Origin of the sequence: Vasconcelosia minhoensis LEGE 07310 (assembly GCF_015207255.1) — a bacterium.
Classification (GTDB): Bacteria; Cyanobacteriota; Cyanobacteriia; order Phormidesmidales; family Phormidesmidaceae; genus Vasconcelosia; species Vasconcelosia minhoensis.
This window is the reverse complement of sequence record NZ_JADEXG010000047.1, coordinates 1-43,214: the sequence shown is the minus strand read 5'-3', so window position 1 is coordinate 43,214 and position 43,214 is coordinate 1. Positions and strand designations below refer to the sequence as shown.

At 52.4% G+C, this 43,214-nt stretch carries 47 protein-coding genes and 4 pseudogenes; 35 read left to right on the top strand and 16 right to left on the bottom strand.

Annotated features, from left to right (window positions below):
* The 5 genes from hpsP to IQ241_RS17715 all read right to left on the bottom strand — a co-directional run.
* On the bottom strand, window positions 1–1,176 hold a 1,176-nt coding region (hpsP, locus tag IQ241_RS17735; RefSeq protein ID WP_193909732.1), incomplete at its 3' end, for a hormogonium polysaccharide biosynthesis glycosyltransferase HpsP.
* A 24-nt stretch (window positions 1,177–1,200) separates the two neighbouring features.
* Window positions 1,201–2,370: a hormogonium polysaccharide biosynthesis glycosyltransferase HpsO gene (gene hpsO / locus IQ241_RS17730; protein ID WP_193909730.1), complete on the bottom strand. Its 1,170-nt coding sequence runs from the start codon at window positions 2,368–2,370 to the stop codon at window positions 1,201–1,203.
* 20 nt (window positions 2,371–2,390) lie between these two features.
* On the bottom strand, window positions 2,391–3,401 hold the full coding sequence (gene hpsN, locus IQ241_RS17725) for a hormogonium polysaccharide biosynthesis glycosyltransferase HpsN (RefSeq protein WP_193909738.1): 1,011 nt from the start codon (window positions 3,399–3,401) through the stop codon (window positions 2,391–2,393).
* 47 nt (window positions 3,402–3,448) lie between these two features.
* Entirely contained in the window at window positions 3,449–5,122 is a 1,674-nt protein-coding gene (gene hpsL / locus IQ241_RS17720; protein ID WP_193909728.1) for a hormogonium polysaccharide biosynthesis protein HpsL, read from the bottom strand.
* Between the two features lie 129 nt (window positions 5,123–5,251).
* Entirely contained in the window at window positions 5,252–6,652 is a 1,401-nt protein-coding gene (locus IQ241_RS17715) for a pentapeptide repeat-containing protein (protein ID WP_193909726.1), read from the bottom strand.
* Window positions 6,653–6,813: 161 nt separating this feature from the next.
* On the opposite strand from IQ241_RS17715, the gene IQ241_RS17710 reads away from it, so the two are divergent.
* The 3 genes from IQ241_RS17710 to cysE all read left to right on the top strand — a co-directional run bounded on the left by IQ241_RS17710 (window position 6,814) and on the right by cysE (window position 9,870).
* Window positions 6,814–8,358, top strand: coding sequence for a site-2 protease family protein (locus IQ241_RS17710; RefSeq protein ID WP_193909724.1), 1,545 nt, complete (start codon window positions 6,814–6,816; stop codon window positions 8,356–8,358).
* Window positions 8,359–8,495: 137 nt separating this feature from the next.
* The gene (locus IQ241_RS17705; RefSeq protein ID WP_193909722.1) at window positions 8,496–8,999 is read left to right on the top strand and encodes a hypothetical protein; all 504 of its coding nucleotides are present in this window, start codon (window positions 8,496–8,498) and stop codon (window positions 8,997–8,999) included.
* Between the two features lie 91 nt (window positions 9,000–9,090).
* On the top strand, window positions 9,091–9,870 hold the full coding sequence (gene cysE, locus IQ241_RS17700) for a serine O-acetyltransferase (RefSeq protein WP_193909719.1): 780 nt from the start codon (window positions 9,091–9,093) through the stop codon (window positions 9,868–9,870).
* Here the strand turns inward: cysE and IQ241_RS17695 are convergent.
* Entirely contained in the window at window positions 9,867–10,442 is a 576-nt protein-coding gene (locus tag IQ241_RS17695) for an Npun_F5749 family FMN-dependent PPOX-type flavoprotein (RefSeq protein ID WP_193909716.1), read from the bottom strand. The genes cysE and IQ241_RS17695 overlap by 4 nt on opposite strands.
* A gap of 94 nt (window positions 10,443–10,536) precedes the next feature.
* On the opposite strand from IQ241_RS17695, the gene IQ241_RS17690 reads away from it, so the two are divergent.
* Both IQ241_RS17690 and IQ241_RS17685 read left to right on the top strand, forming a co-directional pair.
* Complete coding sequence (locus tag IQ241_RS17690) at window positions 10,537–11,652, top strand: calcium/sodium antiporter (protein WP_193909713.1); 1,116 nt, start codon at window positions 10,537–10,539, stop codon at window positions 11,650–11,652.
* Window positions 11,653–11,882: 230 nt separating this feature from the next.
* Window positions 11,883–12,062, top strand: a complete 180-nt coding sequence (locus IQ241_RS17685; RefSeq protein WP_193909710.1) for a hypothetical protein — start codon at window positions 11,883–11,885, stop codon at window positions 12,060–12,062.
* A 5-nt stretch (window positions 12,063–12,067) separates the two neighbouring features.
* Here the strand turns inward: IQ241_RS17685 and IQ241_RS17680 are convergent, their stop codons facing one another.
* From IQ241_RS17680 to IQ241_RS17640, 9 genes are all read right to left on the bottom strand, one after another.
* On the bottom strand, window positions 12,068–12,754 hold the full coding sequence (locus IQ241_RS17680) for a class I SAM-dependent methyltransferase (protein ID WP_193909708.1): 687 nt from the start codon (window positions 12,752–12,754) through the stop codon (window positions 12,068–12,070).
* A gap of 111 nt (window positions 12,755–12,865) precedes the next feature.
* On the bottom strand, window positions 12,866–13,213 hold the full coding sequence (locus tag IQ241_RS17675; protein WP_193909706.1) for a DUF3703 domain-containing protein: 348 nt from the start codon (window positions 13,211–13,213) through the stop codon (window positions 12,866–12,868).
* A gap of 12 nt (window positions 13,214–13,225) precedes the next feature.
* Complete coding sequence (locus IQ241_RS17670; protein WP_193909704.1) at window positions 13,226–13,852, bottom strand: type 1 glutamine amidotransferase family protein; 627 nt, start codon at window positions 13,850–13,852, stop codon at window positions 13,226–13,228.
* A 15-nt stretch (window positions 13,853–13,867) separates the two neighbouring features.
* Window positions 13,868–14,416: a GNAT family N-acetyltransferase gene (locus IQ241_RS17665; protein ID WP_193909702.1), complete on the bottom strand. Its 549-nt coding sequence runs from the start codon at window positions 14,414–14,416 to the stop codon at window positions 13,868–13,870.
* A 25-nt stretch (window positions 14,417–14,441) separates the two neighbouring features.
* Entirely contained in the window at window positions 14,442–14,855 is a 414-nt protein-coding gene (locus IQ241_RS17660; protein WP_193909700.1) for a VOC family protein, read from the bottom strand.
* Window positions 14,856–14,905: 50 nt separating this feature from the next.
* Entirely contained in the window at window positions 14,906–16,408 is a 1,503-nt protein-coding gene (locus IQ241_RS17655) for an RNA-guided endonuclease InsQ/TnpB family protein (RefSeq protein ID WP_193909698.1), read from the bottom strand.
* A 305-nt stretch (window positions 16,409–16,713) separates the two neighbouring features.
* Entirely contained in the window at window positions 16,714–17,217 is a 504-nt protein-coding gene (locus tag IQ241_RS17650; protein WP_193909736.1) for a cupin domain-containing protein, read from the bottom strand.
* Between the two features lie 76 nt (window positions 17,218–17,293).
* Window positions 17,294–18,286, bottom strand: a complete 993-nt coding sequence (locus IQ241_RS17645; protein ID WP_193909696.1) for a phosphotransferase family protein — start codon at window positions 18,284–18,286, stop codon at window positions 17,294–17,296.
* A 291-nt stretch (window positions 18,287–18,577) separates the two neighbouring features.
* On the bottom strand, window positions 18,578–21,280 hold the full coding sequence (locus tag IQ241_RS17640) for a LuxR C-terminal-related transcriptional regulator (RefSeq protein WP_193909695.1): 2,703 nt from the start codon (window positions 21,278–21,280) through the stop codon (window positions 18,578–18,580).
* A 453-nt stretch (window positions 21,281–21,733) separates the two neighbouring features.
* Here IQ241_RS17640 and IQ241_RS17635 point away from each other — a divergent pair, with 453 nt between their 5' ends.
* From IQ241_RS17635 to IQ241_RS26645, 17 genes and pseudogenes are all read left to right on the top strand, one after another.
* Entirely contained in the window at window positions 21,734–22,978 is a 1,245-nt protein-coding gene (locus tag IQ241_RS17635; protein ID WP_193909693.1) for an RNA polymerase sigma factor, read from the top strand.
* A gap of 89 nt (window positions 22,979–23,067) precedes the next feature.
* Window positions 23,068–23,460 carry a YciI family protein gene (locus IQ241_RS17630; RefSeq protein ID WP_193909691.1) on the top strand — a complete coding sequence of 131 codons (393 nt, stop codon included), beginning with the start codon at window positions 23,068–23,070 and terminating at the stop codon, window positions 23,458–23,460.
* 29 nt (window positions 23,461–23,489) lie between these two features.
* Window positions 23,490–24,218, top strand: coding sequence for a DUF899 domain-containing protein (locus tag IQ241_RS17625; RefSeq protein WP_193909689.1), 729 nt, complete (start codon window positions 23,490–23,492; stop codon window positions 24,216–24,218).
* A 26-nt stretch (window positions 24,219–24,244) separates the two neighbouring features.
* On the top strand, window positions 24,245–24,604 hold the full coding sequence (locus tag IQ241_RS17620; RefSeq protein WP_193909687.1) for a YciI family protein: 360 nt from the start codon (window positions 24,245–24,247) through the stop codon (window positions 24,602–24,604).
* Between the two features lie 211 nt (window positions 24,605–24,815).
* Window positions 24,816–25,238 (top strand): VOC family protein, encoded by a 423-nt coding sequence (locus tag IQ241_RS17615; RefSeq protein ID WP_193909685.1) that lies wholly within the window; start codon window positions 24,816–24,818, stop codon window positions 25,236–25,238.
* 31 nt (window positions 25,239–25,269) lie between these two features.
* Window positions 25,270–25,785 (top strand): DUF1579 domain-containing protein, encoded by a 516-nt coding sequence (locus IQ241_RS17610; RefSeq protein WP_228021807.1) that lies wholly within the window; start codon window positions 25,270–25,272, stop codon window positions 25,783–25,785.
* Window positions 25,786–25,894: 109 nt separating this feature from the next.
* Window positions 25,895–26,329 (top strand): YybH family protein, encoded by a 435-nt coding sequence (locus IQ241_RS17605; RefSeq protein ID WP_193909683.1) that lies wholly within the window; start codon window positions 25,895–25,897, stop codon window positions 26,327–26,329.
* A gap of 170 nt (window positions 26,330–26,499) precedes the next feature.
* Complete coding sequence (locus IQ241_RS17600) at window positions 26,500–26,997, top strand: anthrone oxygenase family protein (protein ID WP_193909681.1); 498 nt, start codon at window positions 26,500–26,502, stop codon at window positions 26,995–26,997.
* Window positions 26,998–27,086: 89 nt separating this feature from the next.
* Window positions 27,087–27,647: pseudogene (locus IQ241_RS17595) on the top strand (VOC family protein).
* Window positions 27,648–27,658: 11 nt separating this feature from the next.
* Complete coding sequence (locus IQ241_RS17590) at window positions 27,659–27,985, top strand: hypothetical protein (RefSeq protein ID WP_193909679.1); 327 nt, start codon at window positions 27,659–27,661, stop codon at window positions 27,983–27,985.
* A gap of 139 nt (window positions 27,986–28,124) precedes the next feature.
* The gene (locus IQ241_RS17585; RefSeq protein ID WP_193909676.1) at window positions 28,125–28,511 is read left to right on the top strand and encodes a DUF6463 family protein; all 387 of its coding nucleotides are present in this window, start codon (window positions 28,125–28,127) and stop codon (window positions 28,509–28,511) included.
* A gap of 31 nt (window positions 28,512–28,542) precedes the next feature.
* On the top strand, window positions 28,543–29,844 hold the full coding sequence (locus IQ241_RS17580) for an MFS transporter (protein WP_193909673.1): 1,302 nt from the start codon (window positions 28,543–28,545) through the stop codon (window positions 29,842–29,844).
* Window positions 29,845–29,997: 153 nt separating this feature from the next.
* Window positions 29,998–30,129 (top strand): annotated as a pseudogene (locus tag IQ241_RS26655) (dihydrofolate reductase family protein); the annotation flags it as partial.
* A 115-nt stretch (window positions 30,130–30,244) separates the two neighbouring features.
* On the top strand, window positions 30,245–30,400 hold the full coding sequence (locus IQ241_RS26925; protein WP_449369318.1) for a GFA family protein: 156 nt from the start codon (window positions 30,245–30,247) through the stop codon (window positions 30,398–30,400).
* 279 nt (window positions 30,401–30,679) lie between these two features.
* Complete coding sequence (gene arr, locus IQ241_RS26650) at window positions 30,680–31,417, top strand: NAD(+)--rifampin ADP-ribosyltransferase (RefSeq protein ID WP_193909671.1); 738 nt, start codon at window positions 30,680–30,682, stop codon at window positions 31,415–31,417.
* Between the two features lie 418 nt (window positions 31,418–31,835).
* On the top strand, window positions 31,836–32,678 hold the full coding sequence (locus IQ241_RS17570) for an alpha/beta fold hydrolase (protein ID WP_193909669.1): 843 nt from the start codon (window positions 31,836–31,838) through the stop codon (window positions 32,676–32,678).
* Window positions 32,679–32,786: 108 nt separating this feature from the next.
* Window positions 32,787–32,954 (top strand): annotated as a pseudogene (locus IQ241_RS26645) (YciI family protein); the annotation flags it as partial.
* 295 nt (window positions 32,955–33,249) lie between these two features.
* Here the strand turns inward: IQ241_RS26645 and IQ241_RS17560 are convergent.
* Window positions 33,250–34,122, bottom strand: a complete 873-nt coding sequence (locus IQ241_RS17560) for a helix-turn-helix domain-containing protein (protein ID WP_193909664.1) — start codon at window positions 34,120–34,122, stop codon at window positions 33,250–33,252.
* Between the two features lie 270 nt (window positions 34,123–34,392).
* On the opposite strand from IQ241_RS17560, the gene IQ241_RS17555 reads away from it, so the two are divergent.
* The 13 genes and pseudogenes from IQ241_RS17555 (at window position 34,393) to IQ241_RS17500 (ending at window position 42,991) form a co-directional block, all read left to right on the top strand.
* Window positions 34,393–35,025: an FMN-dependent NADH-azoreductase gene (locus IQ241_RS17555; protein ID WP_193909662.1), complete on the top strand. Its 633-nt coding sequence runs from the start codon at window positions 34,393–34,395 to the stop codon at window positions 35,023–35,025.
* 207 nt (window positions 35,026–35,232) lie between these two features.
* Window positions 35,233–35,667 carry a YciI family protein gene (locus IQ241_RS17550; protein ID WP_193909660.1) on the top strand — a complete coding sequence of 145 codons (435 nt, stop codon included), beginning with the start codon at window positions 35,233–35,235 and terminating at the stop codon, window positions 35,665–35,667.
* Window positions 35,668–35,957: 290 nt separating this feature from the next.
* On the top strand, window positions 35,958–36,704 hold the full coding sequence (locus tag IQ241_RS17545) for a methyltransferase domain-containing protein (protein WP_193909658.1): 747 nt from the start codon (window positions 35,958–35,960) through the stop codon (window positions 36,702–36,704).
* 36 nt (window positions 36,705–36,740) lie between these two features.
* Window positions 36,741–36,923 (top strand): annotated as a pseudogene (locus tag IQ241_RS26640) (short-chain dehydrogenase); the annotation flags it as partial.
* Between the two features lie 30 nt (window positions 36,924–36,953).
* Window positions 36,954–37,457, top strand: a complete 504-nt coding sequence (locus IQ241_RS17540; protein ID WP_193909656.1) for an anthrone oxygenase family protein — start codon at window positions 36,954–36,956, stop codon at window positions 37,455–37,457.
* Window positions 37,458–37,467: 10 nt separating this feature from the next.
* Window positions 37,468–37,887 carry a DUF6463 family protein gene (locus tag IQ241_RS17535; RefSeq protein ID WP_193909654.1) on the top strand — a complete coding sequence of 140 codons (420 nt, stop codon included), beginning with the start codon at window positions 37,468–37,470 and terminating at the stop codon, window positions 37,885–37,887.
* Between the two features lie 115 nt (window positions 37,888–38,002).
* Window positions 38,003–38,374, top strand: a complete 372-nt coding sequence (locus IQ241_RS17530) for a VOC family protein (RefSeq protein ID WP_193909652.1) — start codon at window positions 38,003–38,005, stop codon at window positions 38,372–38,374.
* A 356-nt stretch (window positions 38,375–38,730) separates the two neighbouring features.
* Entirely contained in the window at window positions 38,731–39,273 is a 543-nt protein-coding gene (locus tag IQ241_RS17525; protein ID WP_193909650.1) for a GNAT family N-acetyltransferase, read from the top strand.
* A gap of 65 nt (window positions 39,274–39,338) precedes the next feature.
* Window positions 39,339–40,517, top strand: coding sequence for a phosphotransferase (locus IQ241_RS17520; RefSeq protein WP_193909648.1), 1,179 nt, complete (start codon window positions 39,339–39,341; stop codon window positions 40,515–40,517).
* A 170-nt stretch (window positions 40,518–40,687) separates the two neighbouring features.
* Window positions 40,688–41,110: a VOC family protein gene (locus tag IQ241_RS17515; RefSeq protein WP_193909646.1), complete on the top strand. Its 423-nt coding sequence runs from the start codon at window positions 40,688–40,690 to the stop codon at window positions 41,108–41,110.
* Window positions 41,111–41,188: 78 nt separating this feature from the next.
* Window positions 41,189–41,962, top strand: coding sequence for a class I SAM-dependent DNA methyltransferase (locus IQ241_RS17510; protein ID WP_193909644.1), 774 nt, complete (start codon window positions 41,189–41,191; stop codon window positions 41,960–41,962).
* An 18-nt stretch (window positions 41,963–41,980) separates the two neighbouring features.
* Window positions 41,981–42,496: a DUF1579 domain-containing protein gene (locus IQ241_RS17505; RefSeq protein ID WP_193909642.1), complete on the top strand. Its 516-nt coding sequence runs from the start codon at window positions 41,981–41,983 to the stop codon at window positions 42,494–42,496.
* Window positions 42,497–42,607: 111 nt separating this feature from the next.
* Window positions 42,608–42,991: a VOC family protein gene (locus tag IQ241_RS17500; RefSeq protein WP_193909640.1), complete on the top strand. Its 384-nt coding sequence runs from the start codon at window positions 42,608–42,610 to the stop codon at window positions 42,989–42,991.
* Window positions 42,992–43,214 lie beyond the last annotated feature (223 nt).

Below are 43,214 nucleotides of genomic sequence, written 5' to 3'. Positions count from 1 at the left end.
CCCATAGGCCACCCGCATCTGCTGCGCGATCGCGTCCCAGCTATAGCACTCTGCCGCATAGTCCCGGGCCTGCTGGCCGCGCTTTTGGCGCTCGGCGGGGTCTGCGATCGCTTGAGCCAACGCCGCCGCTAGCGGTTCGACCTCACAAGGCGTCACCCAGCCCGAACTGCTGCGCTGAATATCCGGCCAGATATGCACCTGGTCAGAAATTACTACCGGCAGTCCGGCGGCCATCGCCTCAGCCACGGCAATGCCAAAATTCTCGTAGTAGGAAGGCAGGACAAACAGGTCGGCGGCGGCTAGAATCTGAGCTTTCATTTCGCCGGTGACAAAACCGGTTAGCGTCGTGCAGGCGGCTAGCGATGAGGCCTGAATCTGCTGATGGATAGCCGCTTCGTAAGCCCGATCCTGGGGATTGGCGCCGCAGAGCAGAAAGTGAAAGCCCTGGCCCTGCTGCTGGACCTTTTCTAGGGCGGGAAGCAGCAGGTCGAAGCCTTTTTTGGGATCAATCCGCGACATAAATAGGACGATCGGTCCCCCGGCTGGAATTTGAAACTGCTGCTGGAGGGCTTTCCGGGCTGCTTCGCGGTCCGCCGTCGGCGGCAGCGACACGCCCAGCGGAAACACCCAGTCCTGCGTCTTCAGGCCAAACCGCTCGGAGACCTTGGCCTCCTGGGGGCTGGTGAAGTGAATTGCCGCCGCCCCGGCAATATTGGCCCGTTCGGCCAGGGAAACATAAATCTGCTTGAGCCGCCGTTTTTTCCGCAGGTCAGCCGGGTCAAGGGTGCCTAGCGGGCGCAGGATATAGGGCAGACCCCGCCAGCGAGCCACAGTCGCGGCGGCGGTGCTGACTGGGGAAAACAGGGCGTGGATATGGGCCACATCGTAGCGGTGGGCATTGGCCCAGAGCCAGTTCAGCAGTCCCACGGAAAACTTGTAGCGGCGGAAGGGCGAGCAGCGAAAGTAGATCACCTCGTAGCCGTCCTCGGCCATAGGCTGACCCAGCGGCACGTCCAGCGGTGGCTGATCGACATCGCCGTTGGCGTCGGTGGTCAGCACGGTCACCTGGGCATAGGACGCTAGCGCCGCAGACAGGCCCCGCACCATCTGGCTAGGGCCGCCATAGACTAGCGAGATAGAGGGAACAATTTGGAGAATTTTGAGCGGAGCGGTCATCAGGTTGCAGCCGGGTATGGGGGCCTAAGCGATCAGTTTTTCATAGAACTCTAGCTGCCGCTTGGCCAGGGCGCGATTCGTATATTGGGTCATGGCCCGGTCATAGCCCTGTTGGGCCAGCGCTTCGTGCCGGGCGGGCTGCTCCATCAGCTGGGATAGACAGGCGGCTAGGGCGTCGGGCTGGCCTTCGGGAAAAACCAGTCCCGCTTCGCCAATCACGTGGGGAATTTCGCCCGAGTCAGAGCCGATCACCGGCACCCGGCAGGCCATCGCCTCGATTAGCACATGGCCAAACTGCTCCTTCCAACCCGCGGCGGTGAGGGTCTTAAAATTGTAGGTAGTCTCCGACGGCAGTACCAGCGTCTGCATCAGGTTGATGTAGCGAGGCACGTCGTCGTGAGGGACGCTTTCCACCCAGCAGATGCGATCGCCAATTCCCGCCGCCTCTGCCTCCTGCGCCAATTCCTGCCGCAGCGGCCCCCGACCTAGCAGCAGCAGCTTCCAGCGTTTGTCCTGGAGCTGCGTCAGGGCCGTCAGCAGCGTCCGCAGTCCCTTTTCGGGGACAAACCGACCGACGAAGCCAATCACCCAGTCGTCGGGTTCAATCCCATGCTGCGCCGCCAGCTGGGGCTGGGGTTGGGGCCGGAACAGGCGCTCGTCTACGCCCAGCTGGGGCATGATGCAGGTGGGGCCGAGGTAGCCGCGATCGCGTAAAATATCGGCCCCGTCCTGATTGCCCACCAGCAAGCCATCCGTATGGCGAAGGTTGTACGCCTCCAGCAGCGAAACCGGGAATTTAAGCTGGTAGGGCAGGTTCCACCAGGTAAAGAAGACTTTTTTGGCCCTGAGCCCCAGCAGTCGGTTGAGCGTAATTAGCTCGGCATAGCCCAGTGCCTTAGCTCCCTGCTCGACTTGAATGATGTCAGGCCGAAAGCGGCGCAGCAGGTCTACAATCTCCAGTCCAAAACTGAGTAGGCCCTGATTATTCTGGCTGAAGTTGGCAATCGGGACAATCCGAAACCGGCCCTCCTCCCGGGGCTCGGGCTCAATCACCCGATTCTGCACGCCGCCCGGACTCCAGCGCTTTGGCACCACGACCGTGACTTCGACATCGGGCCGCAGCTGGGCCAGCGCCCTGAGCTTTTCGCAGTTGAGATCAACGATGTAGGTGTGGCTGGCAACCAGAACTTTCATAGCGCGAGGATCTCCAGAGATTAACTGGCGCTGACTTCGGGAGTCGCCGCAGCCACCGGCTCCATCGGCTGGCGGCTATAGAGACGCCCATCGCGCCCTTGAGCCTTGAGCAAGGTGCCACAGGCTTTGAGGAAGCCCAGGCTGTAGAAGCCAAAACGGCTGATGATTTTGATCGGCGAGCCGCTTTTATTGCAGGGCGGGTTGCCCAGGACGTGGCAGTCGAACAGGCTAGCCGATAGTCGGGCCAGCTGCCCCGGCGTTAGGTTTTTCAGCCCCAGCAGAAAATGGTTGTGATAAAAGGTGGTCTGATACTTGAGCGATCGCGTGCTGATATCGTGGCAGCCGCCGGTTTCTTCGCCCAGGTGCACCAGGTGGGCCGCCGGGTCGTACCAGATTTTGTAGCCGGTGGCGCGAATCCGCAGACAAAAGTCCGATTCTTCCCGCACCGCGCTGCCCTGGAAGCGTTCGTCAAAGCGCAGCCCGTGCCGCTCAAATAGCAATCGCCGGAATGACATATTACAGCCCCGCGCTGTCAGCACCTGTTGCGGCTTAACCGTATGCACCAAATCGATGTGGTACCAAGCAATGCCGGGATCCATCGCCGCCGGCGGCAGGGTTTCGATTTGCTTGGCCGACTGCGACTCCGCCAGCTTCATCCGGTCAAAGACTCGCCCCGCCACCGCGCCAATGTCTTCTCGATCTAAATAGTTCTGGGCATGGGCCTGGAGATAGCCGGGGGGAAGTTCCACATCGTCGTCGATAAAGAGCAGAATTTCGCCGTGCGATCGCTCAATCGCATAGTTCCGGGCACCGGGCAGGCTCGCCCAGTCCACCCGATAAAAGCGAATTTTTTGCTCATCCGTCAGACGCTGTAAATAGGCCGCTGTTTCGGGCTGGTGCTGCTGAGTCTGGTCAACCACAATCACCTCGTAGGCCGGGTAGGTCTGCTCTAGCACATTGGCGAGGGTAGAGCAGAGCACCTCTTCTCGGCCGTAGGTCGGCACAATTACTGAAATCAAAGGCCAGATCATCGCAGATACCATTGCAGTAGTTTATTCGACCGACAGGGATGAGACGTTTAGACAAATTCCGGCGTTTTCTTTCGCCGCCGCTTCAGCCTGGGAGACCGACCTTCAGCTTCAGCCCTGAACGCCTCAGCGGCCTCGCGCTCCTCTCGGTCAATTTCGGGCAGCTTGAGGGCAATGCCAGCGGCCAGCCAGTAATAGACCCCAACTGGGTCTACGTCGAGGGGATAGTAGTAGGGAAAATAGCTGATAAACAGGACGAATACCCACATCGAAGCGGCATAGCCCCGCAGGTATTTATCTTTGGTCGCTCGGTAGGCTCTGAAGGTTGAGATCGTCAGCGTCGTGTAGAGCATCAGCACCGCTAGCAGCCCTAGCGGCCCAATCTCATAGAGCAGCTTGGGATGATAGGTTTCGAGCAAAACCGTCTCACCAAAGGTTCGGGTTGCATTCGTGGCGCGTCCAACCCCACGGCCAAAAATGCCTTCTTGCTCACCCATGACCTGACCAAACTGATTCTGAATAAATCCGATCGGGGGCGAGGCGTTCCATCGGGACTGGAAGCTGTTAATCCGGGCTTGAACCACGTCGGGATTTCTCACGATTAAAAACGTCAGAATCAGCCCCATGACAATGGCGATTGGCACAAACCGCTTGAGATTGGCGATTTGGCCCGTCAGCACGCTGAGCAATACGATAGCGGATGGCACCAGCAGTAGCGCAATTCGCTGGCCTGAGATCACCGACATAATCATCACAGCGACGAGCGAAATTAGACCCAGCAATCGCCAAAAGGGGGAACGGTCATTAAAGGTCGTGCCAAAGCTGAAAAAAGCACTGGAAATCAGAAACCAACCCCACTGCCAGGGCGCGGCAAAGGTTCCCGGTAGCCGAATCTGGCCTTCCCCAGGGGCATAGAGGAGGGAGCCGCCGACCAAGCAGCGCGCTGCGGTAGAAGCCCTAAACAGTTCCTCCCCCGTTCCTGCCGTGGCAGAACAGATGCCCGTCTTCAGCATCAGGTACTGGATCATGCCGAGGCTGCAGGCGACTAGCACCAGCACCACTTGCAGCCGCAGCAGAAAGTAAAGGTCTTTGCTGGTGCGAATGAGGTAGTAGATGCAGGCAATCAGCGGCAGGTAGCCCAGCAGTATCTTGAGTCCTAAAATGCCCATGATAATGGGTTGCTCGCCCTCCGATTGAAACTGCTGGGGCGCATTCACCAGCAGCAGGGTCAGCAGCACGAGCGTTAGCAGCAGCCCGAGCGGCAGCTTAATCGCAGCCGGGATGACGAGCGGCAGGCGATTCTTGCGGCAAAATTGCACCACGCCAAGCAGGGCTGGAATATAAAAGAGGTCTTTGGCCAGCTGGAGAATAGCGCTGCCCCCCAGGGCGTAGACCACCGTACCGGCAAACGGAACGTAGATGATCAGGGCATAGAGGGCCTGACGCTGATACTTAAAAGACAAAATCAGGCTGGACAGCGCCGCTACGAGGGCAATCCCAAGCTTCGGTTCGACCAGCAAGCCCACCACCAGCCCCAGCAGCGTTGTCCCAAAAACGGTCGAGGCAATATCTTTAATCACCTGCTGCCGAGCGCTGGCCGCTGCTCGTTTTTGCAGCATTTGCGCTTTCGGACTAAGCGTCTCTGTCTGGCCAGCTCGATCCCGGGTCCTACGTTTTTTGGACCGTTTTTTAGCCTGCTTTTTAGGAGGTCGCTTTTTAGCCATATTGCCGCTAAATGAAAGAGCCTATACAAATTTACCCAAAAGAGCCGTCATTCCTCAGATTCTACGGAGGTTAGACATCAGGCTGTACAAAAACTTGTCAAATCGCTCGGCATATTTTCAGGAACTTCATCATCGCCCCAGTCGGTTGGGGATATCTTCGCAGCCGCCGGGGACGGTGGCTCGGGTTTTTTCTCCGCCCCAGGCACAGCAGTAGCGACGCTGCGCCTCGGACATGCGCTCAGCGGCGGTGAAGTCAGCCCCTTCTACGACTGCACCCGAAAACTCACCGGTACTGTGGTTGGGCGGCTGGCTGCGGGTGCGCGGCGTCGCGGTTTCAATATCGCCATGGAAGAGCTGGACGCCAAATAGGTCAGCCCCAACAAACTGGGCATCACAGAGAATCGTCCCGGCAAAGTTGACCCTGACCAGATCGCAGCCGGTGAAATTAGCCCGAATCAGATTAGCTGCGCTCAGGTCGATCCACCGCAGGTCGGTGCCTGACAGGTCGCTAGCGGCCAGCATGACGCCAATATCGATGACGCGGGTACCGTGCTGCCGGTCTTCGGCATACCCACCCGCACCGTCGAGGATGGGGCGACCTAGACGGCGATCGCGGGCCAGCGGCGTCAGCAGCTTGGAGCGGGAGAGGAAGCGCAGCACCTTGGCCTTGCCGTTGGCGTCAATGCTGCTGAGGATTGCCGCCGTCCGGGCTTCGGCAATCACTCGCTCCTGAGGCCAGTCTTCGAGTAGCCCCTCATCGTCCAGCACCAGCTCTGAAATGCCCTGGAAATAGGCATCGATCGTCTGCTGCTGGGTAATCAGGTTTTGCTGTAGGGTCAGGTCGCGGGAGATAATGTACTGCCGCCAGGCCACATAGACGGCCAGGATAGCGATAAAGATTTGGCCAATTGCCCCCAGAAAGTCCCCGATCGAGCCGACAATGTCCCAGCGGATGCTGCTTTCCCACTGGATTACCCGCTGATTCAAGCCGCTGATCTTGAGCAGACCGACCAGCCCCAGCAGCAGCGTCGGTACGGCGACGAACAGCGACTGCTGCCGCGGCGAGAGCTCCCGAGCAATTTCCTGAAAGGTGGGGTTGAGCAATCGTAGCGCCACCCCAGACGCGCCTAGGGAGCCCACCAGGATCAGCCAGAAACTGTTGAGCCACAGCCCCAGTAAAACGACTAGCGCCGCGGCGATCGCGACTAGATTAATCGGCGGCTGACCAGCTGGAAAGCGATCGCGCGAGCGGCTGAGCTGAGCTGAGCGCGAACTGCTTGGGGCAACTGCATCAAAAGCCTCAGCGTGACTGGAGTCCGCGCCGATGCTATCGGCCGAGCCAGCGGCCGATTCGGGGGGAAAGTCGGGGTCGGGGTTGTAATCTAGAGTGAACGGCTCATCGTAGGGCGATCGCGACCCGTTCTCCGATCCATGCTGAGGGCGGGGTGTAACCCACGGGTTGGCCTCGGCTGATGGGAGCTGCTCTTGGGGCTGGCGCGAGCGGTTTGATTGGGATGGGTCGGAAGCCATAGCTTGGGATTACCGCTGTCCAGATTGGGCCAGTGGGCAGACGTCTCACAGAGAGTGTACCCGAAAGCTCCGGTGCTTGGTGGATACCTATGGGTCAGTCGTGGCAGCGATGGCTCCATTTAAGACGCCAGTCGCCAACAATAGATGGTGGAGATAAATTGATGACAACAACTGCTCTGATTTTGCTAGCGGCCTTCGGCGTTTTGGCCTGGGGCTTTGGGCGGGCTCGCCCCTACGGTCGGATAGGCATTTTGGCCTGGCTCCAGTCGGTCGTGTTGATGACGCCGTGGCTGCTGTTTTTTGGTCTGTTTGCGGCGGGCATCTATCTCAATCTGGTCTGGGTGCTGGCTCTAGTCCTGGTCTCAGCCGGTCTCTACATCTATTTAGGTCGGCTGCTGCGGGCGAGTGGTCAGGACGAGCTCGCCACCAAGCGAGCCGAGGCCCTAGCCGCGAAGGCCATGGAAAGCTCAACCGAAACGCCGTCAGCCGATCCTTCAGCGCTGGAGAATGAGCCGAGTTCAGCGGGAGTGGAAGCTGAGCCGACTGAATCCCTTAAAACTGACCCTCCCGACGCTGAAGCAGCGGTACCAGCACCGATACCCGCTGAAGACCTGGCGGCGATTGAAGGAATTTTTGGCATTGATACATTTTTTCGCACGGAAACGATTCCCTACGATCAAGGCGCTATTTTTAAGGGCAACCTGCGCGGTCAGCCGGCTGAGACGGCTGAAAAGCTCAATCAGCTGCTGGCCGAACGTTTAGACGAGCGCTATCACCTATTTTTAATCGAGGGACCAGAGGGCAAGCCGGTCGCGGTTGGGCTGCCGAGCACTGCCGATCCGCAGCCGACGACGCTGGGCCAGAAAATTCTGGCTGGGGTGCTGGCGATCGCGACCTTTGCGACCTGCCTAGAAACCGCTGGGATTATCCAGGAATTTGACTTTTTCCGCCAGCCGCAGCGGTGGCCCGAGGCGCTTCCCTTTGCGCTGGGGCTAGCCGCAGTTTTAGTTGTCCATGAGGTTGGTCATCGGCTGGTCGCTGAGCGCTACGATATTCGCATCAGCCCGCCGTTCTTTCTCCCTGCCTGGCAGCTGGGGTCGTTTGGCGGGCTGATGCGGTTTGAGTCGCTGCTGCCCAACCGTTCGGTGCTGTTCGATATCGCCTTTGCGGGACCCGCAGCGGGCGGCCTGCTGTCCCTGCTCTTTTTGCTGGTGGGACTGGTGATCTCTCACCCCGGCAGCTATTTTCAGCTGCCGGCCGCCTATTTCCAGAGTTCTATCCTGGTCGGAGCATTGGCTCGCGTCGTGCTGGGCGATGCGCTACAGCAGGCCGTCGTCGATGTCCATCCGCTCACCCTGGTGGGCTGGCTGGGCCTGGCGATTACGGCCCTCAACGTGATGCCCGCCGGCCAGCTAGACGGCGGCCGCATCGTCCAGGCGATCTACGGTCGCAAAACTACGGGCCGGGCGACGACGATCACCCTGATCGGGCTGGCCCTCGTTTCGCTGGTCAATCCGCTGGCCCTCTACTGGGCGATTCTGATTCTATTTTTGCAGCGGCGGCTGGAGCGCCCCTGCCTAGACGACCTGAGCGAACCCGATGATGCCCGCGCTGCTCTTGGGCTGCTAATCCTATTTCTCATGCTGGTGACGCTGCTCCCCCTGACGCCGAGTTTGGCCGGACGGTTAGGCATCGGCGCGACTTAGGCGACCGTCGGTTATCCCGCCCGATCTGACCTGGTAGAGCAGAGGCGGAATTGTTAGATTAGTCACATAAGTATCCGGATTGCTGATGCGATCTCGGTCACTTTAAACCGTCGCTTTAGCCCCCAACCGCGTTAGCCATGACCTACCAAACCCTAGGACGTTGCCTCCGACGGCTGACCGCAGCCATGCTAGGGGCTGCCTTAGTCGGGCTGCCTGCTGTGGCCCAAACCGCAAATTTTGCCGGGGTGACCCTGGCCCGGGGGGAAGCGGCTGAGCCGTCCCGACTAGCTGGATTCACCGCTGGCTCCTATCGTCTATCAAATCTGTCTGCCCGCGATCGCGGCGGCAATCTCTGCCTGGGCTATGCCGATACCACGCCCGATCATATCCTTGTCCTGGAGCAGGATTTCCCGAATTTGACCATTGCTGTCGATAGCGGTGGGAATGACACAACGCTGCTGGTTCAAGGGCCAGACAGCGTCGTTAGATGCAATGACAATGCCAGCCGCCGCGATCGCGATGCCAGAATTAGCGATGCCGACTGGCCCGCTGGGATCTACCAGATCTGGGTTGGCACCTTTGACGCCGGGGCGCGCTATGACTATCGGCTCAGCGTGGGCGAACCCTCCCCGCCGCAATAGAGCCCCTGAGTCCGCACCCCAATAGCGTTAAGATAAGTCTGGTTGATTTTTATTAATCGCCGTCAGCCGATTCTGACTAGAGGAACAACCTGTGTTCAAAGCCCTAGCCAAAGATTTCCGAATTATTTTCGAGCGCGATCCGGCCGCTCGGAACTGGCTAGAAGTTATATTTTTCTATCCCGGCTTGCAGGCCTTGCTGCTGCATCGCATCAGCCACGCATTCTGGACCTTGGGACTGCCCTTCTTCCCTCGGATGCTTTCCCATATCGCCCGGCTGCTAACCGGAATTGAAATTCACCCCGGCGCAACCATTGGCTGCGGCGTCTTTATCGACCACGGCATGGGCGTCGTCATTGGTGAAACCGCGATTATTGGGGACTATGCTCTGATTTATCAGGGCGTTACTCTGGGCGGCACGGGTAAAGAAAGCGGCAAGCGCCACCCGACTCTGGGTGAAAATGTCGTCGTCGGGGCGGGTGCTAAGGTGCTGGGCAATATCCTGATCGGTCATAACGTGAGGATTGGGGCAGGCTCCGTTGTGCTGCGGGAGGTGCCCTCGGACTGTACGGTGGTCGGCGTTCCGGGCCGGGTGGTCTACCGCTCGGGCGAACGGGTTGACCCGCTGGAGCATGGCCTGCTGCCCGACTCTGAGGCCCGGGCCATTCGCGCGCTGCTTGACCGGATTGAGGATCTGGAGCAGCAGGTGGGTGAGCTCCAGGCTCAGCAGCCTGATCGCCTTGACCGTTCTCACCGTCTAGTGACTGCGGGCGCGAACTCCCAAGTCAGCTATAGGCCGCTCGGGGATGACAGTGACTGCTGTCGGATTGGCGATCGCGCCATCGAAGAATTTTTAGACGGCACGGGTATCTAAGGATTCACGGCGCGGCTCATCCAGGTTTGCTTCAGCTCATAAATACAGCGGTTTTGAGGGTCGCCCTGCAGCTCCAGGTGATCGACGGTCTCAGGCGCCAACAGCAACAGGCAAAACTGCGGCAGCGGCTGGTTCGGATCTGGCTGCGGTGGCTCAAAGGCGGCTTTCCGGGCTCTCTCATGCTGGGGATGGGGCCAGGCAAACTGCTTTCGGGCGCTGCCTGACAGGTTCTGCCAGAGCGCATCGCGAGCGGCGGCGAGGGGCGGCTCGGCCGTATCTCGGTCAACCAGCGTCAGCCGACCCAAAACTCGAAACTGCTCCCGCGTTTTCGTAAAGTACCAGCAGACTTCTCCCCAAGGGCAGGCTTCGAGCTGATGAATTTTCTCACTGCGGCGGTCCACGGCAAACTGGAGGCAGTCGCTGTCTTCTAAAAAACCGCGGAAAACGACGGTCCGGTTAGCGGGCTGCCCCGACCCGCGAACCGTCGCAAGCTGAAGATATCGCGACTCGGCCTGGGCTCGATTGCGATGCAGGGCACGGGCGACCAGCGGCCGCCAGGGGGCTAAATTCATGTAAATAAGTCAGGGATTTCTAGACCAGGATTGACTTTTAGCAGTTTAATAAAAGACAGATTGCTTGGGGACTGTGGGTGCGATCGCCCTCCATATGAATATTACGTCTATCGTTCTACTGGTCATCGGTCTAGTTTTACTGGTACTGGGAGCAGAGCTATTGGTTCGCGGGGCGTCACGGCTCGCGGCCCTAGTTGGGATCTCCTCTCTGGTAATTGGGCTGACGGTCGTGGCGTTTGGCACTAGTGCCCCAGAGCTCGCCGTCAGCCTGCGCGCCAGCTTTAGCGGCCAGGCCGATATTGCCCTAGGGAATGTCGTCGGCAGCAACATCTGCAATATTCTGCTAATTCTTGGCATTTCTTCTCTAATTGCACCGCTGATCGTGGCTCAGCAGCTCGTACGGCTCGATGTGCCGATTATGATTGGCGTATCGATTCTGATGCTGGTATTTGGCTTAGACGGCGCAATAACCACCTCTGACGGAACTATTCTATTTATAGGCGGAATTGTCTATACGCTGTTTCTTGTGTTTCAAAGCCGCCGAGAAACCAATCCAATTGTCCAAGATGAGTACGCTAGGTACAGTCGGCAGCCCTTTTCGCTCAAGTCAGCCGGGGTCAATCTGCTGTTTTTTTTAGTGGGCATGGGACTGCTGGTCACCGGCTCGAACATGCTGGTCGACAATGCGGTAGATATTGCCACTGCGCTCGGGGCCAGTCCGCTGGTGGTTGGCCTGACTATTGTTGCCTTTGGCACTTCTCTCCCAGAACTGGCGACTTCGCTGATCGCCAGCATCCGGGGCGAGCGCGACATCGCCGTGGGGAACGTGGTCGGCAGCAATATTTTCAACATTTTGATTGTGCTGGGGCTGACCAGCGCCCTATCGCCGACCGGCATCAGCGTTTCGAATACGGCGATCACGTTTGATATCCCGATTATGGTAGCCGTTTCTATCATGTGCTTTCCGATCGTCTTCACCGGCAACTCGATTTCGCGCTGGGAAGGTGGCCTGCTGCTCAGCTACTACATCACCTACACGATTTATCTAATCCTCCACGCTACCGATGCCGAGAGCTCAATCTGGGTCGGCGCGATTCTCAGATTTGTCGTAGTGCCGCTGACGCTGCTGGTGTTAGGAACGATGACCTGGCGCTCTTGGCGACTAAAACGACAGCGGCGAGCAGCCGAGCGGGCGGGCGATCGCAAATAAAAGCGAATCAATCCTCTTCAGCAGACTCACTTGTATCGCCCATTGCATTATTGCTCCAAGTGGGAACGAAACTAGAGACCTAACCAGTAACTCTACGGATGCCGATGGCTGATTGGGATGAAATGTGTTCTGCATGACCTGCTGTGGTTGAATATCGCAACACGACTTGATGAAAACTTGCGTATCCCTACTGAGAGGGAAAATGCTGACGGACGCCTACAATCGACGGCGTGGGAGAGAGTTTTCATTTCAGCATCGCGGAAGCCAACGAGGCCAACAATATCAGCATGGCTGCCGACCCGCAGCCGGTGGTCTGGCAGTTTGGTAATGTCGGCAGTCGGCAGGATGTGCAGCTGAAGCTGACTTATGCCGAGGGCGATAATGAGCGTAATCAAACGCCAGATTTTTAGCAACATTACAATCTCCTATAGGCAACACAGGCCATGCTAGTAAATCGGGCTATGCTAAATGGAAATGTAACAAACTGAAGGTTGATTAGTCCGATCTCATGCATCAGAGCCGAGAGCTGTTCTCGACTGAAGCAGCGATTTCCCCAGCCGCACTGAATCAGCCAACCGAGTAGCCCAGTTTGCGTGACTACGAGCACTAACGGCGCTCCGGGGCGTAGAACTCTGACTATTTCTCGCAATCCCTGTTCGGGGTCAGCCAGGTGTTCAAGCATGTGGGCACTGATGACACCGTCAAAAGAGCGATCTGCAAAGGGTAACCGCTTCACATCACTGTGAAATATTTGATGGTGAATGTTTGCCTGCGTCAGTTTTTGATGGGCTGTATTGAGCATTTTAGCTGAAAGGTCTACTCCAGCGATCCGCGCTTGCGGGGTTATAGCCTGAGCAAAGGCAAGGCTGAAGGCGGCTGTGCCAATGCCGCAGTCACAAATCGCTAAATTGCCTTCCCAATCGGGCAAAGCATTGGTGGTTTTAAGCGATCGCCATAGCTGCCGATAGGCATGTCGATATCCCAGAAGGCGAAGATGTTGATGCCACCAGAAAGCGGCTTTACTATAAGTTTGAGACAGTTGCTCGTTGGTTGGATAGACTCGCTGAACCGAAACCTGCCACCATCCAATCGTCCATTCCATGGTGAAACCTCACTGATAGGCAACTGCATTTCACTATCGTGCTTGAGGTTAGTTTCATCCCTGATCGAAGGGATAGTTGTGAGGATAGTTTTGCAGGATTCAGGCACACAGCTACTGGTTTAAGATCTGTTGAATATCTTCTGGGACGGTCATTCTCTCTGAACCTTTAACGTTGGCTCTGCCACCTCTGAGGGCTCTCATCTGCCCAAATAAAACGGTTAGAGGAAAGGCCAGCAGGGTTTGGATGAGTTGCCCAGCGATAACTTCTCGAAAATCCCGCTGTCTCCAGGCAAGCTTCAGCATATGCCAGTGGGCAACTGTGTGCGCGATCTCGTCCGTTTGCCCTAAAATATGAGCCCGCTGCAGGGCTATCCAGGCGGCTTCAAAATCTCGCTCTGCAGCGGCTGTCTTGGCCTTACAGAGTTCTGCCTTGAAATAGTCTTTTACAATCGCTTTCATTTTTCCCTTCAGCTATACGTTAGGCGAGTTGGTTAGCTGTTCTAGCGTGAAGTAGTACGAGGCATCACCCGTCTTGAAGAGTCCATACCAAGCTTCCAGAATCTCGGCATCGTAAAGATCGAGCGTTTTGAAGATATGGTAGGCAAACTCGATCGGGGCAGTTGAGTTTGCGGTAATGACAGGCCCAGCCGTGACAGCGGGCTGGTTTAGGTAATGGACTGCACCTTTATAGTTCGTGGCCAGCAAGTATTCTGCGGCATTGCTGGTGTGGGGCCTGTCATCTAATATCCCGGCTCGGGCTAGCCCTGCGGTTGCACCGCAAATAGCTGCTACGGGGATATTCGCGGTTAGAAACGCCTTGGATGTTTCTAAAATTTTAGCGTTTTGACCGGCATCCCAGGCTTCGCCACCAGGCAGGATCAGCATCGCTCCCGGCTCCAGCTCGTCAATGCTGATGTCGGGAAGAATGGTCATGCCGCCTATTGTCGTGACGGGGTCAGCGCTCAAGCCAACCGTCTGTATGCCATAGCGTCCGGGATGCTTTTGGAAATCTGGGTTGTTGATACCCGCGATCGCAAATCCTGTTTCCCAATCGGCCAGCGTATCGAATACGAAAAGATGAACCATTTGCTTTTTCATTCAGCTCACTCCTATTTACTCCTGATATTTCTCCCATCTATCTCGCGTAAGCTGCCATTCCCTCTGGTGCCATCCTCGCACCCTCATCCAATCGGGGCTGGGCAACGTCCCAACCGAAACGAATTCGTATCGCTCCGCCAATCGAGACACCCGCAAGTTCGCGCTGATAGAAATACCGCGAATTTCGGTCAGCCCTAGATCACGGAACCCAAATTCTATCAGCGCTTTGCCAATTTCAATGGCGTAGGCATAACGCCCCCAAAACTGGGGCGCTAGCTCAATACCGAGTTCGGCCTGCTCGGGCTCATATCCATCCCGGCGTAGCCCGCCACAGCCAATCAGTTCCGATTTGCGGCGATCGATAATGGCTAGCTGATAATTACGACGGGGATATTCGACTGCCCACTGCCGGAATCGTTGAAGCAGCTCGTGACTAAACTCCGGTGTGACTTCTTCTGGCGCGCAGAATTCGGCATAGCGGGGCTCAGCCCGATAGGTAAGGAAAGCAGGTTCATCTGCCTGATTAAAATCCCGTAGGAGAAATCTCTTAGTGATGATCTCCATGGCTGGCACCCATCAGCTCAATTGATCAGGTGAGATTGCGATCAAGCTGCTCATCCCAATAAGCTGCTTCTACCTTATGTCCGTCCGGATCGCGAACGAAGCAGCCGTAGTATGGCTCTCCGTATTCGGTTCTACCCCCTGGAGCACCTTCGTCTACGCCACCCGCTGCCAGTGCTGCCTGATGAAAAGCATAAACGGCATCCTTTGAGGGAGCAATGAAGCCAATATGCGTGCCATTGCCAACCGATGCAGGCCGACGATCGATCGGCGTTTGCACCCAAAATTCGGGATACTGTTTGCCATAGGCAATAGCACCGGGATGCTCCATCAGTCGCTTGCAGCCGAGCGTAGGGAGTACCTGGTCGTAGAACGCGATCGCGCGTTCAAAGTCATTTGTGCCAATCGAGACATGTGAAAGAATGCTGGGATTACTGTCCATGGCGGAAGCCTCCATTTACATCCATTGGTTTAGTTTGACATCCTCCCCTCCTAACCGCAGAGCGATATAGAAGGGGATTCCCCAGAAACAAGCTCAAACAAAGACAGCTGCACCGTGGCAGCAGTTCGTTCAGGGTTTCCAGGTCGGTTCCCAGGCTCACCCACTAACGCGAGTGATGACTCCTTGCAACCTGTTAATTCAGGCTTGGGCGTAACTTCCCGACTGACCATCGGTAGATTGGGCTGACCAATTTTAACTCTGGCTCGGTCTGCAATCACCACCGCAGCATCGACGTCTGCATCTTCGTGATGACCGCAACTTTCGCAGATAAACTTTTCACCGACTCGGTTTCCCGGACTGATGTAGTGACACTCAGAGCATTCCTGGCTAGAGTGGTGGGCCGGAGCATCAACCACCCAGTTTCCCAGCTTACGGGCTTGATGCTCGGTTTTGACGCGCAAACTGTACCAGGAAGCATCAGAGATTGCTTTGTTCAAAGCGGTCTTAGCCGTTTGTCCATTCTGAATGTATCGACCCGTCTGAGGGTCTTGTTTCGGTTTGCAGCGCTGCTTCATCCCTTTGATATTGAGGTCTTCAAACCCAATCAAGTCGGCGCTGCGAGCAATCCGCCGCGCCAGCTTCCACTGGAAGTCGGTGCGCACACGACGAATCTTCTGATGTAGCCGGGCGACTCGCTGACGCACTTTGGCTCGGTTCGCAGAGCCTTTCTTCTTGCGCGATAAGCGACGCTGTCGGATTCCCAGCCGACGCTGATAGCGTTTGCCAATATGCGGATTCAGCTCAACCGTGCCATCAGCCATGGCCGCGATTTTCGTGATGCCACGGTCCACCCCGTTCACCGACTGCAATTCCGCTACCGCTTTCTTCGGCTTTTCAGGAACGCTGTCATCTCGCAGCAGTAGACTGGCATACCAGCCGTCCGCTTTCTGGGTGACCGTTACAGTGCGAATTTCCCAAGAGTTAGGAATGTCTCTGGACTTGAAGAATCGCATCTCGCCCAAGGTCGGCAGCATGATGTGGTTGCCATTGACTTTGACCGTTTTGGGTTTGAACTCAAACGAATTGAAATCGTTTCGGCGTTTGAACTGAGGAAAGCCGGACTTGCCTTGGAAGAATTGGTTGAATGCCGTGTCGAGATGTCTCAAGGCTTGCTGCAGCACGTCTGCATTCACCGCCTGGTACCAGGGTCGAGATTGCTTCAAACCCGGCAGCCCAGAGGACTGCATTTCGTACGCGCTGCGTCTGGGGTTGAACGGCTGATCTAGCTTTGGCTTTCTACGCCGCAGGGTAGGCTTGTTCTGCTTCCAAGGATGTCCATTGGAAGCAGAACGAACAACCGAACAGGTTAACGGGCAAGCTTCAGCCTTGAATCGTAGGGAGCAGAAATTGCCCTGAATGAACCCTTGGCTGTAGCTATCGATGCGGTCTGCTAGATTGTAGTTGACCATCCCACGCAGCATTCCCAGCCAGGAGGCCATCGTTTCTGCCTGGCGAATACTGGGAATCAGCTTAAAGCGATAGACGGTTTCCATTGGTAGTATGATCGTACCATAAACTGGTGTTCTGGAAGATTGGCTGCTGTGTCGTGTCAGGCGGGTAGCGGTGAGTGATTGGCGCTGTCGCGCCGCTCCTATTCCCCATACGACCAAACCTCTTGGCTATGGTCGCAGTACCTCTGAGGTTTTATGATGGTGCAATCATATCAAAGCTACCCTAACCGAAAGGATAGGAAGGAGCGCTTTAGTAATGCTGCCATCTCCGCAAAACCGTTTTCACGGTGGATAAGGATTGAGGCCGCTCTACCATTTGCTGAGCGTGGAGATAGGCGGCACTTCGGTCAGGGCTCGCCATCCCAGTAGTCAAGGCTCGGCCCTTTACGCTCGATGACTTCGAACGGGTCACTTTTGTCCAGACTACCCTCTGCCATGTATTTGCCAGAATCCGGGTACTCGCAGATCTCAGGTGCTTCCAGGGTACTGATTGAAAGATACTTCAGCTGTGCATCTGAGGTGTTGATGATCTGATGCGGGTACTCGGGACCGGCAGGAATGAAGACGACGTCGCCTGCTTTCAGCGGGAGCATCTCGCCTGCGACGCGGAGCGTTCCTTCGCCTTCAACGACAATGAACATCTCCTCTTGGGCGTGGTGAAGGTGATATGGACACCCTCGCTTTCCTGGCTCTAGCACATCAATAGTCGCACCCAGCTTCTGAGCAGCCGTGTCGCGAGCGAGTCGCGCAAAGCGCGTGTCATAGTTCGGGTCTCGGAATCGGTGCGTCAGCGGAATCTCGTTGAAATTCCGGATGAGAGCGGCGGCAAGGGTAGCAGCATGGTCAGACATGGCGGCGTGCATAAAAGGGGGACGGGTTGGTGGCACCTGGCTATATATTAGAATTACTGATCCTTTAAACGTAGAATTACCTCCTTTGAAATGCCGGATAAAGGGGTAGATCGGGTACGTTTGACCAATGCTGACGTAGACGTGCTAGCAGCTGTTCGGATGTATTGCACAGACCAGGGAGTTGGTTGAACTCTTGGGACGTCGCTATAAAAGCTTCCAATCGAGCCAAAATCCGCTGGCGAATGGTAGAAACTCCCCAGCTTATATCTTTTCTTGAAGCAGATTCAAAATGCCGCGTTAAGGTATACAAAAGCCAAAAGCCACAGGCCTTGACTAAAGCCGCTTCAAAGATCCGATCGTCTTCTGCGGCTGGACACTGTTGGCAAAGGAGTGCTCGGTAGGTGTTCTCCATCTGCTGAACTATAGCGTGTGGCAGACGGTTGGCACACCAACAGCTGGGAAACATCATCCTACCATAAACGGCATCAATGAGGGCATGACCAAAATGTCCTGTTTCGAAGTCAACCAATCGTAATGCTTTACCCGTATCTAAGACGTTATCGGGGCATGCATCGGCATGAATATAGGCTAAAAACTCCCCAGGCGAATTCACAGCTGTATTAATCGCTTCTAAGTCACGTAGCCAACTGCTATCAGGTTGGATTCCCAAGCTCTCTAACAGAATTTGGTGTTTGTGAATATCAACTATTTCTCCAATGGGTTTTCCGCGAGGAGAGAGCGCCCTAAAAAACTTCTCGTATTTTGCGACTTTGCCGATGGTGTCGGCATGAAGTTGAGCCAGACAGGCTGCATACTGAAGCAAGGCCGATTCTGCTTGAGAGCGACTATCCCCTAGCAAAGGTTCGACTAAACGGGTACGATACTGTATATCCTCTAAAATGATTAAACCTAAGTGGCGATCGCCTCCATAAAAGTGAGGGCTATGCTTGAACTTGCCGGGGATCGTGCTCAAGAATTGAGAACCTATCCAATCACTGAAAAAACGCATTGTATCCCAAGAATTTATATCTTCTGGACTATAGGCGTTTACTTCGACCTTTTTGATCATCAGGCTTGACGGCAAACTACTAGATGAGCTGTAACATCGTAGCAACAAGTTTCTTCTCCCCCCTTCTGAAACACGCTCAACCCGAGTGAATCGAATGGGACTACCAACTGCAGTTGATAACACTTGCTCAGCGGCGATGATGACACGCGGATCGGTTCTCCTAGGTATATGAGCATAGGCAAAGTTTATTAGCTGGCGCGGTAAGGACCTCAGAAAATGGGAACTTGAAAAGGCTTTATCCATAATTGTTTTTAACCATATCGCCAGGAGAGCTAGAGGTTAGGGTTCTGGCTAATTTAAAATTCTCGATTCTCTGGCTCTTGCCACTGCTTGTGTACGATTGTTTACCGCTAGCTTGCCGTAAATATTGCGGGCGTGCCATTTGACTGCTGCGAGACTGACAAATAGCCGATCCGCGATCGCTTGATTGGTCATGCCGGTTGCCAGATAGTGCAATACTTCCAGTTCACGGTCAGTTAATGGCTCAATCAGAGGTTGAGCTGAAGCCGATTTATCTTCCTTCACTGAACTCAATTCGGCTAGCAGATAGTTTACTTCCTGGGAATAAATGTTTTTTGAGGCCGCAAACTTTAACAGCTCTGCCATTGGGTTTCCTTCGTCCAGGAACAAGCGAAAGTATTTGCCCTCACGAGGGACATTCAAGGCGTGATTCAGGGCGTCTAATGCCTGCTTCTGATTTTCTTCTAGATGAAAGGCCAATGCCTGTAACAGCAGCACTTCCATCACGCGAATAGTTCGCCCTCCGGTCTTGGCAAACTCATACAGACGATTGAGCAGCCGCAGGGCATCCTGTAAATGAGATGACGATGACTGTAACCTTGCTTGAGCCAACAGCACTCTGGCATAGGTGAGATAGTCGAGTTCAGCAGCCGCTGGATACTGTTCGGTCGGGCTATAGTGCAGCTCACCTTCCACGCTCAGGCCGCTCTTTTCTACCCAGGCAATCGCTCCGTCCAGATGACCTTCTGCCAGCTGTAATCTGGCTTTACAAGTCGCAACGGAAAGGATGGTAGACCAGAGCCAGGGCTGACAGCGTTCAGCCGCCTGAATCGCAGCCCATGCTGCTTGAAAGTCTCCCTGCGCCTGACGCACTCGGGCCAGTGTAATGTAGCCCATCATCAAACCAGGCTGCTGGTTTTGAATAGCGCGATCGATGCTTTGGGTCAGATGTTGGGCAGCGGCTTCCAGCTGATTTTGCTCTCGTAAAAGGTCAGCTAGCGCAACCTCGACCAATACACCTGCGTAGGTTGCTAACCAGTGCCGTTCTGTGGCCAGGTTCAAGCCTTGCTGGCAAAGCGAAGTAGCTGCATCCATGCGCCCTCGCAAGGCGAGAAACTGGGCCTGCAAGTAAAGCCCCGCGATCGCCGGGTCCGCCGTGCCGCGTGCCTTACCAATCCGACTGACTTCTGGCAGCAGTTGTTTTGCCGCCTCATAATTATCGGCTACAAAATAGGTGACACCGAGATTGAGCAGAATTAGCGATCGCAACCAGGAATAGTCTTGAGGCAACAATTGCAGCGCCTTTTCCATAAAGGCGACTGATTCAGCAACATGGCCCTGCTGGCGGGCCTTCATTCCCTTCAAGGCGACGACTAAGCCCCAAAGCTGATCTGAATTTTCAGCCGCAGGCAAGTTCTGATCCAGTAATTCTTCGAGGATGTGGATGACTGAGATCGCCTCGGCAAATCGAGAGGAGGTAAACCCCACCCAAGCTTGTGCCGCCAGCAGCCAGGGGCGGCTATGAGTCAGTTTAGGGGGCATTGCCGCCAGGGCACTTCGCAGCACAATCGCATCCAGACGAGGGTTCTCGTGCGTCTGCATTTCTTGCTCAATCAGGCTAGCAGCGTCCTCAAAGGAGCCAGCAGCAATGACGTGATCAAGCGCATCGGCGATGTATCCCTGGTGTTCGTACCATTGGGCAGCCCGGTGGTGACAGGCCAGCATATAATCTGGGTCAGTCCGTTGCAGCAGGTGTCGCAGTGACTCTGCAAACAGGTGGTGATAGCGATACCAGGTGCGATCGCGATCTAAGGGAACGACAAACAGGTTTTGATGCTCTAGCTGCTCTAGCACCTCGACCCCATTGACCGTTTCTTCTCCTACAACGGCTTCACAGAGCGAACCGCACATCTGCTCTAGAACAGAAGTCCTTAGCAAAAAGGTTTGGAGCGCTGGCGGCTGCCGGTCTAAAACCTCTTCTATTAAGTAATCTAGAACGTATCGCTGGTTGCCTCTGAAGGAATCAATTAACGCTTCGGATTGGGCCGTATCTCGCAGTGAAAGCATCGCTAGCTGCAACCCGGCAATCCAGCCTTCGGTTTGCTTTTGCAAAGCTTCGACCTGTGGCGCTGTGAGCGGCTGCGATAGGGACTGCTGTAGAAACTCTGCTGCTTCCTCATCAGTAAATCGGAGATCTGCGGCTCGCAATTCTGTTAGCTGGGCGCGGGCACGCAGTCTGGCTAAGGGTAGCGGAGGATCGGTGCGAGTCGCGATCGCAAGGTGAACCTGGGCAGGTAAATAGTCTAGAAAAAAAGCCAGGGCGGCGTGAATCTCTGGCGCCGTAATCAGATGATAATCATCTAAAGAGAGAATTAAATCGGTCTGAAGCTGTGCCAGCTCATTCAGCAGCGGCGGCAAAAATGCCTCAAAGGAGCCCGCTTCGGAAGACTGCAAAATTGATAGTGTAGCTTCCCCAACAGCCCTATCCGTCTGCTGCAAGGCGGCCACGATGTATGTCCAGAAGCGAGTCGAATCGTTATCCCGCTGATCCAGGGCCAACCAGCTAACGGGCAGCTGCGTTTGCTGCACCCATTCGCTCAGTACGGTCGTCTTCCCAAAGCCCGCCGCCGCCGAAATCAGAATCAGCCTGCTGGTTAAACCCTGATTGAGCTGCTGAAAAAGGCGATCGCGTTTTACCACAGGCGATCGCCGCGATTGAAGATGGAACTTAGTCACTAACAGGGGGCTAGCCATGTCGAGTCGAACGTCTGCACGAATCCTTATCTGTAGGGTACATAATAGAGTCGCCCTCCGCCTATCCTTTCGGCTAGTGACCGATGAAGATGAACACGCCATACTGAATTAAATGATTTCATCGGTATCTCCCATGGCACACGAAGAAATACGAGCGGCCCTCATGATAACTTGTGGCATACTGGCAGTCCTCTTGGGAGAAAGTTTCTTGAAGCCTGTGATCAGTAGGTGATCCAAGTTATTTTCTAAATGTTGACGCCCCCTCAATCCCCCAATTCTGGGGGAGGCCGGATTCAAGGCGAAGCGGGCTTTCCTTAAGATAGATTTCGTTAGTGAGCAAACTTAGCCCGAATAAGTATATTTGAACTACTGTGCATTCGGTATACGGTTTTTCTTTATCAGATCGCGCACCCAAACCCGTGGGACAGAGATGCTTTAGAGGCAGATCGATCAATGCAAGAGACTAAGGTTAATCAGATGCGGAAGCAGGTAGACCATATCTACCGCTCCGAGTCGCGTCGTGTTTTTGCCACCCTGATTCGCCTGCTTGGTGACTTCGACCTGGCGGAAGAGGCAATGCACGAAGCCTTTGCGGTGGCTGCGGAAAAATGGCCCGGTGAGGGCATGCCCGCCAACCCGCGAACCTGGCTTGTTTCAGTGGGCCGATTCAAAGCCATTGATGCGATTCGTCGTCGGACCCGCTTTGATGTGTCCCTGGCGGAACTTGGGCAGCGGCTCGACAGCAGCGGCATTGAGGTGAAAGATGATGAGAACGTTGAAGACGATCGCCTGCGTCTGATCTTTACCTGCTGCCACCCCGCCCTGCCGCAGGACGCTCAGATCGCGCTGACGCTGCGGGAGGTCTGCGGGCTCAAGACGGAGGCAATTGCCAGCGCTTTCCTGGTCGCTCCCCCGACGCTGGCGCAGCGGATTGTGCGGGCCAAAGCAAAAATCCGCGATGCGCGCATTCCCTATCAAGTGCCGTCTAGGACCGATTTGCCAGAGCGGTTAGATACCGTGCTCCAGGTGATTTATCTGGTCTTTAACGAAGGGTATGCAGCCTCCTCTGGCGCATCGCTGACGCGGGCCGATCTTTCAGGCGAAGCGATCCGCCTGGGACGGCTGGTCATGGCGCTATTGCCGGAACCTGAGGTGATGGGTCTGCTGGCGCTGATGCTGCTGCAAGAATCGCGGCGCAACGCTCGTACCACGTCAACCGGCGATCTGATCCTGTTAGAAGACCAGGACCGATCGCTCTGGAACCCGGCTCAGATATCTGAAGGGAGGGCACTGGTGCAGCAGGCGCTCGCTTCGCAGCGGATTGGCGCTTATACGCTTCAGGGTGCGATCGCGGCAGTCCATGCCGAGGCTCCGAGCACCGCTGCAACTGACTGGGCGCAGATTGTGGCCCTATACACCCTGCTTGGGCAGATAGAGCACTCTCCCATTATTGACCTGAATCGGGCGGTCGCCGTGGCGATGCGTGACGGTCCCGCAGCGGGACTACGGCTGATTGACGCCATCCTGGCTGATGGTAATTTGGCCAACTATCATCTGGCCCACGCGGCGCGGGCCGATCTGTGTCGGCGGTTGGAAAAAACGGCTGACGCCGAAGCATCCTACCAAAGGGCGCTCGCCCTGGTGAAGCAAGAACCCGAGCGCCGCTTTCTTGAAAGACGTCTGCGTGAACTGGGCTAAAAAAGTATTTTCTTGCCTGTCGATTTACAGCCTCGCCGAACGACTACTCAACAAAGGTGACAATTTCAGATCAAATTCTGGAGGTAACGATGAAATTTATCTGCCTGGGATACTTTGACGAAACGCAGTGGGATCGGCTCTCTAAAACTGAGCAAACTGCCCTGATGGAGGAATGCTTTGCCTACGATGACGAGCTGCGGCGGGGCGGACACTTCATCGGCGGGGAAGCCCTCCAATGTTTCCGCAATGCTGCGACGATACGATATCGCAATGGCAAGGTCACGGTCACGGATGGCCCCTACGCCGAAACTAAGGAACAGCTGGGTGGCATTCTACTGCTTGAGGCCAGAGACCTGAACCACGCGATTCAGCTAATGTCCCAACATCCGGGCGTCCGCAGCGGCCCCTTTGAAATTCGCCCGGCGGATGAGGAAATCAATGCGCTGGTGGCAGACCGCGAAAAGAGCCTCCAGCAAAACTAAGTCCCTGGATTAAATTAGGAGAAATCATCATGAAAACTAGCACAATTGCGCATCCGCCGGTTATATCGCAGGCAGCTTGGCTCAACGAGCGAAAAGCACTTCTGGCGGAGGAAAAGGAACTGACCCGGCAGCGCGATCGCGTAAATGCCAGGCGTCGTCGGCTGCCGATGGTCAAGATAGACAAGGACTATAGCTTTGAGGGTTCTAACGGTGAGACAAACCTGCTTGACCTGTTCGAGGGTCGGCGTCAGCTGCTCGTCTACCATTTCATGTTCGACCCCGCGTGGGATATAGGCTGCTCAGGCTGCACAGGTCTTGTGAACGCGCTGGGTGACCTGTCCCTGCTGAATGCCCGCGACACAACTTTTGTTCTCATTTCTCGGGCACCGCTAGAAAAGCTTGAGCGATACAAGGCCAAGCAGGGATGGAGTCTGCCGTGGGCTTCATCCTTTAGTAGCGACTTCAACTACGACTTCCACGTCTCTCTGGACGAATCTGTTGCCCCAGTTCAGTACAACTATCGCAGCAAAGCGGAACTGGAGAGTAAAGGAGAGGGACATTTCATGAAAGGCGAAAGTCATGGACTGAGCGTATTCTTCCGCCTCGACGACGACGTCTTTCACACCTATTCGACCTATGCCCGAGGCTGTGAAGGATTGACCAACGCTTACAGCCTCCTCGATGTGACACCCTACGGTCGGCAGGAGGACTTTGAGGACTCGCCGCCGGGCTGGCCGCAGCAGCCGACCTATGGGTAGATTTAGCCAAATTTAGGAGACAAAGAATGAAATACATGTTGCTCATCTACAGTGACGAAAATGCCTGGACCGAGAGCGAGCAGAAGCACTGCTACAAAGAGTCTATAGAGCTAACCCAAAAGCTGAACGCGAACGGCCAATACCTGGGCTCCTCACCGCTTCAACCCGTTTCAACCGCAACCAGCGTTCGGGTTCGGGACGGTAAGCGGCTGGTGACCGATGGCCCGTTCGCGGAAACGCGGGAACAGCTAGGCGGCTATTTTCTGGTTGACGCAGCGAATCTGGATGACGCGATCGCGATCGCCGGACGCATCCCCGCCGCCCGCAAAGGCACCGTCGAAATCCGCCCGATTCTAGAACTGAAGGGCTTGCTACCAGAGCAGTAGCTGCCGTCAACATCGCTCAGCGGGCGCTTCCCACCGGCTTTTCGAGCTTTTTCAGAGAAAATCAGTCCAACCTGTCGATCTCGTGAGCCTTAATTCGACTAATTCATGCAGCAGGGGATAGCTGTTTTCTATTTCCCTACCGTTTCACGCCATAGCTAAAAGCCAGTTTTGGAGCATTTCATTTCATCCTCATTAATTCAAGGAGCACAAAATGCAGCTGAATCCGTATCTCAGTTTTAATGGCCAGTGCGAAGCCGCGTTTAAGTTCTACGAGCAGTGTTTAGGCAGCAAAATCAACGCGATGATGTCATGGGGTGAGTTGCCAGATGATGACCCAATGGCCGGTCAGGTCTCCCCCGAATGGCGTGATAAAGTCATGCACATCAGCTTGCCGGTGGGCGATAGAGAGCTGATGGGTTCTGACAGTCCGCCTGAGTACTATGAAGAACCCAAAGGCTTCTCTATTTCGATCAGCATTGACGGTCCGGCAGAAGCAGAACGTGTCTTTAAAGCCCTGGCAGAAAACGGAACTATCAAGATGCCAATCCAGGAGACCTTCTGGGCTGCTCGCTTTGGCATGCTAGTCGATCAGTTTGGCATCCCCTGGATGGTTAACTGCGACCAGGCTAGCTAATTCTTTAACCAACACACAACAGGAGTTAATCATGAAAACTGAACCGCAGAAGGAGTTAACCATGAAAACTGAACCGCAGGATGAACACCAATGGCTACAGAAGCTGGTCGGCGAGTGGACCTATGAAACTGAGGCGATGATGGGGCCGGATCAGACTCCTGAGAAGTCTACGGGGACTGAGAGTGTGAGATCGCTCGGTGGACTCTGGATTCTGGCCGAAGGTCAGGGCGAGATGCCTGGCTGCAACGACACCGCCACAACCATGATGACCCTTGGCTATGATCCGCAGAAACAGAGGTTCGTGGGCACGTTTATTGTCTCAATGATGTCCTACCTCTGGATCTACGAGGGCGAACTAGACACAGCCCAAACAAGACTGACGCTGAATGCCGAGGGACCGAGTATGACTGAAGAAGGCAAGATGGCAAAGTACCAGGACATCATCGAGTTCATCAATGAAGATCATCGGGTGCTGACATCGCATGTGCTGAGCGATGACGGACAATGGCACCAGTTCATGACCGCGCACTATTGGCAGAAACAGTAAGGATTCTCAAGTTAACGATGTACCCATCAGGTTGCTCAACCTACTAGAAGCTCCTTGCCTGATAGGTATTTCATTTGAATGCAAGCCCCTAATCGCAGGAGATACCACTATGACAACTACCCCTATAACAACCACCCAAACCTGTGACGAAGTTCAGATTCGTCAGCTCATTACCGATCAGGCCAATGCCATCCGGGCCAAAGATGTGGACAAAATCATGGCTCACTACGCCCCAAATGTAGTTGCCTTCGATGTCAAACCGCCCTTTCAAATCATTGGGGCCGATGCCTGGCGGCGGATGTGGGAGGCGTGCTTACCCTGTATGCCAGCTTCCTCCGGGACGGAGATGCAAGATCTCAACATCAACGTTAGCGGCGACCTCGCGATCGCGCACTGGACCTTCCACTTCACAGGCATCGAGTCAGAGCATCCGGCGGCGCAGATGGAGTTTCGGATCACCGCTAGCTACTATCGGAGTCAGGGCAGATGGCAGATCATCCATGAGCATTGCTCCATCCCCTTTATGCCACCTGAACGAATCTGAAAAGGCTGCTTCAGCCAAAACTGACAGCAAGATTTTAATAGTTTCACAGGAATTAGATAGCTGAGCATGAGATGTTTTCCTAATCTAGGAGAGTGGTTAACGAGAAACTATGGCACAATCAATCGCCTCTGCTCAGACCAAAATTGCTCAGCTAACCGGAGGTTAAGCTAATGGTGAAACACTTAATTTCACAACAGTCCTACTTCACATTGAAACTTCTCTCGGCACTAGGCTGCGGTCTAGTTGCGGGTGTCTTCTTCGCCTTCTCATCCTTTGTGATGAGTGCCCTGGGCCGCCTTCAGCCACCTGAGGGAATCGCTGCGATGCAGTCAATCAATATCACGGTGATTAATCCGGGGTTCATGCTAACGTTTATGGGCACAGCGGCGCTTTGCGTCTTTTTGGCGATCGCCTCTGTGCTCAAGTGGCACCAGCCAGGGGCTCCCTATCTGCTCCTCGGCAGCCTGCTCTATCTCATTGGCACCTTCCTGGTGACGATCGTGGGTAATGTACCGCTGAATGATGCGCTGGCAGTTGTCAAACCCAATAGTACTGAGGGTGCTATCCTATGGTCTCGCTACCTCACTAATTGGACAGCCTGGAACCACGTTCGGACGATAGCCGCACTGGCCTCAGCAGCAGTGTTTTCTCTCACACTTCGCTATTGAGTACCACCGTTAGTCCTTTAAAGCTCATATTTCAACTGAATCGAAGCTAGAGACCTAAACCTGACCAAAACTTACTCGGGAGAAGCACCATGCAAAATATTCATGCGATTACGCCATGTCTGTGGTTTGATGATCAGGCCGAAGAGGCTGCTGAATTTTATACGGGAATTTTTAGAAATTCTAAGATTGTCCGTATGTCTCGGTATGGGGAAGCTGGATATGAGATTCACGGTAAACCAGCAGGAACGGTCATGACCGTAGCCTTTGAACTCAATGGGCAGACCTTTACAGCGCTCAATGGTGGTTCAAGCTTCAAATTCAACGAGGCTATTTCATTTGAGGTCAACTGCGAGACGCAGGAAGATATAGATTATTACTGGGAGCAGCTCTCTAAGGGAGGGGATGAGACAGCGCAACAATGTGGCTGGCTCAAGGACAAATATGGCGTCTCATGGCAAATCATTTCCAGCGTGCTAATCGAAATGCTCAATGACGCCAGTGTTGAAAAATAGCAAAACGTCACGACGGCAATGCTAAAAATGAAAAAGCTCGATATCAACGAACTTAAGCAGGCATATGCTGAAGCCTCGGCGGATCTGTGCGGCAGCTATTCAAGGCTGCGGTTCGGTGTTATCCCCTCTCGTTTTTGAGGAATAGAACAATGAAATCCAAACTCACGCTATACGAAGAACTTGAGCTGCTGCCGGCCAATAGTCTTCGCCCTACCGTTAAAGCTAATCTACTCAGGGGTTTGCGCTATTTTGTGGGGCAGCTAAGGCAGGTATTCGTGGCAACCGATGAGCCCGTGGTCACCTGCCGTTCCAGCTCTACCGGTGAGCCCCGGTTCGACGGATACGACCCGGTCACCCATCAGTGGATTGGCGGAGTCTCTGAAGCCGAGATACGCATCTGGCTTGAGCAACGCTACCAGCGTACTCAAGGGGTTTCCAACACAAACCTACGACTTTTGGGGCTGGGCCGCTGGTAAAATGCCCGCAAGGTCCCGCGAAAAGTACGTCCCAACTGGACTAAGCTTCGCGATCGCTGGGAATATTCTTATGTAGCACGAGCCGGTTTTACATTCTTAAGCCTAGTCTCAATGATCATTACCACCTCTTGAGGACAATATGAGTAAGATTAGCGGTACTGCCCTAATCGCGATTGGTCTGCTTCACTCCTTGCTAGCGCTTCTGATGCCGGGAATTTTCGGTTTCAGCGACATCTGGCAGGACATTGCTGCTGCCGGAGTAGTTGATGCTGCGAGCCCGGAATCACTCCGCATCTGGGGCTACTACTGGTTGCTGATGCCAGGGTTTTTGCTAATCCCTTTCGGCCTGCTGTGCTACTGGATTGAGCATCAACTAGACCTTCCCCTGCCGTCCTTTGTAGGCTGGGGGCTGCTGGCGATCGCCCTCTTTGGCATTGTTCTGGATATCGATACGGGCTTCTGGCTGGTGCTAGTTGTTGCTATTAATGCGATCGTGGCGTCGCGACTCAAACAGAAGATCGTTTGAATAATGGGGTGAATACCCATTTCTTTAAAGTATGACAAAAACGTTTTACGTCATTTTGGCTAACACACTCGCTGCGTCGCTGACGAACACCTTCGTCTGGTTTGCGGTCACCTTTTGGGTGTATCTGCAAACTCAAAATGTGATGGCGATGTCGGTGATGGCGGGTATTTACCTGGTCACCGTTTCCGTTTCTGGTTTTTTTCTTGGCTCGCTGGTCGATCGCTACAGAAAGAAAACCGTAATGCTGCTCTCCAGCCTCTGCTCCCTCTTTTTATACCTCCTGGCCTACGGCCTCTTCGTGTCTACTACACCAGCAGTGTTTACAAATCCTGCTAGTCTGCCGCTTTGGGGCTTCATTCTCCTCACATTAGTGGGGGCGATCGCGGGCAATTTACGCACCATTGCGCTGCCAACCATTGTGACCCTCTTAATCCCTGAACCCAGGCGAGCTCAAGCTAACGGCCTGGTAGGTACGGTCAACGGAGTTTCGTTCTTGGTTGCGTCTATATTCAGTGGGTTAGTCATCGGGTTTTTGGGCGTCTATTGGATGTTGGTTTTAGCGATCGGCTTAACCCTGCTCAACATTATCCATTTGGGCGCGATCGCCATTCCCGAAGCAAAAGTTATCCAAACTGAGTCACACGCAAATCACATCGATATTCGCGGCACAATTCGGGTCATTCACTTGGTTCCTGGACTATTCGGATTGATTTTTTTCAATACCTTTAACAACTTTCTGGGGGGTGTCTTCATGTCCCTCATGGATGCCTATGGGTTGTCATTGGTTTCAGTTCAGGCTTGGGGCCTTTTATGGGGGATTCTTAGCTTTGGATTTATCGTAGGCGGATTAGTGATCGCTCGCAAAGGATTAGGACAAAATCCGCTGAAAACGCTTTTTCTAGCTAATATTGTGTTGTGGATTGTTACTATTTTCTTTACGGTTCAGGCGTCGATTGTTCTGTTAGCGGTTGGGGCATTTATTTACCTTTGCCTGATCCCCGCTGTCGAGGCGGCTGAGCAAACAATCTTGCAAGCCGTGATTCCGCTCGAACGGCAGGGTCGTGTCTTTGGATTTGCCCAAAGTATCGAGCAGGCCGCTTCCCCGCTTACGGCGTTTATGATTGGCCCTATCGCTCAGTTCATCTTCATTCCCTTTATGACGACAGGGGCTGGGGTCAAGCTCCTGGGTCCCTGGTTTGGTACGGGGACAGATCGAGGTATTGCCCTACTCTTTACGGTGACTGGGTTCATCGGCTTGTTGGTCACCGTGATGGCAATGCGATCGCGCTCCTATCGCAAATTATCTGCGAAGTATCGCATGGTTAGAGCTTGATCCGCAGGAGGTTACGCACTGGGTCAAGAAGTTTCTTGGGTTTCCGTAAGAGTTAGGCATCAGATTGTCGATTTAGCCGATTCTCACTCGACCAGTATTAGAAGCTCGTTTTTTTTGGCGCTCTTGATAGGCAAAGTTAATGGAGAAATCAATATGAGAAGGCTCATCGTATCTACGTTTGCGTCGCTTGACGGAATCATGCAAGCACCCGGCGGACCGGAAGGAGGCCCGACTGGCGGTTTTACCCTGGGCGGCTGGATGTTCAACTTTTCGGACCAGGGCATGGACTTCTCAGCATCAGGTTTCGACCCTGCAGTTTACTGGCAGCGGCAATTTGATTCAAACGCTCCAGGCCGCATCACTGATAGACGAGTACAACGTAGAGCATAAAGGAGAAATCATGCTGGCAATTAAAGGTGGATGTTTGTGCGACAGAGATTGCTACGAAATCACCGGACGACTTTTTAATGCAGATCACTGCCATTGTTCTATGTGTAGGCGACAGCATGGTGCAGGATTTACGACTTATGTTGAATTCAATCCAGAAGGATGGTAAGTGGCGGCTTTGCGAGGCTGACGGTTCAGTCGTCAGGACGGGCGAGGTGTGAACAGAGTTGGTACTCACGGCCACTTCTATAGTTTTCCCGCGAAGTGTATAAAGGCAAACCGAATGACCGGTGTCATCACAAAACTTAATCGGAAATAGTGAGATCCTTGCTATATATGGCTTTCAGCGATCGAGTGAAATTATACCGAATACCTTGCCATATATGGCTTTGAGAGCATTTTTGCCCTTTTATTACCGATTAAGTCTACAGATTAGGAGAATACAGACATGAACCAAGATATTCTTAGCACCACCGACAACCTGCAGCCGCAGCGGTTCTACCATGGCACACGAGCTGAGTTGAATCCAGGAGATCTGATCAAGCCCAGCAATCCTCCAGACGTTGGTGAGCGAGGCAGGATGACACCCTATGTCTACCTGACCCCCCATCTGGATGAAGCCATCTGGGAGGCAGAACTCGCGATCGGCGAAGATCCCGGCAGAGTTTATATAGTGGAACCGATCGGCCCAATTGAAGATACCTCCGACCAGACGGAGCACAAGTCTCCAGGACATCCATCGATGTCATATTTTTCACGCGAGCCGTTGCGGGTCACAGGCGAGGTCACGGAGTGGCCCCTTTACCATGGCACTCGGGCTGACCTAAAGTCAGGGGATCTGATTAAGGCGGGTTATATCCCAAACTTTGGCAATAGAGATAGGACGACACCCCATGTCTATCTAACCCGCACTTTGGATGCCGCCACGTGGGGAGCGGAACTAGCGGCTGGTGAAGGTCGCGGCAGAATTTACATCGTGGAACCGACTGGCCCAATTGAAGATGACCCCAATCTAACGAATCAGAAGTTTCGGGGTAATCCGACGAAGTCATTCCGATCCCGTGAGCCGATACGGATCACAGGCGAGATCACCAATTGGCAGGGACACTCACCAGAAACGATCAAAGCAATGAAGGACGGACTAGAACGGCTTGAGCGACTTGGTGTTGAGCCGATTGATGACTGAACGAAGGCCACGATCAAGCTAGCTACCGGTGATGGTTCTGGGTGACATAACCAAGTCACGGAATCTTGAGCCGCAAGCTATGGAGTGAATCGCACACTTTGCAATCCCAGTTTCAACGAAAACCATGCCTTCTAAGGCTATGGCAACGACCCATGTAAAATCGGACCACTTGCCCTGGAACTCTTTCTCCATAAGCATTTCAAAAGACATTTAGCCGCCTCAGCAGCGACTGTGGTGACACATCTGAAACTACTGGAACTACTGGAACTGACTATTACCCCGATTACTATAGTGCCTCCATTTTAAGATCCAGATGGTCATGGTCATAACGTTGAGGCATAATGTCATACCCCTTTTTAATCAGAGATCTGATGATAAGCCTTTCCTGCGTCACCTCAATAAATGAGTCATTCAATGTATGAAAAGCAAACTAATTAGCAATAATGAGATTCACCTTTTCTCAGAATCCTTTGGCTCTCCAGATGACACTCCAATTTTATTCATCATGGGAGCTATGTCTTCCGGCATTTGGTGGCCGGAAGCATTCTGCCATCAGCTAGCGGCTGTGGGACGATATGTGATTCGTTATGATCACCGAGATACCGGACGCTCAACTAGCTACGAGCCGGGACAGATCAACTATTCTGTTGAAGATCTGGCAGATGATGCGTTTTGTGTTCTGGACGGCTATGGGATTCAGAGTGCCCATGTGGTTGGGATGTCGCTGGGCGGGTATCTTGCTCAACTCATGGCGCTCAAATATCCTCAACGCATCAAAAGTTTGACCTTGATTGCTTCAGAAAGGCTGGCTGAAGCAGACTCTACCATGCCTGAGATTGCTCCATCCGTTCTCAATTACCACGCAAAAGCTAGTGAACTGGATTGGACAAACCGCGAGGCAGTAATTGAATATCAGGTTGGTGCATGGCGATTGCTATCCGGTTCAGCCCATTCCTTTAACGAGTCAATTATTCGCGAATTGGCAGGAACAGACTTCGATCTCACACCCAATCTCACCACTGCCTTTAACCACGCTCTACTTGGGGGTGGAGAGCAATGGCTAAACCGCCTTGACGAAATTGCAGTTCCAACGCTGATCATTCACGGCACAGAAGATCTTGTTCTGCCCTATGCCCATAGCTTGGCGTTAAAAGCGGAGATTCCAAAAGCTAAACTGCTCATATTGCCTAGAACAGGACATGAACTACATCCCGATGATTGGTCTGTGATGATTGAGGCAATCCAGCAGAATACGGCATAATGGAGCGCTATAAATATGAACGATCGCCACATTGAGTTGATCCACCAGTTATTTTCATCAGCAGGCCAGATCAATCTTCCCCTGGGGTTACAGGGGAGTTGGGCGATCGATGGCCCCTTTGCCGAAACCCGTGAACAACTCGGCGGCTACTTTTTAATTGACGCGGCAGATCTCGACGAAGCAATCAACATCGCCGGACGCATTCCCGCAGCCCGAAAAGGGATCGTCGAAATTAGACCGATTCTAGAGCTGGCGGGCCTGCCATCGGAGCAGTAGCTGTCGTCAATATTGCTCAGTGAGAGCTTTTCGATCTTTTTAGGGAAAAATTGGCTTACCTTGTCGATCTCGAAAGCCTCAGTTCGACTATTTGATAGAGCAGGAATTGAGCTTCAGTCAATGAAGAGGTCAGCACCCTCCGAGAACCCATAACCCAAAGAGTCTATGTCTGTATAACGAGACCTATAAACCTTCGCAGAGCGGTAAATACATCAATGAACCTCAAGGTATGGCAACCATTTTTGAACGACTGTAGGTGGAAGCCGATCACATACTATCAGCGCTAGACTCCTTCTCAATTTTCTTTGTAGGCCGTGGGTGTCATACCGGTAAGTTGCCGAAACTGTTTACTCAGATGGCTATGGCTGTTGAATCCGCAATGGAAGGCGATGTCTGTAATGGCATGATCCGTTTGCAACAGCAGCTGTTTGGCCCGCTCTATCCGCTGTTGCATTAAATACTGGTAGGGCGTTATACCGATCGACTGCTTAAACAGACGACTAAAATGGAACTGACTCATATCCAGCAACGCCGCTAAATCTGCTAGTTTAATGTCTTGATCTAGATGGTCCCTTATGTAGTCGAGCACCTGTAAAAGCTGTCGCTCAGGTAAGCCGCCTTCATAAAAAGTAAGACGAGGGTTAACCGCAGAGTACTGCCGGATCAAATGCACGGCTAGAACATTGACCAGGGATTCAATATAGAGTCTGGCACCTAAGTTTTCCTGTTTGAACTCATTCAGCAGCATCAGGCCAATTGCCTCAATCTGAGGGTCGCGAATTCGAAATTCGGAGCGGAGTTCAAGCTGATCGGAATTCATCGCCAGGTCTGCTGTCGCAACGCTCTGGATAAAATCAGACGCAATCCGAATATGGAAGTAGTGATCATCTCCATCCCAGCGAGCAAAAAACGGTGTTTGAGCGGGCGTAATCGAGATGTCCCCTTTCCCATACAGGCTGGTGTAAGACTTACCGCCCTTAATTTGCAGAAAGCGAACCGGACGGGGGGCTAGGGATAAGCAAATCGCATGTTCATGGCAGTATTGAACTTTGCCTTCCCCCGGTGGGTGCTGAAATTCTTCGACCAGAATATTTTCCCAGCCCTGGCTGCGGCTAGAAAAAATGGGGGGTTGAGAACATTCAATCTGACGGGTGGCTAGAGGCTTCATAAGGCAAATCTAACGCGTCCATCCTTGATTATAAGTAGTCGTTCAAAATCAATTACATAACAGAAAAGCCATAGCCCTTAATACGTCGTCGATATTATCAGAATATTGTGTAATTTACATTGCTTAGGTACTTATTCAATTCAGCTAAAGGTTGCTCCAACAAGCAGAATATCGACCGCAAGATTTTGACAGCAGCACATGAATTAGATAGCTCAGCATGGGCGGCATCCCTAAACTGGAACAGTGCCTGAATTTAGGAAATTTATCGCTATGGCACATTTATTGCATATTGATTCGAGTCCTCGGGGTGAGCGATCGCACTCTCGCCGCATGACCCAAGAGTTCGTTAACCAATGGAAGCAAGCTCATCCACATGATACCGTCACCTACCGGGATATTGGTCGCAACCCTGTTCCCTATGTAGATGAGCTATGGATTGCGGCTGCTTTCACACCCCCTGAGCAACATACTCCTGAACTGCGCGATGCCATTCGCCTTAGCAATCAGCTAGTAGACGAATTCCTGGCGGCAGATGTCTACGTCGTTGGTGTTCCCATGTACAATTTCAGCGTTCCGGGTGTATTTAAGTCTTACATTGATCAGATTGTGCGGATTGGAAGAACTGTTGCCTTTGAGCCCAATGATGCTGGCCATGTTTACAAACCTCTAGTATCGGGTAAAAAAATGTTTGTTGTCGAAGCCCGAGGGGATTCTGGTTTTGAGCCCGGTGGACGCTACGAGCCAATGAATCATCACGATCCTTACCTGAATGCGGTTTTTGGATTCATGGGTATCACTGATATCACCTTTATTCATGTTGAAAAGAGTGAGTATGGGGAGAATAATTTGGTAGAGTCAATCGCCAAAGCTCGTATCAAAATTGCCGAGCTCGCAGCGGCATGACATTCTGAAGGAGGATTTTACGAAGACTGACGCTGATAGCAACGTGTAAACCTGAATGACCAGGGGGCTGCTACCTGTGTGATAAAAAATTGGCAGGCCTGTCGATTTCTTAGAGGCTCGTTCGACTAAAGGGTAGAGCCAGGGTTAGAACTTAATTCCTCTGGCTATAGTCCAAATCCACACTAGTACATAAAAGGAGCTCTGACGATGAAAGTCATGGTTTTAGTCAAAGCCAACTCGGACTCTGAGGCGGGCGTGATGCCTAGCGAAGAGTTACTGACTGCAATGGGAAATTACAACGAAGAACTGGTTAAGGCAGGTATTTTGCTCGCTGGTGAAGGGCTGCATCCCAGCTCTAGAGGAGTGCGTATTCGATTCTCAGGTCCTCCGAATCGAACCGTGGTCGATGGGCCGTTCACTGAGACAAAGGAGCTAGTTGCAGGCTACTGGCTCTGGCAGGTAAAATCCTGGGAAGAGGCTATTGAGTGGGTCAAACGCTGTCCAAATCCGATGGAGGGGGAATCTGAGATCGAGCTTCGTCAGGTCTTCGAAGCGGAGGACTTTGGAGAAGCGTTCACGCCAGAACTCAGGGAGCAGGAAGAGCGCATCCGCGCGGAGGCTGAAAAGTATGCTAATTCTTAGCTGAATAGCATAGGCCCTGTTTTCTGACGCTTCAGGCAGGCAATTAACATTCAACAGGAGAAGATATGGCAACTAAAATTTTTCGTGAACCTACCCGTCAAAAAATCTCAATCAGTTGCTGCTGGCGGCATCACCTACAGCGAAAGCTATGCGTAAGTAGATAAGCAAAACTATTTTCCAGATATTGAGACTCCCTGAGTCCCCCATTCAGCCTACGCCAGCAATCAAACTTGCTACTTATTTTGTAATCGATTAAGTTGATCTACTTACTGCAACCGTACCTTACTCAAATGAAACACAGCGAAGAATATACACCTGGGTATACTCAAAACGCAAGCAACTTTATGGCGCAGCGATCCGCAAATAACCACGCTGCGTTCCTAATGCCGCATCTTCAGAAATCATCACGGTTACTTGATTGTGGTTGTGGTCCTGGTTCGATTAGCTGCGATTTCGCGAGTGTCCTTACTTCTGGCCATGTTATTGGGATTGATCGGGAAAGTTCTCAAATTGAATTGGCTCGCAATCGCGCAGTGAGTCGTAATCTTACAAACATAACTTTTAACATTGGCTCTATTTATGAGTTGCCTTTTTCGGATTCGTCCTTCGACGTTGTATTTGCCCATGCAATCTTTGAACATTTAGCTTCTCCTAATGCTGCGCTAAGTGAGGTGTTTCGTGTTCTGGTTCCTGGTGGTATAGCAGCAATTCGTAGTCCTGACTGGGGTGGATTTCTGGTTTCTCCAGATGTTCCTGGACTTGAGGCAGCAATCGATTCTTATGCAAAGATTCAAGTTGCTAATGGTGGTGATGTTTTTGTTGGGCGCAAGCTACCCGGTTTGCTTCGCTCAGCTGGCTTCGACTTGTTACGCTTTTCGGCTACGTACGATTGCTGTCAATCACCGCAGCTTATTGCTGAATACCTTGCTTTAAAGTTGCCCGATGCTGAGGCGAATACTTTGCGATTGTGGAGCCAACAGCCGGATGCTGTTTTCGCTCAGGCCTGGTGCGAAATCCTTGGAACAAAGACAGTATAAACCCCTAGCCTGCTACACACCGTCTGTACCAGGTGAGCGGTAGCGACACTTGCACAAAATCCCGACCTGTCGCGATGGAATGGACAGTCCCTCTCCAGCGGGCAGCTGGCGAAGATCTACGGTTTCACCGATTTCGACGGCAGCCAGCCCGATGCCTGGAGGTACGTCACCGAAGTTCAGGATGCAGGCAAACCTGCCGATGTAACCGGTTATCGATAGACCTGAAGTAAATTTAAGAGGTGCAAATTAATGTTCAATATCCTACAGGTTTTGACCGTGATGCTCATAGCCATAGCAATGGCTCTGGCGCTGGCCCATGCGCTTGAGCTGCCAGGAAAAATGAGGCTTGACAGGGAAGCGTACTACGCTACGCAGTCTATCTATTATCCGGGGTTCACCTACGGGGGTGCTTGTGAACCTATTGGCATCCTCTCAACGACCGTCCTCTTAGTGCTTATGCCGTCGAGAAGCACTAACTTCTGGCTGACGCTTGTAGCCTTGCTTGGACTGATTGGGATGCAAGCCGTTTACTGGTTCTTTACGCACCCGATCAACAAGTTCTGGGTCGAGGGTGAGAATTTAGATCGCTTTAGTTCTGATTTCTTTTCGTTTGGCACAAATAAGGCTCAGGCTGAAAGCGAAACTTGTCCGCCCGACTGGATGGAGCTGCGCGATCGCTGGGAATATTCGCACGTAGCCCGAGCAGGTTTTGCGATCTTGAGCCTGGTCGCGATCGTCATCGCTATTTCTTGAGGAAAACGGTATGAGAAAGATTAGTGGCCTTGCACTGATTATGATTGGGCTGCTTCACAGCCTGATTGCATTAGTGATGCCTGGCGCAATTGGGTTTAGCGACATCTGGCAGGAAATCGTCAATGTCGGTGTTTTTGATGCCGTCAGTGTAAACTCTCTTCGTATCTGGGGCTATTATTGGTTCCTGATGACAGGGTTCTTAGTAATCCTCTATGGTTTCCTATGTTACTGGATTGAAAACCAGTTGAGTCAAACCCTGCCATTGTTTGTAGGCTTAGGGCTTCTAGCAGTTGCGGGGTTTGGTATCGTGCTGGATATTGATACCGGGTGCTGGCTGATTTTGGTCGTTGCGGTTAACGCGATCGCGGCATCACAACGTCCACATCCATCCCATAAGCTAGGAATAGAAAGCTCTGAGAAACGAACGTAAACACATACAGAAATGTTCGAGTTCCAAAGCCCAGGTAAGCTGTTTAATGATGACCTTGAACTCGTGCCCGCCGTTAAATCCTAAGTTCACATAAATCGCCCTGCGAGGAGCAGATATGATAATTACGACTTCAGCTATTTCACTCAACGTCGATGATGTGACAGCATCTGCTACGTTCGTCAAGCGACATCTTGGCTTTAGTGAAGACATGTCAGCTGATGGTTTTGTATCGCTTTCCCGTCAGGATGCCGGGTTTAATCTGATCTTTTTAAAGTCTGGGTTAGAGACTTTCAAACCAATCCATATGCGGGGACATCGAGCAGATGGCCTGCTGGTTGTTTTTGTCGTGGATGACATTGATACAGAATACACCCGCTTGCAGACAGAAGGCGTGAAAATTGTTACTCCGATTGAAACTGAACCCTGGGGCGAGCGGTTCTTTCAAATGATTGACCCTAACGGAATCATTTTTCAGCTGGTTGAGTGAATTACCCCTAGGAACTAGTTCTGTACATGGTTCGCTGGCGGATAATTAATGAATTTTGTATATTCAACTAATTGCTTATTCTGATGCAGCTTAGTATCTTGGTTTGATATAAATCAGTTGGGTGATTCGATTGCCCGTTTGCTCTGCAATGAAAACTGTCAGGAGTATAGATGTATGAGTTACTTCGTTTATCAGGTCAATTTTCCAGAAAGTCCGGAGGTAGTCGTTTTTACGTACATCAATGAACCTCAAGGTATAGCCGCCATTTATCCGCGATTGTAAGCGGATAACGATGGTTCAGCAAAGCCTTCTAACAAACCCATGGGGCGGATAGCAGGAAGCCTGTAGTGCAAATTATGAGAACTGTTGAGTCAGGTTATGTAATACGCTCTGCTGTCATTGAAGAATTAGCTTTGCTGTCTCATATTGAGCAGTCAGCCGCAGCTCTATTTCTCGATACTCTCTATTCCTTTTTGGCTAACGCTGAACCACTGCCTCTAGACTTTGTATGGCAAAGATTTCAAGCAGGACAGGTGTGGGTTGCAGTAGATCGACATGATGCCGTAGTTGGGTATGCCATGACTCGTGAGGTTGATAGCACAATATACCTTCAACAAATAGATGTTGAGCCCAAACACAGTCAAAGAGGGATTGGATCTGCGTTGGTTAATGAAGTTTGTTCTTGGGCAAGATTTAATGGGTACAGTGTGGTATCGTTATCAACCTTCCGAGACATTCCCTGGAATGCTCCTTTTTACTCAAAATTAGGGTTTCGAATTCTCAACGAATTTGAAATAACTGCCAGTTTTCAAGAGATTAGATTTCAAGAGATTGAAGCCGGATTGCCAATAGCTGAGCGAGTCATTATGTTTTGTAAGTTATTGCCGCTTAACAACTGACTGACTCTAATGGCGTTATCTTCTAGCTAGTTGAGTGGTCCCCAACATAATTTGACCGAGGGAGAATGGCAGAAAATTCTATCAAAATTAGAAAGAATAAGTATTTCTACCTCAGTTCACAAATTGCCCGGATGGATAATGTAAAGTTGCGTTCTCTACTCGACGACGGTAAATCAAATTTAGGTTGGGTGTTGACTCATACCATAGCCCTACGCCAATCCAAGGTTTTCGTAAAACGCATCCCGGTCACGAATCTTGAGTATGACAATCTATTCTTTACTAAGAACTTCTATGACCTGCCAACATACTTCAACTACGGCCTCGGTTCTGCTGGTTTGGGAGTCGCTGGACTATGCGTTTTCCGTGAACTGGTAACCCATATCAAAACCACCCACTGGGTATTGGAGGAAGAGGTTGCCACCTTCCCGCTAATGTACCACTATCGAATTATTCCATATTCTGGACCCCGTATAAACGTCGACAGGGAGCGTTTGAAAGGATTTATAGAGTACTGGGGAAATAGTGTGAACGCCGGTCGTTACATGCTAGACAGAGCAAACGCCAACTATGAGTTAATTCTGTTTCTAGAGCACTTCCCGCAAGGTCTGGAAGCATGGCTGCTGGAGAACCCCGGTAAACTTCAGAAACCCTTGGAGGAACTGCATGCGACGCTTGACTTTTTGAGAGACAAAGGAATTATTCACTTCGACGCACATTTCCGCAATGTTCTCACCGATGGCGAGCAGACATATTTGATCGATTTTGGGTTAGCTCTGGATAAGAATTTTGCTTTAACGAAAGATGAGGAAACTTTCTTTGAGCAGAACATCTATTACGACTACGGCGAAGTTCTGCGAAATCTTGGCCACCTCATTCGAACGTCGTATGATTTATGCCCAGAGGAGGATAAACGCAGGATAGCGGGAAAATACGGCATCAGCGAAGATTTACAATCCTACGAGCTAGGAAGCCAACTGCTCAAAAACGTTGAGCAGATACATACTGACGGAACTATGAGCTTAGATGAATTCTATGTCGAAAGCATTGTAAAGTACCGCAGTATCATTACGCTGATGCGAAACTTTTATTTTGAGATATGGGGGAATAGCCGGAAATATACAAAACTTCCACATCAGGATCTACAGCGACTGCTCAAAAAAACAGGATTTCTTCCCGACGCCAGTTCTCACCGTTCTTATCCACTCATCCGTAGCCAGGACATCAACGATTCAAGTCGTCTCTAACACATCTTGTTTTTCCTTATTAAGTTAAATTTCAACAACTGGCAGACTCCTAGAAAAGTAGTACTATTGAACCATAGGCATTAACCACGCAGTTTACTATTTTCATGCGATGGCGTGACGCCAGTTTTAGAGCATTTCACTTCATACTCGACTAATCCAAGGAGCGCAAAATGCAGTTAAATCCCTATCTCAGTTTCAATGGCCAATGTGAGGCCGCGTTTAAGTTCTACGAGCAGTGTTTAGGCAGCAAAATCAATGCGATGATGACCTGGGGTGAGTTGCCAGATGATGACCCAATGGCCGGTCAGGTCTCCCCCGAATGGCGTGATAAAGTTATGCACATTAGCTTGCCGGTGGGTAATGAAGAGCTGATGGGTTCTGACAGTCCACCTGAGTATTATGACGAGCCCAAAGGCTTCTCGGTATCAATCAGCATTGACAACCCGGCGGAAGCAGAGCGTATTTTTAAATCCCTGGCAGAAAACGGAACTATCAAAATGCCAATCGGAGAGACCTTCTGGGCTGCTCGCTTTGGTATGCTGGTCGATCAGTTTGGCATTCCCTGGATGATCAACTGCGACCAGGCTACTTGATAAGCCAGGTCTTGTTCACCCTAAGCATGCATACCTGCTTACGCTCATGCAACATTGATCTTGTGGGATTAGAGTGAGATGACTGAAGGCAAGCCGTTCTACGATAACCCTGGGGTACAAGAACAATACTTTGCCCATCGCGCTCGACCTGACAATCCTAACGACGTACTAGAAAGACCTCTCTTTTTAGAACTGGTAGGAAATCTGGGCAACCTTGACATCGTTGACCTGGGATGTGGCGATGCTTCGTTCGGCAAAGAGGCACTTCTTCAGGGGGCACGGTCGTACACAGGCATTGAAGTTTCTAGGGCGATGGTTGATATTGCTCAACAGAAGCTGATAGAAACGTCAGGGAAAATCTATCACGAAGGGATAGAAACATGGCGATCGCAAGCAGGTCAGGCTAATTTGGTGACGTCGCGGCTGGCGTTGAACTATGTTGAAAATCTCGAACCCGTATTTCAACAAGTCAACAGGGCGCTTCGCCCCAGTGGCCGAGTGGTCATATCGGTTGAGCACCCTGTCATTACATCAAGCTTTGAGAGCTTAGCGAGGGGTCGGCGGACGACATGGTTGGTAGACAACTATTTCAAGCCAGGTCCAAGGTTTCATACCTGGCTTGGACATAAGGTCACAAAGTATCATCGCACCTTAGAGGAATATTTAGACTTGTTTACAAACGCTGGATTTGAGCTAGAGCGTATTCGAGAATCATGTCCCAAAAAGGAGAATTTTCTATGTGAGGAGGAGTATGAGCGGCGATCGCGCATTCCGCTATTTCTGCTGATCGCAGTGCGCAAATCGCAGGAGTTACACGGCACTATCAGGACAGATTCACCTGCAAATCATTAACATAAGGAAAATCGAAAAATGGAAACGACCACTGCACAGCAAGAGTCAATGATGAACGCTGAACCGCAGTATGAACACCAATGGCTACAAAAGCTCGTCGGCGAGTGGACTTATGAAACCGAAGCGAGCATGGGACCAGACCAGCCTTCAGAAAAGGCGACGGGGACCGAGAATGTGAGATCGCTCGGTGGACTTTGGATTGTAGCCGAAGGGCAGGGCGAAATGCCCGGCTGCGGTGCCGTAACGATGATGATTACGCTCGGCTACGATCCGCAAAAGCAGCGCTACGTCGGTACCTGGGTGGGGTCGATGATGACCTATCTCTGGGTGTATGACGGTGAGCTGGACGCAGATAAAAAGGTGCTGACGCTGAATTCTCAGGGTCCTGCCATGACTGGCGAGGAAAAAATGGCAAATTACAAAGACGTCATCGAGTTTGAGGGCGACGATCACCGGATACTGACATCGCATGCGCTGGGCGAAGATGGTCAGTGGCACCAGTTTATGACAGCGCACTATTGGCGAAAGCACTGATAGGGAATACCAAACCTGAACGATGTGAACAAGAGGACAGCGCAAATCAAGGAAACTGCGGAAAGTCCTCTTGTTCCAGTGACCTTCAATCGGAGCAAGATAAAAATCGTTATGAAGATTAAACTTAGCAGCGTATTTGTAGATGACCAGGATAAAGCCCTCAAGTTTTATACGGAGGTTTTGGGCTTTGTTAAAAAGCTAGACATCCCGATGGGGGCTGCCAAGTGGTTAACGGTTGTTTCTTCTGACGAACTGAACGGAACTGAGCTGTTGCTTGAACCAAACGGGAACCCTGCCGCTAAAACATATCAAGAGGCTATTTTTGGACAAGGCATACCGGCAACGGCCTTTGAAGTTAAAGCCATTCAAGCCGAGTACAAAAGGCTGAAGGAACTGGGGGTTACGTTTCGTACGGAACCCGAAAAAATGGGCGAAGTAACCGCTGCCATTTTTGATGACACCTGCGGCAACCTGATACAGATTTATCAGGTTTAAACTGTAGTAATTTGGAATTAGGTTAATGACTGAAATTAAGCCATTGAGCATCAGCTCTACCTACGTTGTGCTTGACGACAATGGGGAGGCCATCCCGGGAGCGCGTCATACTTCAACGAGAGAAAAAGAGTCCAGGTCGCCATTGAGATAGGCGCAGCGAAGCGCCAGGATCTGCGGCACCCGTTCAGGCTTCCAGCGTGCCCCCGTCACTTGAATGCGCTCA

Coding starts and splice junctions, on each gene's coding strand:
- arr (WP_193909671.1), top strand. CDS start 30,680: ATGAACCAAGATATTCTTAGCACCACCGACAACCTGCAGCCGCAGCGG.
- IQ241_RS17620 (WP_193909687.1), top strand. CDS start 24,245: ATGAAATACATGTTGCTCATCTACAGTGACGAAAATGCCTGGACCGAG.
- IQ241_RS17600 (WP_193909681.1), top strand. CDS start 26,500: ATGGTGAAACACTTAATTTCACAACAGTCCTACTTCACATTGAAACTT.
- IQ241_RS17690 (WP_193909713.1), top strand. CDS start 10,537: ATGAATATTACGTCTATCGTTCTACTGGTCATCGGTCTAGTTTTACTG.
- IQ241_RS17535 (WP_193909654.1), top strand. CDS start 37,468: ATGAGAAAGATTAGTGGCCTTGCACTGATTATGATTGGGCTGCTTCAC.
- IQ241_RS26925 (WP_449369318.1), top strand. CDS start 30,245: ATGCTGGCAATTAAAGGTGGATGTTTGTGCGACAGAGATTGCTACGAA.
- IQ241_RS17705 (WP_193909722.1), top strand. CDS start 8,496: ATGACCTACCAAACCCTAGGACGTTGCCTCCGACGGCTGACCGCAGCC.
- IQ241_RS17695 (WP_193909716.1), bottom strand. CDS start 10,442: ATGAATTTAGCCCCCTGGCGGCCGCTGGTCGCCCGTGCCCTGCATCGC.
- IQ241_RS17590 (WP_193909679.1), top strand. CDS start 27,659: ATGAAATCCAAACTCACGCTATACGAAGAACTTGAGCTGCTGCCGGCC.
- hpsL (WP_193909728.1), bottom strand. CDS start 5,122: ATGGCTAAAAAGCGACCTCCTAAAAAGCAGGCTAAAAAACGGTCCAAA.
- IQ241_RS17615 (WP_193909685.1), top strand. CDS start 24,816: ATGCAGCTGAATCCGTATCTCAGTTTTAATGGCCAGTGCGAAGCCGCG.
- IQ241_RS17655 (WP_193909698.1), bottom strand. CDS start 16,408: ATGGAAACCGTCTATCGCTTTAAGCTGATTCCCAGTATTCGCCAGGCA.
- IQ241_RS17585 (WP_193909676.1), top strand. CDS start 28,125: ATGAGTAAGATTAGCGGTACTGCCCTAATCGCGATTGGTCTGCTTCAC.
- IQ241_RS17525 (WP_193909650.1), top strand. CDS start 38,731: ATGAGAACTGTTGAGTCAGGTTATGTAATACGCTCTGCTGTCATTGAA.
- IQ241_RS17530 (WP_193909652.1), top strand. CDS start 38,003: ATGATAATTACGACTTCAGCTATTTCACTCAACGTCGATGATGTGACA.
- IQ241_RS17715 (WP_193909726.1), bottom strand. CDS start 6,652: ATGGCTTCCGACCCATCCCAATCAAACCGCTCGCGCCAGCCCCAAGAG.
- hpsO (WP_193909730.1), bottom strand. CDS start 2,370: ATGAAAGTTCTGGTTGCCAGCCACACCTACATCGTTGATCTCAACTGC.
- IQ241_RS17510 (WP_193909644.1), top strand. CDS start 41,189: ATGACTGAAGGCAAGCCGTTCTACGATAACCCTGGGGTACAAGAACAA.
- IQ241_RS17605 (WP_193909683.1), top strand. CDS start 25,895: ATGACAACTACCCCTATAACAACCACCCAAACCTGTGACGAAGTTCAG.
- IQ241_RS17570 (WP_193909669.1), top strand. CDS start 31,836: ATGAAAAGCAAACTAATTAGCAATAATGAGATTCACCTTTTCTCAGAA.
- IQ241_RS17675 (WP_193909706.1), bottom strand. CDS start 13,213: ATGAAAGCGATTGTAAAAGACTATTTCAAGGCAGAACTCTGTAAGGCC.
- IQ241_RS17505 (WP_193909642.1), top strand. CDS start 41,981: ATGGAAACGACCACTGCACAGCAAGAGTCAATGATGAACGCTGAACCG.
- IQ241_RS17545 (WP_193909658.1), top strand. CDS start 35,958: ATGAAACACAGCGAAGAATATACACCTGGGTATACTCAAAACGCAAGC.
- IQ241_RS17670 (WP_193909704.1), bottom strand. CDS start 13,852: ATGAAAAAGCAAATGGTTCATCTTTTCGTATTCGATACGCTGGCCGAT.
- IQ241_RS17550 (WP_193909660.1), top strand. CDS start 35,233: ATGAAAGTCATGGTTTTAGTCAAAGCCAACTCGGACTCTGAGGCGGGC.
- IQ241_RS17645 (WP_193909696.1), bottom strand. CDS start 18,286: ATGATCAAAAAGGTCGAAGTAAACGCCTATAGTCCAGAAGATATAAAT.
- IQ241_RS17680 (WP_193909708.1), bottom strand. CDS start 12,754: ATGGAATGGACGATTGGATGGTGGCAGGTTTCGGTTCAGCGAGTCTAT.
- IQ241_RS17650 (WP_193909736.1), bottom strand. CDS start 17,217: ATGTCTGACCATGCTGCTACCCTTGCCGCCGCTCTCATCCGGAATTTC.
- IQ241_RS17625 (WP_193909689.1), top strand. CDS start 23,490: ATGAAAACTAGCACAATTGCGCATCCGCCGGTTATATCGCAGGCAGCT.
- IQ241_RS17640 (WP_193909695.1), bottom strand. CDS start 21,280: ATGGCTAGCCCCCTGTTAGTGACTAAGTTCCATCTTCAATCGCGGCGA.
- IQ241_RS17610 (WP_228021807.1), top strand. CDS start 25,270: ATGAAAACTGAACCGCAGAAGGAGTTAACCATGAAAACTGAACCGCAG.
- IQ241_RS17665 (WP_193909702.1), bottom strand. CDS start 14,416: ATGGAGATCATCACTAAGAGATTTCTCCTACGGGATTTTAATCAGGCA.
- IQ241_RS17555 (WP_193909662.1), top strand. CDS start 34,393: ATGGCACATTTATTGCATATTGATTCGAGTCCTCGGGGTGAGCGATCG.
- IQ241_RS17580 (WP_193909673.1), top strand. CDS start 28,543: ATGACAAAAACGTTTTACGTCATTTTGGCTAACACACTCGCTGCGTCG.
- IQ241_RS17630 (WP_193909691.1), top strand. CDS start 23,068: ATGAAATTTATCTGCCTGGGATACTTTGACGAAACGCAGTGGGATCGG.
- IQ241_RS17660 (WP_193909700.1), bottom strand. CDS start 14,855: ATGGACAGTAATCCCAGCATTCTTTCACATGTCTCGATTGGCACAAAT.
- IQ241_RS17540 (WP_193909656.1), top strand. CDS start 36,954: ATGTTCAATATCCTACAGGTTTTGACCGTGATGCTCATAGCCATAGCA.
- IQ241_RS17520 (WP_193909648.1), top strand. CDS start 39,339: ATGGCAGAAAATTCTATCAAAATTAGAAAGAATAAGTATTTCTACCTC.
- IQ241_RS17635 (WP_193909693.1), top strand. CDS start 21,734: ATGCAAGAGACTAAGGTTAATCAGATGCGGAAGCAGGTAGACCATATC.
- IQ241_RS17710 (WP_193909724.1), top strand. CDS start 6,814: ATGACAACAACTGCTCTGATTTTGCTAGCGGCCTTCGGCGTTTTGGCC.
- hpsN (WP_193909738.1), bottom strand. CDS start 3,401: ATGATCTGGCCTTTGATTTCAGTAATTGTGCCGACCTACGGCCGAGAA.
- IQ241_RS17560 (WP_193909664.1), bottom strand. CDS start 34,122: ATGAAGCCTCTAGCCACCCGTCAGATTGAATGTTCTCAACCCCCCATT.
- IQ241_RS17500 (WP_193909640.1), top strand. CDS start 42,608: ATGAAGATTAAACTTAGCAGCGTATTTGTAGATGACCAGGATAAAGCC.
- IQ241_RS17515 (WP_193909646.1), top strand. CDS start 40,688: ATGCAGTTAAATCCCTATCTCAGTTTCAATGGCCAATGTGAGGCCGCG.